Annotated in this window: 58 protein-coding genes and 1 pseudogene (1 of these 59 cut by a window edge); 24 read left to right on the forward strand and 35 right to left on the reverse strand. The window is 60.3% G+C overall.

Annotated elements, in window-relative coordinates; translation table 11 throughout:
• Positions 1–408: 408 nt before the first annotated feature.
• Positions 409–783: a hypothetical protein gene (locus E1B25_RS18725; protein ID WP_132831116.1), complete on the forward strand. Its 375-nt coding sequence runs from the start codon at positions 409–411 to the stop codon at positions 781–783.
• A 358-nt stretch (positions 784–1,141) separates the two neighbouring features.
• Here E1B25_RS18725 and E1B25_RS18730 read toward each other — a convergent pair whose 3' ends face one another.
• Positions 1,142–1,561, reverse strand: a complete 420-nt coding sequence (locus E1B25_RS18730) for a DUF2182 domain-containing protein (protein ID WP_132831117.1) — start codon at positions 1,559–1,561, stop codon at positions 1,142–1,144.
• On the opposite strand from E1B25_RS18730, the gene E1B25_RS18735 reads away from it, so the two are divergent.
• The gene (locus E1B25_RS18735) at positions 1,482–2,069 is read left to right on the forward strand and encodes a hypothetical protein (RefSeq protein ID WP_165937680.1); all 588 of its coding nucleotides are present in this window, start codon (positions 1,482–1,484) and stop codon (positions 2,067–2,069) included. The genes E1B25_RS18730 and E1B25_RS18735 overlap by 80 nt on opposite strands.
• A gap of 309 nt (positions 2,070–2,378) precedes the next feature.
• Here E1B25_RS18735 and E1B25_RS18740 read toward each other — a convergent pair whose 3' ends face one another.
• A complete protein-coding gene (locus E1B25_RS18740; protein ID WP_245510773.1) occupies positions 2,379–4,115 on the reverse strand; it encodes an amidase in 1,737 nt (578 codons plus the stop codon).
• Positions 4,116–4,438: 323 nt separating this feature from the next.
• Between E1B25_RS18740 and E1B25_RS18745 the strand changes: the two genes are divergently transcribed.
• The 3 genes from E1B25_RS18745 (at position 4,439) to E1B25_RS18755 (ending at position 6,845) form a co-directional block, all read left to right on the forward strand.
• Positions 4,439–4,930 carry a hypothetical protein gene (locus E1B25_RS18745; protein ID WP_132831119.1) on the forward strand — a complete coding sequence of 164 codons (492 nt, stop codon included), beginning with the start codon at positions 4,439–4,441 and terminating at the stop codon, positions 4,928–4,930.
• 3 nt (positions 4,931–4,933) lie between these two features.
• Positions 4,934–5,863, forward strand: coding sequence for a LysR family transcriptional regulator (locus E1B25_RS18750; RefSeq protein ID WP_132831120.1), 930 nt, complete (start codon positions 4,934–4,936; stop codon positions 5,861–5,863).
• 127 nt (positions 5,864–5,990) lie between these two features.
• A complete protein-coding gene (locus E1B25_RS18755; protein ID WP_132831121.1) occupies positions 5,991–6,845 on the forward strand; it encodes a DUF481 domain-containing protein in 855 nt (284 codons plus the stop codon).
• A 386-nt stretch (positions 6,846–7,231) separates the two neighbouring features.
• Here the strand turns inward: E1B25_RS18755 and speB are convergent, their stop codons facing one another.
• From speB to E1B25_RS18790, 7 genes are all read right to left on the reverse strand, one after another.
• Positions 7,232–8,185, reverse strand: coding sequence for an agmatinase (gene speB, locus E1B25_RS18760; RefSeq protein WP_132831122.1), 954 nt, complete (start codon positions 8,183–8,185; stop codon positions 7,232–7,234).
• Between the two features lie 10 nt (positions 8,186–8,195).
• Positions 8,196–8,966, reverse strand: a complete 771-nt coding sequence (locus E1B25_RS18765) for a creatininase (RefSeq protein WP_132831123.1) — start codon at positions 8,964–8,966, stop codon at positions 8,196–8,198.
• An 11-nt stretch (positions 8,967–8,977) separates the two neighbouring features.
• Positions 8,978–9,685 (reverse strand): SDR family NAD(P)-dependent oxidoreductase, encoded by a 708-nt coding sequence (locus E1B25_RS18770; protein ID WP_132831124.1) that lies wholly within the window; start codon positions 9,683–9,685, stop codon positions 8,978–8,980.
• The gene (locus tag E1B25_RS18775) at positions 9,679–10,434 is read right to left on the reverse strand and encodes an SDR family NAD(P)-dependent oxidoreductase (protein WP_132831125.1); all 756 of its coding nucleotides are present in this window, start codon (positions 10,432–10,434) and stop codon (positions 9,679–9,681) included. The genes E1B25_RS18770 and E1B25_RS18775 overlap by 7 nt, the downstream gene beginning before the upstream one ends.
• Entirely contained in the window at positions 10,434–11,219 is a 786-nt protein-coding gene (locus tag E1B25_RS18780; RefSeq protein ID WP_132831126.1) for an ABC transporter ATP-binding protein, read from the reverse strand. The genes E1B25_RS18775 and E1B25_RS18780 overlap by 1 nt, the downstream gene beginning before the upstream one ends.
• Complete coding sequence (locus tag E1B25_RS18785) at positions 11,219–12,034, reverse strand: ABC transporter permease (RefSeq protein ID WP_132831127.1); 816 nt, start codon at positions 12,032–12,034, stop codon at positions 11,219–11,221. Before E1B25_RS18785 ends, E1B25_RS18780 begins: the two co-directional genes overlap by 1 nt.
• Before the next feature lie 63 nt (positions 12,035–12,097).
• Positions 12,098–13,117: an ABC transporter substrate-binding protein gene (locus E1B25_RS18790; RefSeq protein ID WP_165937681.1), complete on the reverse strand. Its 1,020-nt coding sequence runs from the start codon at positions 13,115–13,117 to the stop codon at positions 12,098–12,100.
• Between the two features lie 182 nt (positions 13,118–13,299).
• Here E1B25_RS18790 and E1B25_RS18795 point away from each other — a divergent pair, with 182 nt between their 5' ends.
• Complete coding sequence (locus E1B25_RS18795; protein WP_165937682.1) at positions 13,300–13,911, forward strand: TetR/AcrR family transcriptional regulator; 612 nt, start codon at positions 13,300–13,302, stop codon at positions 13,909–13,911.
• Positions 13,912–14,227: 316 nt separating this feature from the next.
• On the opposite strand, the gene E1B25_RS18800 is transcribed toward E1B25_RS18795, so the two are convergent.
• From E1B25_RS18800 to E1B25_RS18810, 3 genes are read right to left on the reverse strand one after another with little or no spacing between them, the layout of a single operon-like run.
• Complete coding sequence (locus E1B25_RS18800) at positions 14,228–15,241, reverse strand: aldo/keto reductase (protein WP_342635603.1); 1,014 nt, start codon at positions 15,239–15,241, stop codon at positions 14,228–14,230.
• 23 nt (positions 15,242–15,264) lie between these two features.
• On the reverse strand, positions 15,265–15,666 hold the full coding sequence (locus tag E1B25_RS18805) for a RidA family protein (RefSeq protein WP_132831131.1): 402 nt from the start codon (positions 15,664–15,666) through the stop codon (positions 15,265–15,267).
• Positions 15,667–15,709: 43 nt separating this feature from the next.
• A complete protein-coding gene (locus tag E1B25_RS18810; RefSeq protein ID WP_132831132.1) occupies positions 15,710–16,291 on the reverse strand; it encodes a TolC family protein in 582 nt (193 codons plus the stop codon).
• A gap of 319 nt (positions 16,292–16,610) precedes the next feature.
• Here E1B25_RS18810 and E1B25_RS22235 point away from each other — a divergent pair, with 319 nt between their 5' ends.
• Positions 16,611–16,787, forward strand: coding sequence for a hypothetical protein (locus E1B25_RS22235; protein WP_165937683.1), 177 nt, complete (start codon positions 16,611–16,613; stop codon positions 16,785–16,787).
• Positions 16,788–16,880: 93 nt separating this feature from the next.
• Here the strand turns inward: E1B25_RS22235 and E1B25_RS18815 are convergent, their stop codons facing one another.
• The 5 genes from E1B25_RS18815 to E1B25_RS18830 all read right to left on the reverse strand — a co-directional run bounded on the left by E1B25_RS18815 (position 16,881) and on the right by E1B25_RS18830 (position 20,885).
• Complete coding sequence (locus E1B25_RS18815) at positions 16,881–17,558, reverse strand: glutathione S-transferase family protein (RefSeq protein ID WP_132831133.1); 678 nt, start codon at positions 17,556–17,558, stop codon at positions 16,881–16,883.
• A 34-nt stretch (positions 17,559–17,592) separates the two neighbouring features.
• Positions 17,593–18,456, reverse strand: a complete 864-nt coding sequence (yghU, locus tag E1B25_RS18820) for a glutathione-dependent disulfide-bond oxidoreductase (protein ID WP_132831134.1) — start codon at positions 18,454–18,456, stop codon at positions 17,593–17,595.
• 284 nt (positions 18,457–18,740) lie between these two features.
• A complete protein-coding gene (locus E1B25_RS18825) occupies positions 18,741–19,964 on the reverse strand; it encodes a YbfB/YjiJ family MFS transporter (protein ID WP_165937684.1) in 1,224 nt (407 codons plus the stop codon).
• Positions 19,965–19,971: 7 nt separating this feature from the next.
• Positions 19,972–20,145, reverse strand: a complete 174-nt coding sequence (locus E1B25_RS22240) for a hypothetical protein (protein ID WP_165937685.1) — start codon at positions 20,143–20,145, stop codon at positions 19,972–19,974.
• A 23-nt stretch (positions 20,146–20,168) separates the two neighbouring features.
• Entirely contained in the window at positions 20,169–20,885 is a 717-nt protein-coding gene (locus E1B25_RS18830) for an SDR family NAD(P)-dependent oxidoreductase (protein ID WP_132831136.1), read from the reverse strand.
• A gap of 95 nt (positions 20,886–20,980) precedes the next feature.
• Here E1B25_RS18830 and E1B25_RS18835 point away from each other — a divergent pair, with 95 nt between their 5' ends.
• The 8 genes from E1B25_RS18835 to E1B25_RS18870 all read left to right on the forward strand — a co-directional run bounded on the left by E1B25_RS18835 (position 20,981) and on the right by E1B25_RS18870 (position 29,796).
• Positions 20,981–21,856 carry a LysR family transcriptional regulator gene (locus E1B25_RS18835; protein ID WP_132831137.1) on the forward strand — a complete coding sequence of 292 codons (876 nt, stop codon included), beginning with the start codon at positions 20,981–20,983 and terminating at the stop codon, positions 21,854–21,856.
• Between the two features lie 519 nt (positions 21,857–22,375).
• Positions 22,376–23,524 carry a transporter substrate-binding domain-containing protein gene (locus E1B25_RS18840; protein ID WP_132831138.1) on the forward strand — a complete coding sequence of 383 codons (1,149 nt, stop codon included), beginning with the start codon at positions 22,376–22,378 and terminating at the stop codon, positions 23,522–23,524.
• Positions 23,521–24,129, forward strand: a complete 609-nt coding sequence (locus E1B25_RS18845; protein WP_132831139.1) for an ANTAR domain-containing response regulator — start codon at positions 23,521–23,523, stop codon at positions 24,127–24,129. The genes E1B25_RS18840 and E1B25_RS18845 overlap by 4 nt, the downstream gene beginning before the upstream one ends.
• 216 nt (positions 24,130–24,345) lie before the next feature.
• Positions 24,346–25,191 carry a nitrilase family protein gene (locus E1B25_RS18850; RefSeq protein ID WP_132831140.1) on the forward strand — a complete coding sequence of 282 codons (846 nt, stop codon included), beginning with the start codon at positions 24,346–24,348 and terminating at the stop codon, positions 25,189–25,191.
• Positions 25,192–25,240: 49 nt separating this feature from the next.
• The gene (locus tag E1B25_RS18855) at positions 25,241–26,389 is read left to right on the forward strand and encodes a substrate-binding protein (protein ID WP_132831141.1); all 1,149 of its coding nucleotides are present in this window, start codon (positions 25,241–25,243) and stop codon (positions 26,387–26,389) included.
• A 72-nt stretch (positions 26,390–26,461) separates the two neighbouring features.
• On the forward strand, positions 26,462–27,295 hold the full coding sequence (locus E1B25_RS18860; RefSeq protein ID WP_132831142.1) for a branched-chain amino acid ABC transporter permease: 834 nt from the start codon (positions 26,462–26,464) through the stop codon (positions 27,293–27,295).
• Positions 27,288–29,084, forward strand: coding sequence for a branched-chain amino acid ABC transporter ATP-binding protein/permease (locus E1B25_RS18865; protein ID WP_245510774.1), 1,797 nt, complete (start codon positions 27,288–27,290; stop codon positions 29,082–29,084). The genes E1B25_RS18860 and E1B25_RS18865 overlap by 8 nt, the downstream gene beginning before the upstream one ends.
• Positions 29,077–29,796, forward strand: coding sequence for an ABC transporter ATP-binding protein (locus E1B25_RS18870; protein WP_132831143.1), 720 nt, complete (start codon positions 29,077–29,079; stop codon positions 29,794–29,796). The genes E1B25_RS18865 and E1B25_RS18870 overlap by 8 nt, the downstream gene beginning before the upstream one ends.
• A 174-nt stretch (positions 29,797–29,970) precedes the next feature.
• On the opposite strand, the gene E1B25_RS18875 is transcribed toward E1B25_RS18870, so the two are convergent.
• The 7 genes from E1B25_RS18875 to E1B25_RS18905 form a co-directional block, all read right to left on the reverse strand.
• Complete coding sequence (locus E1B25_RS18875; protein WP_165937686.1) at positions 29,971–31,203, reverse strand: amidase; 1,233 nt, start codon at positions 31,201–31,203, stop codon at positions 29,971–29,973.
• Positions 31,204–31,262: 59 nt separating this feature from the next.
• Complete coding sequence (locus E1B25_RS18880) at positions 31,263–32,399, reverse strand: M20 family metallopeptidase (protein WP_245510775.1); 1,137 nt, start codon at positions 32,397–32,399, stop codon at positions 31,263–31,265.
• On the reverse strand, positions 32,380–33,087 hold the full coding sequence (locus E1B25_RS18885; RefSeq protein WP_132831145.1) for an ABC transporter ATP-binding protein: 708 nt from the start codon (positions 33,085–33,087) through the stop codon (positions 32,380–32,382). The genes E1B25_RS18880 and E1B25_RS18885 overlap by 20 nt, the downstream gene beginning before the upstream one ends.
• Position 33,088: 1 nt before the next feature.
• A complete protein-coding gene (locus E1B25_RS18890) occupies positions 33,089–33,868 on the reverse strand; it encodes an ABC transporter ATP-binding protein (RefSeq protein ID WP_132831146.1) in 780 nt (259 codons plus the stop codon).
• Positions 33,865–35,043, reverse strand: coding sequence for a branched-chain amino acid ABC transporter permease (locus E1B25_RS18895; protein WP_206338588.1), 1,179 nt, complete (start codon positions 35,041–35,043; stop codon positions 33,865–33,867). Before E1B25_RS18895 ends, E1B25_RS18890 begins: the two co-directional genes overlap by 4 nt.
• A gap of 3 nt (positions 35,044–35,046) precedes the next feature.
• Positions 35,047–35,967 carry a branched-chain amino acid ABC transporter permease gene (locus E1B25_RS18900; protein ID WP_132831147.1) on the reverse strand — a complete coding sequence of 307 codons (921 nt, stop codon included), beginning with the start codon at positions 35,965–35,967 and terminating at the stop codon, positions 35,047–35,049.
• Positions 35,968–36,051: 84 nt separating this feature from the next.
• Positions 36,052–37,236: a branched-chain amino acid ABC transporter substrate-binding protein gene (locus E1B25_RS18905; RefSeq protein WP_206338589.1), complete on the reverse strand. Its 1,185-nt coding sequence runs from the start codon at positions 37,234–37,236 to the stop codon at positions 36,052–36,054.
• A 154-nt stretch (positions 37,237–37,390) separates the two neighbouring features.
• Between E1B25_RS18905 and E1B25_RS18910 the strand changes: the two genes are divergently transcribed.
• The 3 genes from E1B25_RS18910 to E1B25_RS18920 all read left to right on the forward strand — a co-directional run bounded on the left by E1B25_RS18910 (position 37,391) and on the right by E1B25_RS18920 (position 40,005).
• On the forward strand, positions 37,391–38,050 hold the full coding sequence (locus tag E1B25_RS18910; RefSeq protein ID WP_132831148.1) for a cupin domain-containing protein: 660 nt from the start codon (positions 37,391–37,393) through the stop codon (positions 38,048–38,050).
• Positions 38,051–38,305: 255 nt separating this feature from the next.
• Positions 38,306–39,310 (forward strand): murein L,D-transpeptidase catalytic domain family protein, encoded by a 1,005-nt coding sequence (locus tag E1B25_RS18915; protein ID WP_132831149.1) that lies wholly within the window; start codon positions 38,306–38,308, stop codon positions 39,308–39,310.
• Positions 39,311–39,660: 350 nt separating this feature from the next.
• Complete coding sequence (locus E1B25_RS18920; protein ID WP_132831179.1) at positions 39,661–40,005, forward strand: helix-turn-helix domain-containing protein; 345 nt, start codon at positions 39,661–39,663, stop codon at positions 40,003–40,005.
• A gap of 282 nt (positions 40,006–40,287) precedes the next feature.
• Here E1B25_RS18920 and E1B25_RS18925 read toward each other — a convergent pair whose 3' ends face one another.
• Complete coding sequence (locus tag E1B25_RS18925; RefSeq protein WP_132831150.1) at positions 40,288–40,995, reverse strand: DUF3592 domain-containing protein; 708 nt, start codon at positions 40,993–40,995, stop codon at positions 40,288–40,290.
• A gap of 423 nt (positions 40,996–41,418) precedes the next feature.
• On the opposite strand from E1B25_RS18925, the gene E1B25_RS18930 reads away from it, so the two are divergent.
• A complete protein-coding gene (locus tag E1B25_RS18930) occupies positions 41,419–41,952 on the forward strand; it encodes a hypothetical protein (protein ID WP_132831151.1) in 534 nt (177 codons plus the stop codon).
• A gap of 182 nt (positions 41,953–42,134) precedes the next feature.
• On the opposite strand, the gene E1B25_RS22245 is transcribed toward E1B25_RS18930, so the two are convergent.
• Entirely contained in the window at positions 42,135–42,275 is a 141-nt protein-coding gene (locus E1B25_RS22245) for a hypothetical protein (RefSeq protein WP_165937687.1), read from the reverse strand.
• Between the two features lie 197 nt (positions 42,276–42,472).
• On the opposite strand from E1B25_RS22245, the pseudogene E1B25_RS18935 reads away from it, so the two are divergent.
• Positions 42,473–42,637: pseudogene (locus E1B25_RS18935) on the forward strand (aspartate aminotransferase family protein); the annotation flags it as partial.
• Positions 42,638–42,803: 166 nt separating this feature from the next.
• Here E1B25_RS18935 and E1B25_RS18940 read toward each other — a convergent pair.
• The 6 genes from E1B25_RS18940 to E1B25_RS18965 form a co-directional block, all read right to left on the reverse strand.
• Positions 42,804–43,808, reverse strand: a complete 1,005-nt coding sequence (locus E1B25_RS18940) for an FAD:protein FMN transferase (protein WP_132831152.1) — start codon at positions 43,806–43,808, stop codon at positions 42,804–42,806.
• Complete coding sequence (locus E1B25_RS18945) at positions 43,789–45,996, reverse strand: PepSY domain-containing protein (RefSeq protein WP_132831153.1); 2,208 nt, start codon at positions 45,994–45,996, stop codon at positions 43,789–43,791. Before E1B25_RS18945 ends, E1B25_RS18940 begins: the two co-directional genes overlap by 20 nt.
• 12 nt (positions 45,997–46,008) lie before the next feature.
• Entirely contained in the window at positions 46,009–46,479 is a 471-nt protein-coding gene (locus tag E1B25_RS18950) for a DUF2271 domain-containing protein (protein ID WP_132831154.1), read from the reverse strand.
• Between the two features lie 72 nt (positions 46,480–46,551).
• On the reverse strand, positions 46,552–46,905 hold the full coding sequence (locus tag E1B25_RS18955; RefSeq protein WP_132831155.1) for a hypothetical protein: 354 nt from the start codon (positions 46,903–46,905) through the stop codon (positions 46,552–46,554).
• A gap of 163 nt (positions 46,906–47,068) precedes the next feature.
• Positions 47,069–47,734 carry a cytochrome b/b6 domain-containing protein gene (locus E1B25_RS18960; protein ID WP_206338590.1) on the reverse strand — a complete coding sequence of 222 codons (666 nt, stop codon included), beginning with the start codon at positions 47,732–47,734 and terminating at the stop codon, positions 47,069–47,071.
• Positions 47,727–48,008, reverse strand: a complete 282-nt coding sequence (locus E1B25_RS18965; RefSeq protein WP_132831157.1) for a PepSY domain-containing protein — start codon at positions 48,006–48,008, stop codon at positions 47,727–47,729. Before E1B25_RS18965 ends, E1B25_RS18960 begins: the two co-directional genes overlap by 8 nt.
• A 166-nt stretch (positions 48,009–48,174) precedes the next feature.
• Here E1B25_RS18965 and E1B25_RS18970 point away from each other — a divergent pair, with 166 nt between their 5' ends.
• From E1B25_RS18970 to E1B25_RS18980, 3 genes are all read left to right on the forward strand, one after another.
• The gene (locus E1B25_RS18970) at positions 48,175–48,834 is read left to right on the forward strand and encodes a response regulator transcription factor (protein WP_132831158.1); all 660 of its coding nucleotides are present in this window, start codon (positions 48,175–48,177) and stop codon (positions 48,832–48,834) included.
• Entirely contained in the window at positions 48,831–50,171 is a 1,341-nt protein-coding gene (locus tag E1B25_RS18975; protein ID WP_132831159.1) for an ATP-binding protein, read from the forward strand. The genes E1B25_RS18970 and E1B25_RS18975 overlap by 4 nt, the downstream gene beginning before the upstream one ends.
• Positions 50,172–50,335: 164 nt before the next feature.
• On the forward strand, positions 50,336–51,262 hold the full coding sequence (locus E1B25_RS18980; RefSeq protein ID WP_132831160.1) for an MYG1 family protein: 927 nt from the start codon (positions 50,336–50,338) through the stop codon (positions 51,260–51,262).
• A 220-nt stretch (positions 51,263–51,482) separates the two neighbouring features.
• Here the strand turns inward: E1B25_RS18980 and uvrB are convergent, their stop codons facing one another.
• Positions 51,483–53,681, reverse strand: a complete 2,199-nt coding sequence (uvrB, locus tag E1B25_RS18985; RefSeq protein WP_132831161.1) for an excinuclease ABC subunit UvrB — start codon at positions 53,679–53,681, stop codon at positions 51,483–51,485.
• A 217-nt stretch (positions 53,682–53,898) separates the two neighbouring features.
• Between uvrB and E1B25_RS18990 the strand changes: the two genes are divergently transcribed.
• Positions 53,899–54,210, forward strand: a complete 312-nt coding sequence (locus E1B25_RS18990) for an ETC complex I subunit (RefSeq protein WP_132831162.1) — start codon at positions 53,899–53,901, stop codon at positions 54,208–54,210.
• Positions 54,211–54,522: 312 nt separating this feature from the next.
• Here the strand turns inward: E1B25_RS18990 and E1B25_RS18995 are convergent, their stop codons facing one another.
• Positions 54,523–55,440 (reverse strand): Kiwa anti-phage protein KwaB-like domain-containing protein, encoded by a 918-nt coding sequence (locus E1B25_RS18995; protein WP_132831163.1) that lies wholly within the window; start codon positions 55,438–55,440, stop codon positions 54,523–54,525.
• Between the two features lies 1 nt (position 55,441).
• On the reverse strand, positions 55,442–55,822 hold the 3' portion of the coding sequence (locus E1B25_RS19000; protein WP_132831164.1) for a hypothetical protein. The gene runs 222 nt beyond the window's last position; 381 of the gene's 603 nt are visible here — the last part of the coding sequence; its start codon lies off the right edge, out of view; its stop codon occupies positions 55,442–55,444.

Raw genomic sequence — 55,822 nt, forward strand, 5'->3', positions numbered from 1 at the left:
GATCGTCGAACGACTTCATCTGCTTGCAAAGAAATGGGCCCCGCGGCCCCGCAAACCCAAAGCCCCCAAGGGCACGACCTGAGAATTGCTTCCATCTGCGGTCCACGCCGGATGGTTACCTCCTTTGCGGTAAGTGAACCGCTTTAAGGGGCCCGGAGATGCCAAATTCATGAGACGTCGGGGCCTTGGAAAAAAAGACAGCAGAGCGCCCACTCTTCCCCTGCGGTGACACGAATGGCCCTGTGTGGTCCTGTACAGACGGTCTCGATGCACCTCCATTTTCGGCAATTGACTAAATGCCAAGGGCGGCGCAACCTTGGGCGCGTTGGGAGAGATATGGTGCGAGGGATTGGGTCTACTGCGAACGCCGCCACAGAGACGCTCGACACGTTGGCGCAGCGGGTCAGGATGCATCTCTCCCGAATTGCCGGGGCGGCAACTCCGATCACTTATCAAGCTCTTGCCAAGGCCTTGAACCTCTCACCGCCCAATACGATCCAACAACTCACGGTCGCGTTGGAATATCTGATAGAGGAGGATGCCGCCGCCGCCCGCCCGTTGATCGCAACGCTTGTCGTCAGCAGGGCCCGCGGTGGGTTGCCTGGACCCGGATTTTTCGATTGCGCAGGGCGTGTTGGACGCTTTGACGGTGATCCTTCGGGACCCGAGAACACGACGTTCTATGCGGAAGAGTTCAATAAGGCCGTCGAATTCTGGCGCAAGGCCGCCGAAGTCGTGGATGCAGAAACCAAGTCCGACAGCCATCCTGACAACGGGGATTGAAGCCCCCGCGCGACGACGTCCCAGAGGGGATCGGCCCAGAGTCGACCGTTGCCATCGTGTATCGTGCCGAGCCGCAGCCTTCATCAGACCGGCCATGCATACGTCGCCCAGCATTTTCATGAGGCCCAGCATTTTCATGAGCCGAATGGCGGCCGTGCGGGACGAAGCGGAACTTTGTGACACACTAGACGGAACGCCAAAGATGGAACGTCAAGTCGACGGATGGGATGCCGACAGATGGGAGGCCAACCTGATCCGCCCAAGTTCTGAAAACCGGAAAGCGGACGGGGCTGCAAGTGCAAGGCTGGTGGCTCCCGCATGAGAGCGAAAGCCTGTGCACATCCTGCTCAGGTCTATTTCAGACGATGATCCAGAGACCCATCCCGAGCAAAACCGCACCAGCTATCCTGGACAACGTTTCACCACCGGGAAAGATTTTTTCGACCAGAACGTAGATCGTGATAATCCGTGCGGCATTCGTGTCGCCGACAACGAACAGAAGACCCATCAGCGCCCAACAGCAACCGACACAGAACAGGCCGTGACGCCAGCCCATACCCAGCGCGCCCCATCCGCCCTCGCGCCACTGGGTCATCAGAAAACTGATCGGAGCGCGGCACTGATGCAAGCAGGCGTGTTTCATCGGGCTGAACTGATAGAGCCCGGCGACGACGAGGATGGCACCACCCAGCGGACCCGTGGCCTTCATCATCATCGCCCAAATCAGAAACAGGCCGACAAACTGCATTGACGTAAACGTCTGCAGATACGCCATCATTGCCGTATCGCTGTGGGCCGATCATTACGATCGGGCACTGGAGGATATTTTCGCGGTTCAGGACGCGATATCGCAAATGATCGTCGCGTCCCTTGGGGTCAGGATGCAGGCGACCGCCCTGATGCACGCATTGCGCAAACGCCCGTTTGAAGGGGATGCGTATGATTGCCTGTTGCGTGCGCGGCGTTACACCGCCCCCCTGAACGAAACAATGTACGCCGAGGCACGAGACCTTCTTGAAACAACGATAGAGCTTGGTCCGAACCGACACGAGGATGTGCTGGTGGATGTGCAGCGCATCAGCATGCCGGATTTTTACTGGATGCATGTGCTGAACGCCGCCGCATTCGGGCACCTTGGCCGCATGGAGGCCAGTGCGTCCCTGGCGAAGATGAAAGAGGTGAAACCCGGTGTCTCCGCCGCAGAGGAAATCCAAAAATGGAATGTGGCGCCGCGAAATTATGCGCATATCATGGAGGGCCTGCGCAAAGCTGGGTACGACGAATAGAAGAATTTGCCGCCCGTCTCGCATGTCGACTTTGCCCGACCCTTGCAACTTTCGCCATCTGAGGCGCGCGGTTGGCAGGGACCGTTCCTGAGGGGGCGCGCGCGTTTGCACCGCCCGCGATTGTATTGCGAAGCCTCGATTTTGGACGGCCAAGCCAAAGACCGTCATGCCAATGACAGTCATGGGGGAAGCTGATATCGCCCCGGACGTCCGGCTATTTGGTCGAAATGTGAAAGGTCCTTTCACGACCATACTCCCAAACGGCGGGCGATTCATGCAACAGCCCCTGTCTGAAACGGTCGGACAACGTCACTCCACCCCTTCTGGCCGTTCCATGGCCACGTCCAACGCACGTTCCAATGCCATTCCGACATTCAATATGTGGTCCTCGCGGAACAGCCCGGCCCACAGCGATATACCAGAAGGCACACGATGCAGCACCTGTCCCACCCCGGGCGCTGAACCCGGACCTGCCGCCGGCCGGCTGCTCCGCTGTTCGAACCCTGCGCGCAGGTGCAGGCAAGGATGGCCGGTGAAATTTGACGCCACCAGCATCGGGCCCGTCGCGAAGGGGCCGATCAAAACATCAATCCGGCGGAACATGCCGTCCAATGCTTGCATCACCTGATATCGCATCTTGTCCAATTGCACGTGATCCACCGCCGACAGCAACCTCGCCCGCCGAAACGTGTTTGGCCAAGCCTCGTTGCTTTGCACAGCCAGCATGTCGTCACGCCCGGTGAACGTCAGTTCCTCGAAATTCGCCGCAGCCTCGGCCATCAGGAGATGGCGCAGAGATCCATAGGGCAGGGGCGGCAGATCGACCTCTGACACCGCCATCCCCAGCCCCTTCGCCGCCTCCAATGCCTGTTTGTCCACCTCTGTCGCGCCGTCACCAAATGTCTCGGGAAGATACCCCAGCCGCAGGCCCGAAATGCTCTGATCCGCGCGAAAATGGAATGGTGCGGCGATAGAGCCTCGGTCGTTCATATCCGCGCCGTTCAGGGCAGCAAGGACCAGCCCCGTATCCTCGACCGAGCGACAGATCGGCCCGACCTTGTCCAGCGTTGCGCACAGCACCATGGCCCCAGTTCGAGGCACCCGCCCGAAGGTCGGCCTGAGACCCGTGGTCCCGCACCGCTGTGACGGTGACGTGATTGATCCCAAAGTTTCGGTGCCGATGGCAAAGCCGCACAGCCCTGCTGCAGTGGCTGCAGCTGATCCGGCGCTTGACCCGCTTGCCCCTTCGTCGGTGTTCCAAGGATTGTTTGTGCGCCCGCCATACCACACATCGTTGCGCGCCAGCGCCCCGAGAGAGGTCTTTCCCAGCAAAACCGCGCCCGCCGCCAGAAGGCGCGTTGCAACTTCGCAATCTTGGGTCGGTTTGCGGTCACGGTAAGGCTCTGCGCCCCAGCCGGTGACAATATCTTTAGTGTCGAAAAGATCCTTCAGCCCATAGGGAACCCCCAGTAGCGGCCCGGGGATATCGCCGACCGCGCGGCGGGCATCCGCCGCTGCGGCCTCGGCCAGGGCGCGATCCGCCGTAACGGTGGCAAAGCAGTTCATCACAGGCTGAAACTTGGCGATCCGTGCAAGATAGAGACGGGTCAGCGCCACGCTGGTGATCGCGCCCACGCGAAGCCATCCCGAAAGTCGGGTCACAGGTGCAAAAGCGATGTCGGCCTCATTGTCCGGCAGCGGACCTGGGTCCGCTTCGGTAAAGACCTGACCATCCGGCAGACCCGGCATGACAAACCCCGGCAAGCGCGGATCGAACGTGCAGGCCATGGGGGCATCGTTCCCGATCTCGGTCGCCCGAAGCGCGCGGGTCTGCGCCATTTGCTCGTGCATCAACGCGGCGATTTGATGCCGTTCGTCTTCGGTATAGCGCACGCCCAATACGGCTTCGGCCCCTGCAAGATCGCTGTGATTGATAAACTCGTCCATCGTTGCGCCCTCGTTCATCATTGCGTCCTCGCTTATTATTGCGTCCTCGTCCGGGTTTCCACGAACCGCATCATATTTCTGCGATCGGGTGCTGGTCATGTATGGCGGCCAGATTAGGAAAGAACGGGCCGCGCGCGATCTGAGCAGCGCCAGCCACCCCTATAGGTTTGCCCTGAATGAAAGCCTGCCACCGCGTGAGCGCAAGGTGGCAGACCTGACCGTGCCTGAACATGATCCCCGATGGCTGGATGCAAAACCATGACTCGCGCTGTTGAAATCCGGGATTTCTCGTTCAGCTTCGGGCAGGGCCGTGCCCGCATACCGACTGTGAAAAATGCCAGCTTCCGTGTTGCCTCGGGCGAAGCCGTTGGGACCATAGGTGAAAGCGGCTCTGGGGAAGCCACCATTTTGCGCGCGATCACATGCCTGATGATGCGCGCGTGCATTACACCTACCCTGACGCCGGGGGGGGCGCCCCCAACGTCGTTCAGGCCAAGGCCACCGTGCGCCAGTTTATCCGCGCCCGCGATCTGCTCGGCCTGTCCGATCTTGTGGCCCGGGTTCGCGCCATAGCAGACGGTGCCGCGCTGATGCCAGGCACCAAGGTCGAGTCCAAGGTCTTTTCGACCGTCTCAAATCTTATTGGCAACCGCCCCTCGGCTCCTGCCCCGGGGTGTCAGAATGGCCGACTTTTACTCCGCGACGGCCAGAAATTCCGACCGTTTCTGTGGCCCAGTTTGCTTTCGGGGTTCACAGCCGAAACCGTCCTTCCTGGTGCAAAAGGTGCCGCTCGACGTGCCGTGCCCGCGCCCTTGGGGGAGGAGAAAACCGTAGCAGGTCATGCCCCACCCCCACTACCCTCAAAGCCTCCTATCGCCCCGATTGCTTTTGGCGCCGCGAACCCGGAGAGTTGACGGATGGACATCACGCTTATCAAAACCTTTGTCGAGGTTGCAAACACGGGCTCATTCGTGGCGGCCAGTGACCGGCTCTTTGTGACGCAATCGGCGGTCAGCCTGCGGATCCAACGGCTGGAAGACAGTCTTGGCCATCCCCTGTTCACCCGCTCCAAGGCGGGGGCGGTATTGACGCCGTCCGGGGCGCAATTCGAACGCTATGCGCTGAACCTGCTCAAGCTCTGGGAGGAAGCGCGACAACAGATTTCCATCCCCGAGGGCTTTGATCGCGCCCTTTCCATCGGCGCGCATTATTCGCTTTGGCCGCGGCTCGGGTTCCCGTGGATCGACGCCATGCAAGCGACAATGCCGGAGCTGAGCATTCATGCCGAACTGGGCATGGCGAACCGGATCACCCGGTTTCTTGTCGAAGGGATCGTGCAAGCCGCACTGGTTTATACCCCGCAGCTTCGGCCCGGGTTGATCGTTGAGCCCGCCCTGAATGACGAGCTGATCCTTGTCGCCTCCTATGCCGGGGCGACGTTGGACGACAAAAAGGACTATGTCGCGGTCGACTGGGGGCCGGAGTTTACCCATGCCCTTACCATCAGCCTGCCGCATCTGACCGATTCCGGTCGCTCGATGGCGCTGGGATCGCTGGCGACAGAATATATCATCAACCGCAGGGCGTCGGCCTATCTGCCAGCGCGATCGGTGCGGCGCTATCTGGACAGGGGAATACTGCACCGCGTGGCAAATGCGCCACGGTTTCCCTACCCCTCGTGGGTTGTCTGGCGCGATGATCTCGACGACGACCTTTTGGCCCTGGCTCGGTCGACGTTGAAAACAATCGTCAAAGCCACTGAACAGGAACAGAAAAATGTTGTGGCTGAAATAGAGCATATGCGGGACTTTGAACCGTATCTGCCCGGCGTGATTACCGATGAGTAATAGTCGCTTTATCTATGAATAGAACGATTTTTCCTCGTTCTTATGGGAGCTTTATAACCGGCCTCAGCAGAGATGCTTCCGTTCCGAAACCCGGATCGGATCACCTTTACTGGGAAAGGATTGACCCATGAAAACACATCTGAAACTCACCGCAGTTTCCGTACTGGCACTTGTGGTCGCTGCCCCTGTTTCCGCACAAACCAACATCACGGGAATTCAGGGTCTCAACGACCAGATTGACGACATCACCACCGACGTAGAGCGCGACCAGCGCCGCGGTCAGGATGCAGAGCGATTTGGCCCCAATGGCGTTCCGCAAGGCTGGCGCGGCTCGTTCGCGCTGTCGGCCTCGGGCACATCGGGCAACACGGACACCGGCGAAGTCTCTGGTGCGGGCCGCCTGACCTATGGCGTTGGCTCCTGGAACCACCTTGTCGGGCTTGCCATCGAATACGGCGAAGCGAACGGCATCAAGAGCGAAGAGAAGTACTTTGCCACCTATGAAGCCAACCGCTACTTCACGCCGGACTTCTATATGTTTGGTCTGGGCCGCTATCAGTACGACGGTCTGCTGATCGACAATACCGGCACGGTGCTGCCCGGTTCTGAAACAGACGCCTTCCTGGGCTTTGGTCCCGGCTACCGCGTGATGAATCAACCGCACAACACCTGGCGGGTGCAGGCTGGCCCTGGCATTCGCTATTTCAAGGACGCCCTTGGCGTGTCGGAAACCGAAGTCGGCTTCATCGCCTCGTCGCGCTATTTCTATGCGTTCAGCGACACCGTGTCGTTCACCATGGACACCGACGTGCTTGGCTCTGACGTGAACACCGTGCTGTCAAACGACGCCGGTGTGAACTTCAAGATGTCGGACAACCTGTCGACCCGGCTCAGTTACCGGACCGACTATAACACCGACCCGACACCGGGCCTGGATTCAACCGACAACACCCTTGGCCTGTCTCTGATCATGGGTTTCTAACAGCAAGAAAGGCGCTGGCGGTTTCCTACCTCGTGCCACCGGCGCGTTGACTTGAAGGAGGATGGGTCAACCCATCCTCCTTCTTGTATGTGGATGCGCCCAAGCAGGCTGCCCCCGCGTATCGTGCGCCGCCTTCGTAATGCTTGCGGCCCCGGGAAATCAGCGTATCGGAACAGGCACATCTTCCTCGCCACCGTGCCGGTTGATTTCAGGACGGGTATGGACGGGCTTGCGCGTGCTCGAAACGGCAAGCCCGGCTTCGTTTGAAACCAACAGCGCCGGTTGATGGCGTGGATGTCATCAGGTTTGGCTCATCCACGCCATGCCGTCATCTGAGCTGCACGAGGGGAGCCGATCCGGCCAACATGCCTGTCGAACCGCTTCAGTCAGCGGCGGCGGTCCACCAAATCAGCCATGACGCAAAGCAGCTCGAACATCATGGTTGCGCCAACCAGCGCCGTCATCCCCGCCAGATCGAACGGCGGCGCGACCTCGACCACATCAGCGCCGATAATGTTCACCCCGGCCAGAAGCCGAACCATCTGTTGCGCCTCGCGCGTGGTGAAGCCACCGATTTCAGGAGTGCCGGTGCCAGGCGCCATCGAGGGATCAATCGAATCCACATCGAACGTGACATAGGTCGCCCGGTCTCCCACGATGCTGTGCACCTCGGCCATCACCTCGGCGACGCCGCGACGCACGAATTCTTCCATGTAAATGATGCGGATGCCTTGGGCCTTGGCCCAATCATGTTCGCCCGGCTCATAAACCGATCCCCGGATTCCGATCTGCACGATGCGATGCGGATCCAGCAGCCCTTCTTCGATCGCGCGCCGGAAGGGGGTGCCGTGGGTAAAGGGGTTGTCGCCGAAATAGCTGTCATTGGTGTCAGAATGGGCGTCGAAATGGATCAAACCGACCGGACCGGATTTGGCGAGCGCGCGCAACACGGGCAGCGTCGTCAGATGGTCGCCACCACAAGACAGCGGCAGCGCACCGGTGGCCGCGATCTGCGCCATCCCCGTCTCGATCAGTTTCAACCCGTCAAGCAGGTTGATCGGGTTCACCGGCAGATCCCCGACATCGGCAACATGGGCGATGCTGAACGGCGCGATCCCGGACGCATGATGCGCCGCCCGCATCAGGCTTGATTGATTGCGGACCTCGCGCGGGCCGTGACGCGCGCCCGCGCGATTGGTGGTGCCACCATCCCAAGGAATACCGATCAACGCGATATCAAGCCCCTCGGCCGTCGGCACGGCGGGCAGGCGCATGAAGGTTGAATGACCGGCGAAGCGGGGGACTTCTGCGGCGTCAACGGGCTGGTGAAAGGTCGTCATGGGTATATCCTCAGTTGAATTCTCGCGCGGCTGCGGCTGTGATGCCCGCCACGCAATCGGCTAGTAATAGGTCGCCATTTTTGGCCGACGAGCCCTCGGTCAGCGACAGCACACCAGATGGCGGGACCTCTGCGCAGGGCTTGGGAAAGCGGTCATATGGCAAGAAGGCTGCGGGGCCGTCATGGCGCGCCAGAGACAGGTCCACCAGCTCGGGACGCAGCGCCATCATCATCGACGTTTCCAGCACCGAGGCATGTTCCAACTCGATCCCCGGATAGCCATGCGGGAAGATGCGGTCCAGCGTCTCAGCGCGCACCATATCCCAATGATCGACGCGCAGGATGACAAGATCCGCAGCGCGGTCGCGACCGATCGCATCAAGCGCCAATTCGATCCCCTCGATCGTCGGGCCGATATTCTCATAATGCCCGTTCACGGTGACGATCTTGCGCACGTTCTGGCGAAACAGATCGCAGATCACATCGCGCACGATCAGCGAAAACGTCTGCGCCGTCAGATTGAGCGTGCCCGGAAAGCCCGGCCCGCCGCCAGTCTTGGGTTGCGAGCGATTGCCATAGGCCACGGTGGGCAACACCAAGCCGCCCAGCTCTGCCGCCGCGCGCGCCGCGATCGCGGTGGGGATCACCACGTCGACATTCAGCGCCATATGGCGACCATGCTGCTCGGTTGCGCCCAGGGGCAGAAAAACGGGGGCTCCGGCGGTGATACGCGCCTCAACCTCGGGCCAAGGAAGCTCTGCGTAAAATACACTATCTGTCATGTTCTGATCCATTATGTCATGGCCGCGCCGCCATTGGCGCCAAGGCATTGCCCGGTAAACAGGGTGGCGCCTGACCCGGCCAGAAAGACCACCGCTGCGGCCACTTCTTCGGGGCGGCCAATGCGGCCAAGGGGGTTGTTGGTTTCCAGGGCCTTGCCCTCGGGGCTGAGATTTTCGAAATCCAGTAGGGGTGTATCGGTGGGGCCCGGCGCGACGGCATTCACCAGAATGCGCGGGGCCAGTTCGCGCGCCCACGAGCGGGTGACGCCCAGCATCGCCGCCTTGGTGCCGGCATAGACCGAGCCACCCGCGCGCCCCAGATAGGCCAGTTCCGAAACGATATTAATGATGCGCCCGCCCTCGGGCAGATGCGCCAACACCTCGCGCGCGACCAGCATGGGCGCGCGCAGATTGATGGCCGTCATCCGGTCGATATGATCGGCGCTGAGATTTTCCAAGGAGCGTTCCTCGAAAATGCCCGCGTTATTGACCAGAATGTCGATACCACCCAAGCGCTGCGCCGCGTCCTGCACGGCGGCCTTGATCTGCGCCTCATCGATCAGGTCACAGGGCAGGATCGCGATCTCGCCCTCGGCAGCGGTCAGATCAAGCCCGATCACTTCGGCCCCGGCTTCCTGCAGCGCGAGGGCGATGGCCCGCCCGATCCCGCTGGCGGCCCCCGTGACCAATGCGCGTTTGCCCTTCAACGGTGTCACCATGGCACCTCTCCTCGATCAACGCCAAGTGACTGGCCGGTGATATTGGCCGCCATGTCAGAGGCAAGAAACAGATAGGTCTGGGCCATGTCGGGGGGCTCCATCAGGCCCGGCAGCGCCTGACCTGCAACGATGCGGTCCAGCAGCAGGGCCTCGTCTTCGCCGTCCTCTGCCGCGATCCGCCCGAGCGAGCGCATCGAGGCCTCGGTGCGCACCCAGCCCGGACAAACCGCATTCACCCGAATGCCACGCGGGCCCAACTCGCGCGCCCAGGTCTTGGTCAGCCCGATAATCGCATGTTTTGAGGCGACATAAGCGCCAAAGCCCGGCTCGGCCACGCGCCCCCAGATGGAGGACGTGTTCACGATCGCCCCGCCGGCGCCCATGCGTTGCAGCGCCAAAGTCGTGACCAGGGCGGTGCCGTTGATGTTGATGTCGATAACCCGGCGGAACGCCTCGGTGACGGCGTCAGACCCATCGCTGATGGGGGTCATCAGTTCGAGCCCGGCATTGTTGATCAAAACGTCGATTGTTTCGAGCGGCGCCAAGGCCGCGGCGATCTGCTTCTTGTCGGTGATATCGGCCTGCGCCGATGTCGCACCCAACTCGGCTGCGCGATCATGGATCGCCGTATCATCCGCAATCAGGTGAAGCCGCGCGCCCGCCTGCGCAAAGCCCTGTGCCACACCAAACCCGATGCCCCGGCTGGAGCCGGTAATGACAACGTTGCGATCGTTGAAAGAAATGGCCATCAGTGTTGCCCCTCTTCACGCATCATCCGCATGATCTTGCGTTCGATGTCGATATACCCCGGGCATTCGAGCAGTTCTTCCTTGTTGCGGATGCGTTTTGCCGGTTTGAATTCGGGGATGATCTCTTCCTTGATCCGGCCCGGATGGCTGGAAAGAAAGACGATCTTGTCGGCCAGAAAAATGGCCTCTTCGATGTCATGGGTGACGATGATCATCGTCGTTCCCGAGGCCTCGGCGACCTCAATCATCAACTCCTGCATCTGCCAACGCGTTTCGGCATCAAGCGCGCCGAAGGGCTCGTCCATCAGCAATACTTCGGGCGCATTCGCCAAGGTCCGCGCAATCGCCACGCGCTGACGCATCCCGCCCGAAAGCTGGGACGGATAGGTGTCGATGAATTTCGACAACCCGACAAGGCCGATGAAATGCGCTGCGCGTTCGCGCCGTTCCTTGGCCGGGACGCCGTTGATCTTCATCCCGAATTCGACATTCTTGCCAACCGACATCCAGTCAAACGACGTGTAAGCCTGAAAGACCATCCCGCGTTCACGCGCCGGGCCATCAATCTGCGCCCCCTTCAGCGCGATCGTGCCACTGCTTTGCGCCTCAAGCCCCGCGATCATCCGCAGAATGGTTGATTTTCCGCTGCCAGATGGCCCCAGAAGGACACAGATCGAACCCTTCTCAACCGCGAACGAAACGTCATCGACAGCCGTGAGCGACCGTCCCTTGGACAAGGCGAAGGTTTTCGAGACGTTGTTAATTTGAAGCAAGTGTTGAGACATCAGCGCACCTCTTGCAGATAGGGAAAGAGGCGGCGGTGCAAGATCGCGAAGACCTTGTCAAAGATCAGCCCCATAACACCGATGACGATGATGCCGGACAGGATCTCGTCGGTGTGCAGAAAGCGCCGTGCGCGCATCATCATCGCTCCGATGCCGGTGGTCGACGCGACGATCTCGGCGATCACCAGATAGGTCCAGACCACGGCCAACATCTGGCGCATCGCGGTCAGGATATTGGGGGCAACGGCGGGCAGCATCACTCCGAACACGGTGGCCCACCGTCCTGCGCCCAGCGTCAAAGCCGTTTCAATCAGCTCCTTGCGGATTTCTTTTGTGTGATCCGCGATCAAGGTGATGAGAAAGAAGATCACCCCAAGAAAGAGCAGCGCCAGCTTTGGGGCCTCGCCAGTGCCAAACCACATCAGCAGGATCGGGATAAACGAGGGGGCGGGCAGATAGCGCCAGGCTGAAACGAACGGTGCCAAGATCGCGTCCACCGCCGGAAAGGCCCCCATCGCCACCCCGAGCGGGATGGCCACGAGGCAAGCCAGCGTGAACGAGACAAGCACGCGCATCATCGAGATCAGCACATCGCTGCCAAAACCGTTTGCGAACAGGCGCACAGTCGCACCAAGGACATCGCCCGGTGCCGGAACGAGAAGCGGGTTCACCCAGTGCAAACTGGTGGCGAGGATCCAGATGCCGAAAAACACGACCCAAACCCCAATCGCCGAGATCAGCATCTGGCGTCGTGGAACGGAGACACGCACCTGCAAGAATTTGGGCTTGCGCCCGGTCGAAATCTTCTGCCGCATGGGGGGGCTCCCGCAAGGGCCCCTCGACCAAAGCCGAGGGGTGTTTTGATTGAAGCGCGAAGGTTACTCAACCGCCTGGAAGGACTGGCGATAGCCGGATTTGACCAAGTCGCCCATCAAGGAGCAGTCAATGCCGGCAGCCGGGTCGATCGTGTTCTTCATCAGGCCAAGCTTGATCCACCATTCGTTGGTCAGCGCCACCGAACCGGCCATCGAGCCATTGGGCAACCCAAAGGGCGGTTCCCCTTCAAGAACGCCACAGGTGCGCGCGGATTCATCGAAATCAAACATGTAGATGCCGCCCGCAAGGCTTTTGCCATTGGTGCCAATCACCGAGGCCACGTCCGAAGCCGGCCATTGCAAATAGTCGGCGATCATCTGGTTGGTCTCTTCGACATTCGCGTGCCAGTAGGCACGGGCATCCCACTCTGCCTTGAGTACGGCCAATGCCGCGGGACGGTTCTTGGCGATGAAGTCTTTGTTCATGAAAAGTGAATCCATGAATATGCCGGTCTTGAGCATTTCCGGATCCGTGGTGTCGACGATGGACGCGGTGCCAGGCGCGGCCTCGATCACCTTCGAGATCCAAGGCTCATACATATAGGCCGCCGCGAGGCCGCCCGACAGCATCGGACCCACTGCCTCGTCCGCATTGAGGTTCACCCAATCCACATCACCCGGTGCAATTCCCGCACGGTCCAGCCACAACCCCATCAGCAATTGGCCGATATAGGCCTGCGGTGCGGCGACCTTTTTGCCCTTGATCGTTTCGGGCGTCATTCCAGCAGCGAGGACCACGTGATCAACGCCGTAAGAGGGGTTGAGATAGGCAACATTAACCTCATTGAGACCCGAATCCACGGCCACCGGGATGTAGTCTGCCGTGCAGCCATAGACATCGATCTGCCCCGTCGCGAGCGCCGCATGCCCGCCGAGCGGATCTTCGAAGTTCACGATATTCAAGTCATAGTCGGGGACCAGGTTCTTCTGTTTGGCTACGTCAAACATCGCATAGCCGGGCCAGGACACACAGATCCCGACATTGATGGTTTCATTGGCCTGCGCAGCAGCAGCGCCGCCCAACACGGCGCCGGCGATTGACAGGGCGAAGGTGAGTTTACGCATGATCAGCTCCCAGATGCGGTTACACGAAAAAATATACGGAACAAAAACTTTTAGTCCACTAAAAATTTTATACCGCTAAAATTATTGTTGCATTCCCCACCGCAGACCCCGAGAATGCCCCCATGGAAGGATCTCAAACATTGAGCCTGCGCGAGCGGCAAAAAGAGGGTAGGCGCGCACGTATCATCGCTGCGGCGAAAAGCCTTTTCGTCGAGGCTGGCCTGGGCAACATCACCATCGAAGCCATTGCCGAGATTGCCGGGGTCTCAAGCGTCACGGTGCATAATTACTATGGCACCAAATCAGGCGTGCTGCTTGCGCTGGTCGCCGAAAGCGACCGCGAGCTGCTTGAAACGCTGGATGAAGACCTGTCGCACCAGCCCAAGGATTCGATCGATCTGTTGCTGCGGTTTTTTACGATCGTCTGCGACCACACGCTGACCCATCTTGACAAGTCGGTGTGGCGGCAGGTCATTTCGGCGTCGGTCGATGGCGACGAACCCCGCTTCAACAAGCTTTATCGAGAGCTTGATTACAGATTGGCCTCGGTTCTGATCCGTGAAATCGAACTGTTGAAGGCGGCGGGAAAACTCTCAGAAAGCGCCAATTCCACGCATCTCGGTTGGGCCATGTTCAACTTGCAGAACGCCCGTTTTGTCGAATTCATCGCCAACGACAGCAAGACCCGGGATCAAGCCTTGCACGATCTGCGCAATGATTTGCTGGCTTTGTCGACCCTCGTCCACAGCTAAGGTTGCGTCACGATCCAAGGCGCGGCCCAGAACTGCGGGGTTTTGTTCCGTCGTGCGAAAACCTTGACGCTTTCATGTGATTTCGCGCCTTTCCCAGCCGGGAAACCGGACCGGAAACCGCCTGCCTCAAACGATTCCGTTTGCAGGGGCAGATCAGCAGCGGCACACCCCGCGTCATCGCCATTCTCTTCTGAACGTCCCGACTGAATTCGGACGAAAGACCACCAAGGCAAGCGTGTGAACGAAACCAAACCGCGACAGCTCCAGTCGCGGTTTGGTCGAGAGCCTTCAGATCAGACTGCCCAGAATTTACGCATTATCCAAAGGAAACGGAACGACCTTCGATCGGATGGTGTGGATCCACTGGACCAAGACTGGATCCCTTGCCCGGCGAAACGAGGGTGTCGAAAAAGCTCTCATCCTCCTCGCTCCAGGGACATTCCAGTGCGGCAAGGCCGTCTTCCCATTGCGACATCGTCCGGGGGCCAACCAGCGTACTGGTGACAAAGCTGTTCTTCATGACCCATTGCTGGGCGACGTGGGCCGGTTTGCGACCGGTCGAGTCCGCATGATCGGCGAGCTTGGCCGCTATTTCCAGGGACTCAGGCCGCCATTCGGCCTGCAGCATGCGCGGATCCGCACGCGCCGCCCGTGTGCCTTCTTTCGGGGTTTCCCCAGCGCGATATTTGCCGGTCAGGATGCCACGGGCCAGCGGGCTATAGCAGACCGTGCCGATACCATAGTATCGGGTGGCCGGGAAATGCTCGACCTCGGTTTCCCGATTGACAAGGTTGTAAAGGGGCTGACTGGCGACAGGGCCGGGTATCCCCGCAGCACGGGCCAGGCTGATCGTTTCCGAAAGGCGCCACGCCTTGAAGTTGGACACCGCGAAATATCCGATCTTGCCCTCTCGAATGAGGTCGCCAAACGTTAGGACCATCTCCTCAAGTGAGCCGCCGACATCGGCCTTGTGCATATAGAGAATGTCGATGAAATCCGTACCAAGGCGCTTGAGCGAGTGTTCGACACCTTCGCGAATCCATTTCCGGGACATGCCTGACTGGTTCGGTCCGGATCCTACCGGATTACCGACTTTGGTGGCCAGAACCCAGTGGTCGCGCTCTGCGCTGATGGCGCGTCCGACGACCCGTTCACTTTCGCCGCCATTGTATATATCCGCTGTGTCGATAAAGTTCACACCGGCATCGCGGGCGGCATGAATGATATTGACCGAGGTGGATTCATCTGTCGCGCCTCCGAACATCATCGTGCCCAGACAAATGGGCGAGACTTTCAGCCCGCTCCGTCCGAGATATCTGTAGTCCATCATTGTTCCTTGACCTTCTGTGCCGCCTAGGACGTGAACACGGCTGTTGTTGCGATTTCAACCAAGAATTCCGGATGCACCAAATCAAGCTTCACGCAGAACCGGGCTGGTTGAAGATCGAGGAAATAACTTGCGTAAATCTCGTTGAACGCGTGATAATCGTCCAAGTCGCGCAAGAATATCTGGTTCATCACGACGTCGTCCATGCTGGTACCTGCGCTTTCGAGCCCGACCTTGATGCTGTCCAGAATCCGCTTGGTTTGCACCTCGATATCTCCTTGGCTGACGATGTGACCGTCCTGCGGACCAGTGGGCAACATGCCTGCAACACAGACGGGATCACCCGCTTTGATCCCCCAATTGAGATGATTGAGTCCGGTTGCGGTTTTGCCAATGACCCTGCCGTCCGGGTGGATAGCCTGTTTCATACCGTCTCCTTGAAACTTATATCGAACCCGAGACTGATCCATTTCATGCGTGCATCTCAGCCAACAGCACGGGGGATATGCCGGCGCGAAGAGTGTCTGACGTCAGCGCGGTGACGGCCACCGCGGCAGCCAAATTGGCTTCTGCACTGCGCACGTCGGGGCGATTGCGCAAAAGATCCGCAGGAATGCCGCTCCGCAGCCCGCGCAGTGTGGGCAATTGCGCCGCCCCTTTTTGCATCTGGGTCATGATCCTGGCGGCAGGTTCGTTCAGCAGCGTTGCAATGGCGTAAACATTCGCGTCAAACAGCGCCGCATATTGGGGGAGGGCCGCGCGCGCAGTGGACAGCAAAGCCTGTGCTTCGGCGACCTCGTATTCTGTTGCCGCACCGGCCTCATACTGGCCGCGCGTAATATCGACAGTTTCTTTGCGCGTGTTGATGGTATCGCGCGTCAGCGCCAGCACCTCTTGGTAATAGCGCGCATCCGAATAGGATGAGAGCAGTTCCGCCAACCACGCAAGCCGCACTGTTTCGGCCTCGGCGCGCGCTGCGGTCAGGGAGGCCACCGCGCTTTTGCGCTCGCGCTGGATGGCGCCAAACAGGTCAATGACAAAAGACGCTCCCAATTCACTAGAGCCGACTGTGCTGGTGCCATGATCTCGTCGCCGCCGGACCGCTCAAGCGATCCCGACAGCGAACCGGCCAGTGCGGAATTCACGCCGGTTTTGCGCACTTCAGCCTAGGCTTGGCGGATCGTTTCCGTTGCCGCCATCGCATCAAGGTTCTGCGTCAAGCCCCGCATCACCAATCGGTTGACGTTATAGCTCTGCCACCGCGTCTCTTGGGCGATGGCCCCAACGGTCTCTGCGTTGCTGCCTCCAAAGCTGTGTTTGCATGAGCGGGGGTCTCGTCCGAAGAGGCGGGGCCTCAACACGGAGATCCAGAATGATCCTCAAACACATGACCATATTGGTCACCGTTGCCGCGCTTCTCGCCCCTGTGGCCTCTTCTGCCCAACCCGTTCCGGCGCCTGCGCCACACCCGCTGCCCGATGCGGCTGGCCCTCGCGGGCTGGAATTGGGCCTCTCGCTTGTCGCAGGTGCGTTGGCGCACAAGCACTGACATGCAATCTACCATCCTTGACTGCGGCCCCTGCGGGAACCGACAACTCCTCCCGATCCCACCCCAAGCTTCAGGCCCGGGGCGGGGAAGGCGTTACGCGTTGACGTAGTTGCTTGGGAACAGGGCGCGAAGCGATGCCTCGTCGCCCGGGGTTTTGAAGGTTTCGCCTTTGCCCATCTGTTGCGCCTTTTCGACCGCAGGGCGCGCATTGATCGCCTTGAACCAACGGTCAACTTCGGGGAATTGCGCCAGACCTTCGCCGCCCAGAACGCGATCACCACGGATGGCCCAGCCCCAGGCCGAAATATCAGCGATGGAATAGCTGTCGCCCACGATGAACTCGCGCCCTTTCAGATGGTCGTTGAGCACCTGATAGTGGCGTTCCGTTTCGCGCATGTAGCGATTTTTCGCATAGGGAATGTCTTCCGGGGCGGTGTGGTGGAAGTGAACGCTTTGCCCTGAAAACGGCCCAAGACCCGAGGCAATGAACATCAACCACGACAGCATCGCACCGCGATCTTCCGGCGCGCCACCCAATTGTCCGGTTTTATCGGCCAGGTAAATCAGGATCGCCGTGCTGTCGAACACGACAGTGCCATCATCCTCTATCGCCGGCACTTTGCCGTTCGGGTTGATCGCACGAAAGTCCGGCGTGTGTTGTTGCCCCTCGGCGGTGTCAACGGGCACCAGTTCAAAGGGCAGATCGGTCTCGGCCAGAAACAAGGCGATCTTCAGCGGGTTCGGGGTTGGGTGATAGTAGAATTTCAGCATTTCATGGTCCTGTTGGTTTGGGGAAACAGAGGGCTCACTCAGCCGCAGTGGCGATCTTATCCTGGGTTTTGGTGTCAAAGTCTGACGCGTCATGGCGTTCGTGCAGCTGCTCGTTCAGCGGGCCGCGTGTGCGGTTCACAATGCGGCCACGTTGAACGGCGGGGCGGGCAAGGATGTCCTCGGCCCAGCGGCGCAGGTTGGTGTAGCTTTCAACATCCAGGAATTCGCCCGCATCGTAAGCTTCGCCCAGAACCAGATTGCCATACCAAGGCCAGGTCAACATGTCGGCGATGGTGTACTCTTCACTGCCGAGATAGCGATGATCGGCCAATTCACGATCCAACACATCCATCTGGCGTTTCACTTCCATCGTGAAGCGATCGATCGGATATTCGAATTTCTCCGGGGCATAGGCGTAGAAATGCCCGAAACCACCACCGAGATAGGGCGCAGATCCCTGAAGCCAGAACACCCAGTTCAGGATCTCGGTGCGCTTGGCAGCATCCTCGGGCAGAAAGGCTCCGAACTTTTCGGCGAGGTACAGCAGGATCGACCCGCTTTCGAACACGCGGCTGCCGGTGTCGCGATCCATCAAGGCCGGAATTTTCGAATTCGGGTTCACCGCAACGAACCCGGACGAAAACTGATCGCCCTCGCCAATCTTGATCAGGTGTGCGTCATACTCTGCGCCGGTCTTGCCAAGGGCAAGAAGCTCTTCCAGCATGATAGTGACCTTTTGCCCATTCGGTGTGCCCATCGAATACAGCTGAAGCGGGTGTTTCCCGACCGGGAGCTCGGCGTCAAAGGTTGCGCCCGCGATGGGGCGATTGATCTTGGCCCAATCGCCACCGTTTTCGGCGTCCCATGTCCAAACCTTTGGCGGGGTGTAAGCGGTCATAGCGTGTGTTCCTTTCAAGTCCGGGCGTCCGGGCGTTTTGCCGGGGATACGTGGCGTTCAGGGAGGGGAGACCTTGGGTGTCTGGGGGCGCAGGGCCGTGATGTCTGGTGCGAAATCTTGCGACAGTGCCGCCATGTGTCATTTACGATTTATTGAGCGATCACTCAATGAATATCTCGGCGCTCACAGTTTTGTGAGGCAAGGCCCCGATGCGGCGAACATGTCACCCACCCGCGCGACTGATCGCCTCGACGCGGCTCGACGTGACCGGGTTCGATCCTTTGTCACTTGGATGCATCAGGCGTTTTGAGAAGCAGGCTCAGGCCGATGGCCAAGACAGCAGCGGCCCCCGACAGGGCATAGCTGGCGCTGAAATCGCCGGTGCGTTCCGCGAGGAAGCCGGCCAAGACGGGGCCGGTCGCCTGGCCACCTGAAAAGGCAAAGGTCAGGGCGGCCAGCGCATTGGCCGCCGCAGCGCTGCCAAAGAAGTCACCCGCCGATGCGGCCATGATGACCGGAATGCTCCAGGCGGCCAAACCGAACAGGATGATCGAGACATAAAGGCCGGGCATCCACGGTCCGAACCCGACCGACAGGAACGACACAGCGAGAACGCTAAAGGCGACGGCCATGCCACGGCGGCGCCCGATCCTGTCGGAGACGACACCAAACAGGATGCCCGAGAAGATGCTCAGAAATCCGAACCAAGCCCAAAGGTCGCCGGCCAAAGCCTCGCCAAGGGAAAATGTGTCCACCATGCTGGTGACGATGAACGTCACATAAAGCATATAGACCGCACCGTAGATGGCAAAGATCACCCCCATGTGGACCAGCAACCGCAGCTTGGCAGAGCGGGACATGGGGCTGGACCCAGGGGGCGTTGCAGGGGCTTTGCCAAATGGCAGGTGCCCCTTTGTATCGGGGTGATTTCGGATCAGCGTGAAGGCAAGGACCGCGACAGCCGCGCAGATCAGCGCAAAGATCGCCCAGCCCAACTGCCAGGACAAAAGGCCGTATGCGGGCGCCAGCCGGGGCACGATGAAACCGCTCAGAATGATTCCGAAGCCCGGGCCGGACATGACAAGCCCGGCGGCCAACCCCCGGTGCGAGGGGAAAAACCATTGCGCCATGACGCTCATTGCGGGCAGGACCACGCCGCCGCTGCCGATCCCCGTCACCACGTACAGGGCACACAACGCCGAGAAGCTCTCGGTCGCGGCCATGCCCAGCATCGACAGCGCGATCAACACAAGGTTGGCGGTTACGGCGATGCGCGTCCCGATCCGGGGCAGAACCAAGGGCGCCAGCAATATGGCGATCAGATAGCCCGCCATATTGGCAAAGCCCAACACCCCGCCCTGACCATAGCTCAGCCCAAGCGAGGCAGACATTGACGGTAGCATCATGCCAAAGGCAAAGCGCGCCAACCCAAGACCACAGACCATTGCCGCCGCCCCGGCAAAGGCAACGGTCCACGCATAGTGCACCCGGCGCGGTGCTATGCTCACGCCCTGATCAACCATAAAGCCGCTCGATGTCTGCGAACTGATCGCCACCCCAGAACGGGTCACCGTCGATCAGGATGAAGGGCGAGCCGCACACGCCGCGCGCCAGTGCCGCGACCTTGCGACTGGCCAGAAAGCCATAGGGGGATGCAAAATCGAAATAGAAGTCGAGTGTCTTGCTCATGCTCGTTCGCTTTTCTGTCGGGATCACCAAGGTTCTTTGAACGGGCGCAGGTCCATCTCGAAACTCCAGGCGTTTCTTGGCTGGGCGTGCAGCTGCCAATAAGCTTCGGCGATGTCATCGGGGTTCAGGATGCCGTCAGGGCCTCGGGCCTCGAACAGATCGGGAAACAGGGTTTTGGTATCGGGATTGTCGATCAACCCGTCGATGATGACATGGGCCACATGCACCCCCTGCGGGCCAAGTTCGCGCGCCATGCTCTGCGCCAAGGCCCGAAGCGCGTGCTTGCCGCCAGCAAAGGCCGAGAACCCGGAATTGCCGCGCAGGGAGGCCGAGGCCCCGGTGAACATGATCGTACCCCGGCCACGGGCTTGCATGCGCCCGGCAACTTCGCGCCCCACCAGAAAGCCCGCCAGCGCGCACATCTCCCAGACCTTGCGGTAGACGCGGGTCGTGGTCTCGCTGATGGGAAAGCGGACGTTGCCGCCCACGTTGAAGACACAGGCGGCGATGGGGCCGATCCGTTCGGCGGTCTCGACAAGCTGTTGCACCGCGTCTTCATCGCGCGCGTCCGAATGCAGCCCGGTGGCGGCCCCGCCATCGGCATGGATCTGCGCGACAAGTTTGGACAGATCTCCGCTGCGGCGAGAGGCCACCACATGCAGACCTTCGCGCGCAAACCTGCGGGCAATGGCAGAGCCAAGGTTGTCTCCGGCACCGACGATCAATGCGGTCTGGCTCATGGGGTTTCCTCGACTGGCGGTCCCCTTGACTACAGGGATGTCCGCATTCTATCAAATTTATAGTTTTTAACCCTTCCATCAATTTTGTTAATGGCATGAACCTACGACAGCTTGAACAGTTCCTTGCCGTGGCCGACACCGGCAGCTTTTCCAAGGCGGCGGCGCGGGTGCATGCGTCACAGCCCGCCTTGTCCACGGCAATTGGCAAGCTGGAGGAGGACCTTGGCGTTCGGCTGTTCAACAGGCTCGCCCGGCACGTCACCTTGACCGCCGAGGGGCACCGCCTTCTGGTCAGTGCAAAAACCATCGTTGAGGAATGCGAGAGCGTCCGCTCGGATTTGAAGCAGACATCCGAGCGCGAGGTGCTCTCGATCGGGATAAGTGACACGACGAACCTTGGGGCCATGGCCGCAACACTGGAACAATTCCGGCGCAGTCACGGCGCTGTCCGGTTGAAGGTCTGGGAAGACACGGGGCAGGTCTTGATCGACCAACTGGCAAGTGGGCGGCAGGACCTTATTTTTCTGGCGCACACGGGGGAAGAGACCCTGCCGAGGTCATGGGCAACGCAGGTGAGGGCGACCGAGCGCTATGTCATCGCCACGGCGCAGGATCATCGCCTTGCAGGGCAGCGGTCGGCCCCCTTGGCTGTGCTGCATGATCTTCCCTTCATCGCGCGCCGGCACTGCGAATATCGCAAGATCTTCGGGCAGCTTCTGGCCGCCGGGAACATTCGCCCCAAGGTGACCTATCGCACCTCGCAGGATGAGCGCGCGTTGCAACTTGTCAGGGCTGGACTGGGCGTCGGCCTGTTCCCCGAAAGCCTGGTCAGCAGCGATCTCCATGTTCTTGACGTCGAGGATCACGACCTGACACGGGATCTGCTGTGGTGCTGGAAGCAAAGCGCCCCCTCTGTGGGTCTTCAGGCATTTCTGAAATTTTCCGAGGTCTCAACCGCCCCGAAATCCTGACAGGTTTTGGTTTGCGGCCCGATGATGCTCATGTGGGATGATGCTCAAGTGCGTTGAGCCGATAGAAAAGGAAAGAGCCCCCCATGTCTCGTATCCCCTTAATTCAGCGCAGGTTCCCTGATCCTGAGGGGGAGACGGGCGGCCATCGAAAATCACCTGATTTCACAATGACATAGGCTCCATGAAAACAAGGCTGGAACCTTGCTGGTACATTCCGTTGTTCTGCTTGACGAGGGCGAACAGGCTACGACGCGAAACCGTGTTGGCATATGGCTGCGCTGTGGCCGCTGACAGACACGGCATATCCGACTGCACGTCCCATTTTGGGTAACTGCACCGGGGGCAGCCCGTTTGAACGCCGCATTGCCATCCCAGAGTGGACTTTCCTCGCGCTCCTTTTTATCGCATCTGCGCGTTGGGTGACGGCCCGCCCGGACCGTTGCGGCTTGCGGCCCCTCCGGGGGGCCGCCTATGTTTGCGCGAGAATTCAACCGGACCGCTCCATACGAGGTATCTGACATGACCCCATCGACACAGGACGGCTGGAGAGTCGGGGTACTTTTTTCGCGCAGCGGGACCACAGGTGTCACCGAGACCGAGCATTACAATGGGACGATCTTGGCGATCGACGAGATTAATGCGGCGGGCGGAATTCACGGACGTCCGATCATCCCGGTCTGTCGGGACCCGAAATCAGACAACGACGCCTATCGCAAACTGGCCCGCCAGATGCTGTCAGAAGACGAGTTGGATGTGATTTTCGGCTGCTCGATGTCGGCCAGCCGCAAAACCGTTCTGCCGGTGGTCGAACGCCAAAACGGGTTGTTGTTCTATCCCTCCATGTACGAGGGGTTCGAATATTGCGAAAATCTTATCTATACCGGTGCCACGCCGAACCAACTGTGTCTGCCACTGGCCGACTATTTGTTGCAAACCTACGGCAGCCGGATCGCATTCGTCGGATCCGATTACATCTATCCTCGGGAATCCAACCGGATCATGCGCGACCTGATCGAAGCCAGGGGTGGCGAGACCGTAGCCGAACACTATCTGCCCCTCGGGGTGAGCGCGACTGAGGAAATGGCCCTGATCCGCGAGATCGAGCAGATCCGCCCCGATGCGGTGTTTTCCACGCTGGTGGGCACCTCGGCTCAGGCCTTCTATACGCTGTACGACGCAGCCGGGATCGATCGGAGCGTCTGTCCGATCGCCAGCCTGACCATGGCCGAAGGCGAAATCGCGCGCATCGGGCCGGAAAAATGCTCTGGCCACATCCTTGCGGCAAGCTATTTCCAAACACTCAATACCGCGGTGAACCGCGCCTTCGTCGCGGCCTACAAGGCGCGGTTCGGGGGGGCGGCCGTGACCAGCGTTTGGTCCGAACCGGCCTATAATCAGGTCCACCTATTCGCCCGCGCACTGGAACGGGTCGGCACGATGGATACCCACCGCATCGGGCAAGAGGTTCTGGGGCTGGACTTCGAAGCACCGGGCGGGCGCATTCATATCGACCCGGAAACCCGGCATACATGGCTGACACCGCGGATCGGGGTGGCGCGGCCAGATGGGCTGTTCGATGTCGTGTGGGAAAGCGGGGCCCCGGTTCGTCCCGACCCGTATCTCGCCACCACCCGTTTCGAGGAGCCGTCCCTGCGGGAATGGGCATGAAGGGACACCCGCGCCGCATACTCGAGGATCTGCGCCGGGCGCGCGTGCTGGTGATCCACCCTCGCGACGAGGAAGGATCGGTTCTGATCGGTCAGCTGCGCCGACTGGGCTGCGAGGTCAAAGCGGTTTGGCCGCTTCCGGCGGTACTGCCCGAAGGCACCGATACCGTGTTCATCAGCGTCGAGGACACGGCGACGGATCAGGCCGTGCAGGTGTTCGAGGGCCATGATCCTGCGATCATCGCCGTTGTCACCTATGAAAGCCCGACCTCTTTGCGCGCGATCTATGATCTCAATGCCCACGGCGTGATGAGCAAGCCGTTGCGTCCGCTGGGCATCCTGACCCAGTTCACTCTGGCGCGCTATCGCCACGGGTACGAGGCGCGGCTGGCCGCAAAGGTGCGCAAACTGGAAGAAACCCTGAAGGGCCGCCGGCTGGTGGACCGGGCAATCCGGTTGCTGGTCGACGAACAGGGGCTTGACGAGGATGCCGCCTATCGCTTGTTGCGCGATCAGGCGACTTCGGAGCGGATCACGATGGCGGCAATCGCCGAAGACCTGATCGCGGCGCATGAAACGATGCGTCGGCTTGGCCTGAAACGCTGATTTAGTGCGCCGATTCTGTGGTGATTAAAAAATAAGCCAATAAATCGTGTAGTTGCGTAAAAATTAAAATTGAACAGGATTGCCTTGCGTGACACCGTCTAGGTGAAGAGCAGGATTGCTCTGCGGCAAGGTTGCCGCTTTACATCCCGGCTATATAGCCCCCGATACCTCGGTTTTTGACCGTGGACGGGGGCTTTTTGCGTTTTGGAGACTGACGTGCCCCCTGAGACAGACCATTCACAGCCCGTAACCATCGCCTGCATCCAGTTCGAACCGAAGATCGGGGAGGTCGATGCCAATCTTGACGCAATTGAAATTCGGGTGCGACAGGCCCGTGCCAATGGCGCGCAGCTGATCGTGCTGCCAGAACTGGCCGACAGCGGCTATGTTTTCGACAGCGCCGAGGAATTGGCCCAGCTGGCACAGCCGATCCCGGACGGTCAAAGTGCGCAACGGCTGATCGCACTGGCGACCGAACTGGAGGTCTATATCGTTTCGGGTCTGGCCGAGGTTGCTGGTGCCACCTTCTACAACTCGGCCATGCTGTGCGGCCCCGAAGGCTACATCGGAACCTATCGCAAGATGCACCTGTGGTACCGGGAGAACCTGTTTTTCGAAAAGGGTGATCTGGGGCTGCCGGTTTTTGCCACGCCGTTGGGCAAGATCGGGATCGCGATCTGCTATGATGGCTGGTTCCCCGAGACCTTCCGCCAGTTGGCGATGAAAGGGGCCGAAGTGATCTGCGTGCCCACCAATTGGGTGCCGATGCCCGATCAGGATCCGCAGGCCGAAGTGATGTCGAACATCCTGCACAAGGCGGCGGCGCATTCCAACGGGCTGTTCATCGCCTGCGCTGACCGGGTCGGCACCGAACGTGGTCAACCCTTCATCGGCCAGAGCCTGATCATCGACGCCACCGGCTGGCCGCTGGCTGGCCCTGCAAGCCGTGAGGACGACGACATCCTGTATGCCACGATTACCCCGGCAGACGTTTCGACCAAGCGGCACCTCAACGAATTCAATGACATTCTCGGCGACCGGCGTTCAGACGTCTATGGCTGACCCCGCGTTGTCTTCTTTTCACCCTCAAGCCCAACAAGGAATTACTGCAATGAAAATACCTTCTCTTATCGCAACCGTGACCAGCGTCATGCTGGCGAGCAGCGCCTTCGCTGCTGACGAACCGATCCGCATCGGCGTGCCGGTCGGCCTGTCCGGCGCCAATAGCGTCGTCGCGCCTTCGGTGGTGCAGTCGGCAGAACTGGCGGTCGAAGAAATCAATGCAGCCGGCGGTGTGCTGGGCCGGCCGTTGGAATTGGTCATCGCCGATGACGCTTCGGGCGCGGCGGGGGCACAGAAAGCCTTTGACTCGCTGGTCTACCAGAAGGAGGTGGACGTCCTGATTTCGATGGAAACCAGCGCCGCGCGCAATGCTGGCCTGCCGGTCGTGTCGCGGAGCAAGGTGCCCTATATCTACACCTCTTTTTATGAGGGCCGTTCGTGCAACCCGTACCTGTTTGTTGACGCATGGGTGCCGGAACAACAGGTGCCGCCGATTGTCGACTACCTGAATGCCGAGGGCGCCAAGACATATTTCCTGATCGGTAGCGACTATTCCTTCGGGCGTGGCATGCTGGAATTCGCCCGCAGCTATGTTGAAAGCACCGGCGGCGCAGTCGTGGGCGAGGAATACCTGCCGATGGACGGCAGCGACTGGACCGCGATCATCTCCAAGCTGAAGGCCTCTGGCGCCGAAGCAATGATCACCTCGACCGCAGGCGGCGCGCCGAACGTTGCGCTGACCAAGCAGCTGCGCGGTGCCGGGGTTGATCTGCCCTATGCCAACCTTGCGGTGGATGAAGGCACTGCGAAAAACATGGGCGCGGACGCGACCGGAATCCTGATTTCGGCCTCCTATGTCACCGGGATCGACAGCGCCGAGAACAAGGCCTTCCTTGACGCCATGGCCGCCAAGTTCGGCGACGAATTGCGTACACCCAACGATCTGTCGGTGCCGCAATACGAAGCCATTTACCTCTACAAGGCTGCGGTAGAAAAAGCCGGTTCCACCGACACCAAGGCTGTTGTGGACGTGCTGGACGACGTGTCGTTCACCGGGCCGCGCGGCACCATCCAGATGAGCAAACAGCACCATGCGCCGCTGACCATGTATCTGGGTCAGGTGCAGGAAGATGGCTCGGTCAAGGTTGTCGAGACCTTCAAGGATGTCGATCCGGGCGAACAATGCCCCAAGTTGTGATCTGACAGCGCGGCCGGGGGGCCCCTTGCCCCCGGCCGCAAATTCTATTTCCCCGAAAGGAACCCCGGTCTGATGACTCTCCTGTTGGATATCGTGACCACTGCGGCGATCCTGTTTATCGTCTCAGCGGGTCTTCTCGCCATTTTCGGCGTCTTGGAAATTGTCAATTTCGCCCACGGCGCCTGGCTCACCGTGGGGGCCTATTGCGCTGTTGTGACCGGCGGACTGGGGCTGAGCCCATGGTTGGCGCTGCCCTTGGCGTTCGTCGCGGGGGCCGTTCTGGGGGGCGTGACCGAACGCCTGATCGTGCGGCCGCTTTATTCCCGACCCCAAGATGCGATCCTTGCCACCTGGGGGCTGGGGATCATCATTGGCCAGCTTATAACACTGGGGTTCGGGCGTGACGTGCAGTTCACCGAAAACCTGCTGTCCGGGACCATTCATATCCTCGGCACCGATTATTCGCTTTACCGCCTTTTTGCGCTGGCGGCGGCGGTTGCGATCGGGCTTGGCTTTGCCCTTCTGTTGGAAGGCACCCGACTTGGCCTGTCGGCCCGCGCCGTCATCATGAACCAGTCGCTGGCCCGCGCCTTGGGTCTGGACACCACGCGCATTCGGTTCGTGACGTTCATGATCGGCACCGGGTTGACCGCGCTTGCCGGTGTCTTGCTGACGCCGCTGACCAGCGTTGATCCCACCATGGGCGTGGCCTGGTTGATCGGGTCGTTCATGCTGGTGATGGTGGCCGGATCGTCTTTCGGCGCCTTGGCTGTTGCCTGTCTTGTTTTCGGAGGAGCACAGGTTTTGGTTTCCACCTTCATCAGCCCAATTCTTGGGGGGATAACAGTCGCCGTTCTGAGCGCACTGGTCCTCCGCATCAGTTCGAAAGGGTTTGCCCGTGTCTGACGCGCTTGCCATCTCTCCTTCCCGCAGCAATGCCGTCCGGCGCCGCGCCGCAATTCTGGGCGTTCTCGCACTGGTGGCGCTGGCGCTGGTGATCTTTGGCCCGATGTTTCTGAGCCGGTTCAGCATCAATGTGCTGACGCGGTCGATGATCTACGCCATTCTGGCCATTACCGTTGACCTGCTTTGGGGCTTTACTGGGATCCTGACCTTCGGTCAGGCCGCCTTTTTCGGTGTTGGTGCCTATGCCACTGCGATGTTGCTGACCCATATCGGCAGTTCCCCGACCTTGATCAGCCTCGCTCTGGTGTTGGCGATCCTGGTCCCGGTTGTGCTGGGCACAATCGTCGGCTGGTTGTCGTTCTATTACGGCTCGACACCGATCTACGCCACGGTGATCTCGCTGGTCTTTCCCATCGTCGTGACGCAGTTGATCTATTCTGGCGGCACGCTGACCGGGTCGAGCAGCGGTATGGTGGGCTATTCCGGTCTGCCTTTCGGACTGGAGGGGTTCTTCCGGCTGTCCGGTATCAGCTTGGTGGTTGTCACGTTGGGGGCGCTGATCTTCGTGCGCTCGGACAGCGGGCGTATCCTGACCGCGATCCGGGACAACGAAACCCGTTGTGCCTATCTTGGCCTGAACACCCAGCGGATCAAGATCATGCTGACCGCAGTGCTGGCGGGCGTGGCGGGATTGGCGGGCTTTCTCTATGCCAACGCCTCAGGCGTAGTCGCGCCTGAAAACACCAGCTTCGTCTTCGGCACCGAACTGGTGGTCTGGACGGCACTGGGGGGGCGCGGCACCATTCTGGGCCCGGTTCTGGGCGCCGTCGGTATCGATTACCTCAGCGCCAGTCTGTCGGGTGAACTGCCCTTCCTTTGGCAGCTGGTCGTCGGCACCTTGTTCGTCGTGATGATCATCTTCCTGCCAAACGGATTGGCCGCACTTGTCTCTCGCCTGACCCGGCGTGGCCGTGGCGAGGTGGTGGCTGGGGCTGGCCCCGAACTGGTTTCCGAGGCGCCGCGGCACCACGTGAAAATGGTCGACGGCCCGCTGCTGAGCATCGACAAGCTGGAAAAATCCTATGGCAGCCAAAAGGTGCTGGCGGACATCACGCTGGACGTGGCTCCGGGCGAACTGGTCAGCCTTGTCGGACCCAACGGTGCAGGCAAGACGACGATGATGCGCTGCCTGACCGACGGCAAGGAAAGTTCGGGCGGCGTGATCCGCATCGCGGGCAAAAATATCGCCGGCATGGTTCCAAACCAGATCGTTGCCCTGGGCGTGGGACGCAAATTCCAGGTCGCCAGCGTATTCGAAAGCCTGACCGTGGCCGAATGCCTGCGCATGGCGCGCGCTTCACTGGAGGCGCCCAGCTTTGTTGCGGCCTCTGACACGCTGAGCCTGCCTCCGGCGGCGATCGAAATTTTGCAGCTCACCGGTCTGGATCAACTGTTGTCGACCGAGGTTTCGCTGTTGTCACACGGCCAGAAACAAAGCCTTGAACTGGCCATGGTGGTTGCATTGGAGCCGCGGATGATCCTGTTGGACGAACCGACCGCCGGCTTGACCAAGGCCGAACGCACAACCATCGGCACGATCCTGAAAAAACTGACAAACGAGCTCGGCTTCGCTGCGATCCTTGTCGAACACGATCTTGACTTCGTTCGCGACATTTCCAGCCGGATCGTGGTGCTGCATCAGGGGCGTCTGGTTCTGGACGGCTCAGTCGACGAGGTCGTGAACTCTGACATCGTCAAAACGATCTACTCAGGGGGTGATCATGTTTGACACTGCGAAAACAGAGACCAAGCTGGAACTTGACGGCGTGACCAGCGGCTATGGCCCGATCGCCATCATCAAGGACCTGTCGCTGTCGATACGCAAGGGTGAAATCTTTGCGCTGATGGGGAAGAACGGCATGGGTAAGACAACCTTGCTCAAGACCATTCTCGGGTTGGTGTCGGCGCGGTCCGGCGAGATTCAGCTGGACGGCAGGTCCATTGTCGGCGCCTCCCCGAAAGCCCTGATCAAGTCAGGGGTCGGCTATGCCCCGCAAGAGCAGCCGCTGTTTACCGATCTCAGCATCCAAGACAACTTGCGCTTGGCGATCCGTTCCGACCGGGATTTGGGCGCAGCACTGGAACATGTGTTCACCCATTTTCCCTTCCTGCGCGACCGGCTAGCACAACAGGCGGGCACCCTGTCGGGCGGAGAGCAAAAGATGCTGATCCTGAGCCGTGCCTTGATGCTGAAGCCCGATCTTATCCTGATCGACGAGATATCCGAAGGCTTGCAGCCAACGGTGATCGCGCAGATCGCCAAGGCCTTGCAAGCTGAACAGGCCGAAAACGGCACCACCATCCTGCTCGTCGAGCAGAACCTGAATTTCGCCTTGGACGTGGCCGACCGCTGGGCCGTTCTCAAACTGGGCGAAATCGACGATTCCGGTATCGCCGACGCGGACAGCCGGGAGCGGGTACTGGAACATCTGAAGATTTGAACGATCCGGGCGGTTTGTTTTCGCAGGCAACGAGAGCCCGCCCGGCGCACCCTTCGGTGGCGGCCATCCTCTGGTGAAAACCCAGTGACGGCGCGCTCCGGGCAGGTGGCTTTGGCCCTGATCGGGCGGCGCGGTGACGGCTGATCAGGGCGGCCGCCTGCCAGCGTTTCCCGGCTAGAGGCCCGCCAAGCGTTGCATCAACCAGTTTGCGGTCGCCAGCACCCCATGATCGTTTCCCATTGCCCCGACGACCTGCACCCCGATTGGGCGCCCGGCGTCGTCTGAGAGCAACGGCACCGAACAACTGGGCAGGCCGAGCAGGCTCCATGTCCGGTTGAAGGCCGGGTCGCCGGTGCTTGCGTCGAAATCGGGGGCTGCACCACAGCTGGACGGGGTCAGCCATACGGCAGACGGGTCCAAATCGGAGACCGCGCGGGCGCGCAATCTCGTAAGCGCGAGCCGGTCCGCATGACGTTGCGCTGGCGGAACGGCGCGGCCTTCCTCGATCTGGGCCCGCAATCCAGCGGAGAGAAGATCTGGCGCAATCTCGGCTTCATATGCCAAGGCTTCCGAGGCTTCGACGGCCATGATGCGGGCATGCAATTCCAGCACGGGATCAAGCGCGCGTACGAAAGAAGGGGGAAGCGTATCGTGAAGCTGCGCGCCGGTCGCAATCAGATCCGCCTCGAACGCGTCCCAGGCCCGAAGAAGATCGGGCTCGGCTTTGCTCCAAGCCGCAGAGCGAAACAGCGTCATAGGGCAGGGCGCCTGCGCCAGCGTGGGCAAGGGGAGGGCGAGACCGGTCAACGCCTCGATCCCAAAGGCGACATCCGGCACATCACGGGCAAACAGGCCCACGGTATCGAAACTCCGCGCGAGCGCGGTGACGCCGTAGGGTTCGATCAGATCGAACGACGGTTTGAAACCGACGACGCCACAAAAGGACGCCGGACGAATAACGGAGCCGGAGGTTTGTGTCCCGAAGGCCAATGGCACCATACCCGCCGCGACGGCTGCGGCAGACCCGGAGGAGGAGCCCCCCGGAGTGCGGCCCGGTGCGACAGGATTGCGCGTCTGGCTGGGTTTGTAACCGGCGAACTCGGTCGTGACGGTCTTGCCCAGAACAATAGCCCCGGCGCGGCGTGCCAATGCGACCGGAGCCGCGTCGAACCCGGCGATCCGATCTTTCCATATCGGCGAGCCGGAGCGCCAGGGCAGGCCTGCGGCGGCGAAGAGGTCTTTCACACCGAGAGCGACACCATGCAAAGGCCCTCGGTTCGGTCCCGCATCCAGCGCAGCCGCGTCGGCGCGCGCGCCCTCGGCATCCACATGCACCCAAGCGCGCAGCTCAGGTTCGAGGTCGGAAATACGCGCGATCAGCGCCTCGGTCGCTTCCGTCGCGGTCAAGCGTCCGGCTGCAATCTCTGTGCGTGTGGCTAAGGCCCCAAGGGGGCGGTCTTGAGCAGTCATAAGTGGGATCCATTCCAGTCGGAAATCGCTGCGGTGTAAATGGATTGCGCCTCGTTGAGCCGATCAACAGAGACGTATTCATCGGTCTGATGCGCCAATCCCGGATCGCCGGGACCAAGGATCATTGTCGCCACCTCCCCGAGCGCAGGGGTGAAGATCGAGGCATCTGTGAAATAGCTGGCGGCAGAGGGCACGGTCTCGGCCCCGGCGATGGCCGCAGAGTGGGCTGTGATCGCCGCCATCCAGGGATGCGCGGGATCGGTCCAGACCGCCGGCAAGTCGATCAACGGCTCGATCTCGATGTCCGGCCCCAGCCGTGCGGAAATCATCGCACGCAGGTCGGCGTGAGAGACCCCCGGAACCGACCGCAGGTCCAGCGTTGCTTCGCAGAAATCAGGTACGGAATTGGTGTTCAAACCGCCATGAATCGTCCCGAGGTTGAGGGTCGGCGCCCCCATGACCGGATGGGTCGCGCCAAGGTCGATCCCGTCCAGCGCGGCCAGTGCATGCGCCATGCACATCACGGCGTTGACACCCCGCTCGGGCATGGAGCCATGCGCTGTCACGCCCTGCGCGCTCAGGCGCAACCACAGCGCCCCTTTATGACCGGGAACTGCACGGTTGAGCGTCGGCTCCGCGACGATTAGCGCGCCGATGGTCGGCAAGCCGCCCGCGTCGACCATGACGCGCGCGCCGTCTGATCCGGTTTCTTCGCCAGCGGTGATCAGCAGGGCGATCCCACCCGGCGGGGGCGGTGCCGACAGGCTGGCGCAGATGAATGCGGCGACGCCGCCTTTCATGTCAGTGGTGCCACGACCGTGGATGCATCCATCGGACAGGGTTGCGGCATGTGGCGGAAACCGCCAGTCGCGCGCCCCGAGGGGCACCGTGTCCAAATGTCCGGTAAACCCGAGCGCGGCTTTTCCGTCGGTCAGCCCTCGCGTTGCCAGCAGGTTGCTGCGGCCATCCCCCATGGGAATGTCACGGCAGGTAAATCCCGCGCCGGACAAGAGCTTGGCGCAGGCGCGCATCGCCTCGGCTTCGCGGCCCGGTGGATTCACGGTGTCAAAGGAGACAAGGCGGCGGGTAAGTTCGACAACGTCCATCATCATGTCACCCAAAATAAGCCTCATGCACGGCGGAATCCTTGGCCAGCGCATCGGCAGCGCCCTCCGCCACCAATTTCCCGCCAGAGAGCACATAGCCATAGTCGGCAATCGCCAAGGTCTGGCGCACGTTCTGTTCGACGAGGAAGACGGTGATGCCCTGCTCCCGAATTGCTTCGATGATCTTGAAGTTCTCTTTCACGTAGAGCGGGGACAACCCCAAAGAGGGTTCGTCGATGAGCAGGATTTTCGGCCCGCCCATCAGACCACGACCGATGGACACCATCGCCTGTTCGCCGCCCGACATGGTGCCCGCAAGTTGATCGCGGCGCTCGGCGAGACGGGGGAAGGTGGTGAAAACATGGTCCATCCGGTCCCGGATCTTGCGCTCATCCTTCACCTGAAAGGCCCCGAGACGGAGGTTCTCGGTCACGGTAAGCTTGGGGAACATCTTGCGCCCTTCAGGGATCGCGGCGATGCCCCGTGCAATGATCCGATGCGTCGGCAGCCCGGTCACATCCTCGCCATCCACCAGTATCTTTCCTGTGTGTGGAGGGGTGAGGCCGAGGATCGCCCGGATCAGGGTTGATTTCCCCGCCCCGTTCGATCCCAGCAGGCATGTGATCCGGCCCGGCTCGACCGTCAGCGAAATATCATGAAGGACGTCGGCCTTGTCATATGCCGCGCGTACGCCGTTGATTTCGATACGGGCCATCTCAGTCTACTCCCAGATATGCGTTCTGGACCTCGGCATCCGAGGCCACTTCGGCATAGGTGCCGTCTGCGATCTTGCGCCCGTAGCTCAATACGACACAGCGGTCGGTGATCCGCTCGATCACGCCCATTTCGTGCTCGACGATAATGATCGACAGCCCGTTCCCGCGTGCGCGCACGTCAAGGATGTCGCGCATAAGCTGGTCGGTTTCGTCATGGGTCATGCCGGCAGAGGGTTCATCGAGCAGCAACAAGCGAGGCGCGGAGACCAAGGCGCGGCAAATCTCGATGCGGCGGCGTTCGATCATCGGCAGTGTTCCTACCGGTTCGAACATACGATCTGCGAGATGCCCGGAGAAGGTCGCGACCAGATCACGCGCTTTCTGGAAACTTGCGTCGAACTCCGCACGAAAGCTGTTGCGTTTGACGAGGTTCGCCCACAGCCCCTGGGACAGCCGAGAGGTGTCGCCAATCATGATATTGTCGTAAATCGACAATTCAAGACAAAGCCGCGAGCGTTGGAAGGTCCGCACGATCCCGGCCTCATAGACCTGCCGGGGGCTTGCGTTCGTGATCTCCTGCCCATCAAAGCGGATGGTCCCCGCCGTCGCCGGGTAGATGCCCGTCAGCAGGTTGAAGCTGGTCGTCTTGCCCGAGCCGTTTGGCCCGATCAGTCCAAGGATCTCACCTCGGTCGAGATGCATGGAGAAGGCGTCCAGCGCGGTAACCCCCCCAAAACGTTTGGTCAGATCGGTAAATTCGAGAAGAGGGGAGGTTGTCATTGTCGGCTCCTCGCGCCGGGGAAGTAGTTGCGAATTTGACGAGGAAGAAGCCCGTCCGGGCGGAACAGGAGCACAAGAATTACCAGCACCGAGAACAACAGGAAGCGGTATTCTTGAAGGAATTGAAGCTTTTCGGGCAATAGGATGACGATGGCCGCAGCCAGGGCCCCGCCCCAAGGGCTTCCCATTCCGCCGAGCAGCACCATGGAGACCATCAGAAGACTGTCGGAAAAGGTAAAGGAACTGGGCGCGATGAAGCTGATCATCATGCCGTAAAGCGCACCCGCGATACCAAGGATCATGTTGCCGGACAAGAAGGCGAGGATCTTGGTCTTTTTGACCGAGATGCCGAAACAGGCCGCAGCGGTTTCATCCAGCCGGACCGCGTCCATATGCAACCCCAGCCAGCTGCGCTCAAGCCGCCGCACAGCGATAAAGACCAGCGCGGCAAGGGCGGTGCAAAGCAGGGCATAGTTGACGTAGAAGGACAGCTTCATGCCGCCGATCTGCGGGCTGTCCATAAAGTCCCACCCCAGCAGGCGCATGGAACTGACCATCAACCCCTGCGGCCCGCCGAGGATTTCGTTGACCTCGAGAAAGGTCTTGAAAAGCACGCCGAAAGCAATGGTCACGACAGCGGCATAGTGCCCGGTCGTGCGCACGATCGGAAAAACCAGCACAAGGCTTAGCGCCATCGACACCACGCCGCCCAGGACAAGGGTCAGGAGTGGCGGGAACCAGGCGACATTGCCCATGACAGCAGCGGTATAGGCCCCCGCACCGAAAAAGGCGGCGCCTGCGAAATTCACCATGCCCGTGTATCCGAACTGGATGTTCATCCCCAGCGACGCGGTGAAATAGAGCAACATGGTGCTGAGCATCAGCAATGGGAAATGCTGCGTCGACAGTGCCGCGATGACCGCCACTATGCCGATCAGCGCAGCACCATTCAGTTTGCTTTCATGTGCGGCCCAGGAGGCCTGAACACTCCGCCCGAAACCGGAGACCATTCCGATCACGGTGGCAATCACGGCGAGCGCGAGCAAACCCAGCACCTGCCAATCTTCTTCTGCACTCAGAATCGCCCAGCCATAAAGGGCAACAGCGGCCACGGTGGCAATGCCCGGTATCCAGCCTGCGCGTCGGACCGGGGGAGACATGACAATATCGGTCATTCTTCAGACCCTTTCGCTAGCACGTTCAGGGATAAGGCCGGTCGGCTTCCAAGCCATGATCGCGATGACCACGGCAAAGGCGAACACGTCCTTGTAGGCGGAGGCAAAGGGCAGCAGCGCGGAGCCGACCACCTGAAGCCCGGCAAACAGGAAGCCGCCAAGGATCGCGCCATAGAGATTGCCGAGCCCCCCGACGATCGCGGCGGAAAAGCCGATCAGCCCCAGAAGCAACCCCATTCCGAAGTTGATTTCGTTGTAATACAGCCCGTTCATCACCCCTGCGAAGGCCGCGACGCCAGACCCGATGGCAAAGGTGGCCAGAACCACAAGCATATAGTTGATGCCCATGATCTGTGCCGTCTCCTCATCCTGCGCAACCGCGCGAATGGCGAGCCCGAGGCGGGTGCGGTTGAGCATCATGTTGAGTCCGGCAATCAGCAGAAGACCTGCGACCACAAGGATCACGCTATCGGCCCGCAGCGCGAAACCGCCAAGATCTATGGATGCGTCGGGCAAGAGGGCAGGGAAGGCCTTTGGGTTCGACCCGTCTGGGTAGAACAGGCGGACGGCCTCGCGGATCGCGGTGCCCAGCATCAGCGTGACAAGCAATGTATTGAGGGGGGGCGCCTTTTTCAGCGGCAGCACCAACCACTTGGCGATGGCGGCCCCAACGGCGGCAGTGACCACCATACTTGCAATCAGCACGACCACGAGTTGTAGCCAGGGGTTGATAATGCCGACAGCCTCAAGGCCGAGCCAGACCGTGAACCCCGCGAAGGTGCCCAGCATGAGCACGTCGCCATGGCTGAACTTGATGACGTCCAGGACGCCGAAAAACAACGTGAAACCAACAGCGACGAGCGCATACATCGTACCCAGCACGATGCCATTGGCGAGGAATTGAGCGATGAGTCCTAAATCCATGATCCAAGCTTCCAGAACGGCAAAGAGCCGCAGCCCTGACTGCCAGTGTCAGTCAGGGCTGCGGTTTCGATGCGTGTCTTGTTATTATTTCATACCCGGCAGGCTGCGCGTACCGTCGGCGTATTCACTGTCTTCCCAGACCACCCATGCGCCGTCCTGAGCAACATAAGAGGTGATCCGAGCGACGGTGTTCTGGCCGTTTGCGTCGAACGAGATCGGGCCCGTGATCGACTCGTGGTTTTCGACCGTGCCCATGTATTCGACGATTTTCTCGCGGTCGGGGCCAACGGTTTCGACCGCGTCGATCAACAAATCCATCGCGGCAAAGGCAAAGGGACCGTAGGCTTCAGGGGACCGGTCATATCCTGCCTTTTCATATTCGCTCAGGAAGTATTCCCCACCCGGCAGTTTCTCTGCGGGAGCCCCTTCGAGGAAGGTCAAAGACCCTTCGGCGAGATCGCCACCGAGACCGTCAAAGAAGGCATCCGATTTGATCCCCGAAACACCTTGGAAGACGGCGTCGATGCCCAGCTTGTCCATCTGCTGACGCACACGCACACCGATCGGTGTCAAACCGGCGAAAAAGATCACGTCGGGATTGCCCTGCTTGATCTGCGTGAGTTCCGCAGTGAAGTCCTGCTGGTCCGAGGTCACCCCGAAGCTGGAAAGAATTTCGCCCCCATTTTCGGCAAGGTAGGTGCTGAAATACTTGTTGTGGCCTTTGCCATAATCCGTGGTGTCGTGGATCACCGCCCAGGTTTTGTACCCCTGTTCGGTCATGAATTTGGCAGCCACTTCGTTCTGGTTGATCATCGTGCCGTTGACACGCGTGATCTCAGGGTAGTCGTTGCCATATGTGATATCCGGCAGCACCGCGCCCCAGACCGTCATCGGCAGGCCGAAACGGTGGTAGACGTCGACAGTCCCCATGGCTACGGCAGAACAATAGTGGGCGACCGCGCCGACCACGTCGTTGTTGGCCGCCAGTTTCGTGGCAACCTGTACGCCGACATTCGGCTTGCACTCGTCATCCAGCACTTGGAGTTCGTAGTGGTATTTCGAATCCGGGTCCGCATTCCGCAACGCGACGGCCAGTTCGGCCGAATTGCGGCCACCGAGACCAACAGACGAGACCCCGCCGGTCAACGGGCCAATGAAGCCCAGTTCGACGGTGTCCGCGGCCAAAGCAACGCTGCCAAAACCGAGGCCGGCGACCGTGGTGGTCATGAGGCCGAAGCTGTGCAGAACGCGATTGATGTTGTGTTTCATGTCTTCTTCCCTGAAGTTCCAAGTCGATGGCTATTTTTGCCCTAGAGTTGTGATTTGAAGATAATTTGAATACCATTCAATTTATTATGACATGGACCGTCATAAAAGTGAACGAAATTCAAAAAAGACGTGAAATAAGGCAACTTTCATTGCTATGAGTGTAAAAAATAAGCATAACGACTCCGACCTGTCAGATGAAGATACCCTGAACGCGCCCTTCGACGGTTCAAGCGTGGCGGGGTCCACCGCTCCAATTTCCGATCTGGGGGCGCGCATACGGCAGGCGCGCAAGGCCAAGCGCATGACATTGCGCATGGTTGCTGAAAAAGTAGGCTGCTCGCCGTCGATGTTGTCCAAGATCGAAACGGAACATGCCACGCCTTCGCTGCGGACGTTGCATCGCGTTCTCGCCGTGCTGGACACCTCGATCGTGCATTTGTTCGGCTCGGACGCCCCGAGGGAAGAGCTTAGCTTGATGCGGGCCGAAGATCGCCCGGCCGTGCGCGTACAGCGCAACGCACCCGGGCCTTCAATTCTGCTGGAACGTCTATCCCCCACCTTCCCGGAACTCATGCTGGACGCCAATATTCATACGCTCGAACCCGGCGCAGAAAGTGGTGGGGACATCCAGCATGCGGGGCAGGAGGTCGGCTACGTACTTCAGGGGCAGGCTGAACTTATCGTCTCGGACAAGAGCTATGTTCTTGGGGCAGGAGACAGTTTCTTCTTTGCATCAAGCCTGCCGCATCGCTACCGAAACCTTGATGACGGAGTGACGCGAATCCTTTGGGTCGCAACACCGGCCACCTTCTGAAGGCCTTGCTGCGTCCCGAGTTTCGAGTGCTGCACCCAAGGCCTGATTGGCATGGGATGCGGCGATGGAGAGCCCAAGCAAATACCGTGGCCGCAAGTCTAGTTCGAGCCCAGAGCGGTCGTTGATGTCGTCCTGACACAATCGGAGGCATCGGGGGCGCAGTCTCAGTTCCTCGGGCGCGCGGTCTCAGTCTTGACGGCCCTCCAAGGCATGGCCTCCTGCACAGGGGGGATTTGTGATATGCTTGCTTGCAGGATGGTCCAGCAGGGGAATTTCACTTTGGCATTGAACGTACTCCGGCTCCTCTTTGCCGTCCTTCTCTTAGCTGCAGGGCTTGGGGCACGGCCACTTCAGGCAGCTGCAGAGACCCCGGAGATTCCGGCCTGGTTGCAAAAGCATGTCGGCACAAGCGAGGGCCAGATCGCCCCGGTGGTCCTGCAAAGGGCACGGGCGCTTTACCAGCGCAAACGAGGCGAAGGCGCGATTACGAATCCCTGCTACCTTGCCATGGATGCGACCCGCCCGAGCGCCGCGCGCGGTGGCAAGCCGGGGCGCCGGTTTTACATCATCTGCGAGGCACGGAAATCGTTTCGTGCGGTTTCGTCGGGCTATGGCAACGGGCGGAAATTGCGGCGCGCGGAGTTCTCTAACGGTCGGCAATGCGCGAAGAACTTCAGCAACGCGGAGGGATCAAAGCTGACCATGGGCGGAGCCTATGTCACCGCGGAAACAAGGACGTCTTTCAAAGGCTATTTCCGCCAATCCGGAAAGAGGGAACCCTTCCATCGCACCTTCCTGCTGTATGACGGAGAAGGCGATACGGAAAATGCGAGAGAGCGGGCCATCGGCGGGCATCCGGCCGTTTTCGTGAAATGGCAGTGCCGCTTCAAGAACCCGAACAGCCCTCATGCCGACAGCGACGGGTATGTCCCTTTTGGTAAACTGGTGAATTACACCGCCGGCCGCAGCAACGGCTGCACGACCTGGTCGCAATCCGCGTCCGAGGACATTCTCGCCCTGGTGGAGGGGAACCCGACGACGCTTTATATCTATCCTGAAGCTGGCGACATCAACGCCGTTGCAAAGGCGGTGAAGACGGGCAGGTCCCTGACGCGCGCCGGGCTCTATTGGAACGCGACCTGTCTAAAGGCGATCCACGTGCCCGAATTCTGGCCCAAGAGAACGCTCCAGCCGATCATCAATGAATGGCGGCAGTCGCTGCCAAAACAGCCGCCGCTGGTCTTGCCGATCTGCAAGTGAGGGGGCGGTGTGAGCCTTTGGCGCCGCGTCGCACGTTAACCCTGTCAGCAGAACGGTCTCCCATGGGCTGAAATGCTGTACGATGATCCAATGTCTGGTTCGACGGACTGTTCCGCAGCATCACGAATTTCGGGGCGGCGACGTGACGCCAGCTGTGGAACAACCCCTTCCAAGCAACGACATGTCGTTTGCCGCCATGCTCGACCTATTTGGTGTTTACACCTTCAGGGATAAATCAGTTTTTGGCGACAACTGCATATTTAGTCCTTTTTTCTGGGTAAAATGCCCCTGCGGATTTCTCGCGGAGTCGCGAGACCTCTTACACGACTGTAACCATGGAGAAATGGCTTATGACGCACCCAACAGACGCACATGTCGGGAAAAAGATCCGGCATTTTCGTTGGCTCAAGGGTCTGAACCAAACACAGTTGGCCGGGACGATCGGTGTGAAGTTCCAGCAGCTGCAAAAATATGAAACCGGCGCAAACCGGATTAGCGCCTCACGTTTGTTTGCCACGGCGGAAGCTCTGGAACAGCCTGTTGCATCTTTCTTCCCAGACAGCTCATGTCGTATCGACCAATTGCCCATGTCTCCACAAGACGCCGATCTCCTCCAAAGCTGCAAAACGCTGACACCCGAGCAACGCAAAGCGTTTTTGGGATTGGTCAGATCCCTTCCGGGGATCCAGAAGTAGCCGCTGCAAGTCACTTTGCCGGTCAAGGTCACGCCTCGGGCATGACGCCCAAGATCCTCCTCGCTGCGATCATCTGCGTCTTCCCGACGCAGGCAAACATGATCCGGGGGCTCGCTTTGGTCCCCGCCAACGGTGTGCGCGGACCGGCAGGGGGATCCGCCCTCGTTCGTTCTGGGCAATGCTGGGCGGCGTGCGGCGCAGGGCGAAGACTTCCAGACAGCTTCAAACAGCGGCGGAATACGCGCCCCCTGATTGGGGCGCAAAGCCCCTTGGCGTGCGAGGTCATGACCGGCTGCCGATATCGCCTTCCCAAATGCTTTTCTGGTGGCATTCGGGATCGGCGAAGATGGTGATTTGCGACCCAACCGGCAGCAGGTCGCTCAGTGAGCCCGTGACGGTGCGCCCGCTGACGCCGGTGGCATCACGCCACAGCATATGACCTTTTTTCTTCTTTTTGCCTTCGATGATGTGGCCCGTTACCTTGGCGGTGCGAACCTCGCCATTTTCACGCAAGGCGACACTGGCGCGTGCACGGGAAATATTATGTAGCCCGCCGCCCAAGCCGACAATCACCAGCCCCACCGACAGGGCCATAGCCAGCCAAAAGGCCCTGGCGACGGTTTCTGGCTCCACGGCGCTGATTGTCGGGTCAGTCGGTAGATACCGCACTGCGATCTCGGCGTCTTTGATCAGCGTCTCGTAGAACGTCTTGCTCACGTTCTGGCTACCATTGGTATAGGGGTCATCAGGTGTCGGGAAACTATAGCGTACGCTATAACTTGGGCCGGTTTTCGCATCTCCCAATGGCTTTGACCACAAGCCTGTCACCAGCCCATCGACATTAACGCCCTCATTGTAGATCCGCGATGCGGTTTGATACTCTGTGAGTTTGACGGCCCCAAGGCCAAGACCCGCAACAATCAGCAGCCCATAGACCCAGCCTTGCTCACGCCAGAAAAACCCCGCCGCTGTCCGCTTTTTAAAACTCATTAATACTGTCCTTTGAATAAATCGGAAGATGTCGCCCGGAGCTCAGCGCGTTTGCGTCACCGAACGCCAGCGTTCCACTGGAACGCCGTTGGCCACAGGGAAGGTGTGGGAAAGGTCGGAAGCGCGACCGGAAAAGGCCAATGGATCATGGAGTGTCTTGTCATCGCAAAGCTCTGTCAGGGGAGGGAAACGGCCTCTGAATCTGTTCTGCATAGCATGAAATCGATATTTTTCATGACTTATCCTGTCTTGCAGATATAGGCTGCAGGAAGGTTGGCGATGGTCGTCCCCAACATCGGCCCGTTCAGTTTGCCCGATCAACTGACGACTGCCCCGGCCAGAGACGAAAACAACTTTTGTCGGCTGATATTTAAGTCATGAGAGACACCGGCCGCGCCCACCATTTGACTAAAAAACCGTTTCATGGAGATATTTTCGATGTCGTATCTATGCCCTCTCGCCGTTGCCGCAGTCTCCCTCTTTATTGCCACAGGCTGCGCCGCACAGACCGAAACCGGCACTATGCCGGTGATAGTTGATGGTGCCGACTATTTGCTCTCGGTTTCGGTCACAAATAAGCGGGCGAAGTCGGGCTGGAGCGAAGCCGTTCCCAGTTTCGATCAAGTCAGCGTCAATGGGTTTCTCGAAAAAGGTGGCGCTATAGACATGAATGTCTATGTCAGTTTCGGCGTATTAACGATGAACGGCGCTCAGACGATTACAGACGCAGACATCATACTCACCGAGCGAGGGACTGAGGGCGGCTGGATGACTGTGGACAGCGACGACCCGGTTGTCACCTTGACCACATATGAAAAGTCGGACGCGGGCGTGCTGGTCGAGGGCAGCTTTTCAGGCGCGCCCGATTACCGAAAATCGCTGTACAAGATGACCGATGAGCGTGGCGCGGTCCGGACGGTCAGCGGCAGCTTCTCGATCTTATATCCCGCCAAGTAGATGGCGCCGCAGCAGAGCAAGGGCTGCGGGCCTTAGCCGGCCAGTCGACGAGACGGGGACAGTGAAGCCCCACACCTTCGTCTCTTCCGGCATCGTTCCATCCAACATCGCCACCTCCTTTCAGTGATGACGACAGTATCTCAAACCTTTTATTTTATTGAAATATGGGGTTTTTGCGCCGCTTACAGTTGTTCCGCAAGTTGACGAGAGGGAAGCATACGCTGCCCGTCGGTCATCTGCCCGGAGTGAAGCGCTTCGATCACCGAACGCCGAAGCCGGCTCTGGATCGTGTCGCCGCGGTGTTTGTGGAAATCAATCAGCATGGTTTTTAGGGGCTTTCGTGAAGAACCTTCACCCATTTGTCGGTTGCTTGGTGGCGTCAAGGCGACGCTGGTCGTTCTGTGGCATCCCGCCTTTTAACGCACAAGTTTTTAAGCTGGCTCCATCCTATGTCTGCACCTGGACCTGTCAGGCGACCGGCGGAAGTGGCCATCTGGGCGCAGCAAATCAGGAGATCTCCATGCTCGATAACGATCTGGCGAAGGTCGTGTCCGCCGACCGTGCCCACGTCTGGCACCACCTGTTCCAGCACAAGACGCTTGAGGACAAAGACCCCCGCATCATCGTCGAAGGAAAGGGGATAAGTGTCTGGCATCAGAACGGGCGCGAGTATCTTGATGCTGTCTGTCTGACACCTGCCAGCCCGGCAATCCGTGATCTGCCCGCCGCGCCACCGGGGCCTTGGAGCGTTGCGCCTGTTCGATCCGCCGCAGGCCGACAACGTTCCACCAGAACGGGCACCAGAACGCGCGCGGCTTTTACCCGGTCACCTGTGGTGTGGTCGGTGTCGCTTACGTCGTCTCGGGCATAGTTGCCGCGGCCGGTGCCGGGGAAGTTGTCGGGGTATTGGAAAACAGGGAGCCGATTGCCACGCTGCGGACTCCGGCGTCCTCGTCGCGCAAGAGAAAAAGCGCCTGAAGGTCGTGTTTCCGCGCAAGGGTCCCCCCGGCCTCAACGCCCAGCACCATCAGCGCGGTCGCCCAGGCGTCGGCCTCGGCACAGCTGCGCGCGACGACCGTGACCGATGCGGGTGGCGACAGGAGCGGCGCGCCTTTGCGTGGATCCATGGTATGCGACAGATGGCGGCCTTGGACCTCGACCCAGTGGCGGTAATCGCCCGAGGTCGCCACGGCCGCATCTTGTAGCGACAGCACCGAGTGGGGGGTACGGCGTTCGGGGGCGGGGGCCTCTACCGCGACCGTCCAGGGGTGCCCGTCGGGCCGCAGGCCAAGCGCGCGCATCTCGCCGTCGATGCCGACAAGACCGGCCTTGATACCAAACCCCGTCAAGGTCGCGGCCAATCGGTCCACGCCATAGCCCTTGGCGATCCCGTTCAGGTCCAGCGCGATGGGGGCCGTTTTGCGGAGGCACTGGGCGGCGGTATCAATCTCCAGGGCGTTGTGCGCCTTGAACCGAGCCACTCTCATCGCGGTCCGGATATGCTCAGGGCTCGCGGCTTCGGGGCCGAACCCCCAGGCCGTCACCGCATCGCCCATGCCGATGTCAAACGCTCCGCCCGACGCGCGCCCGATTTCAAGCCCGAGGCGCAGCACGTCAAGCAGCCGCGCAGGGACCGGCAGCCATTGGCCCACGGGCGCGGCGTTCAGGCGCATCAGGTCGCTGCCGGGGGTCCAGGTGGACATCTGGGCGTCGACCTCATCCACCGCTACTTGCAGCGCGGCACGCACCGGCGCGGGGTCGGTGCCATCCGGCGCATGGAACAGCGCCGTCCAGCGGGTGCCCATGGTCGCGCCGTTCAGCGCGTGACGCGCCAGATCAGTAGACATCTTCGACATAACGTCCCTCTGCTTTCAATGCCGCCGGGGTCAGCCCGGTGGGCGCAAGGATATCCGCCAGCGCATCGGTGACTCCAGCCGCCATGTCGCGCCCGCCGCAGACCATGATGCGGGCGCCGTTCCGGATCAGGCGGGTCACTTCCAGGGCATCGCCGCGCAGCGCGTCCTGGACATAGCGGCGCTGTTTGCCGCGCGAGGTGGCGGTGATCAGGTCGGTCAACCGTCCTTCGGTCTGCCAATCCGCAAGGTCATCGCCATAGAAAAAGTCGCTGTCGCGCTGACGCATGCCAAAGAACAGGTGGATCGGCCGCTGTCGACGATTGGCGCGGATAAACCCCGCCAAGGGACCAATCCCGGTGCCCGCGCCGATCAGGATCAATGGCGTGTGGCTGTGATCGGGGTGGAAGGCGGGATTGTGCCGTACGAAGGCGCGAACGCTGTCCCCGGGTTGCAAAGCCATGAGCTGACCCGAGCACAGGCCGCCGACGTGTTTTCTGACCACGATCTCGATGAAACCGTCGCGGTGCCCCGAGGCCAGCGAGTAAAACCGCGGCATCGGTGAACCTTCGGGCTGGATCCCGATCAGATCCCCCGCTTTGAACCGGCCAAAACCACGCCCGGTCAGGCGATGCCACAGCGACACCTTCGGCAGGGCAAAGCGCAGGATCGCCGCCGGGGCCTGCGCTTCGCTTCCATAGTCGCGCCGCGATTTCAGCATCAAGGACCGGGTCGGGGCCGGGACCGGTTGGTAGGCAAGATTCAGGTCAATCCCGAGCGCATCCCCCAGCGCATGCCCCCAGCGCGCAAATTCTTGCGGCGACTGACGCTCGATCGTGTCGAGCGGCAAGAGTTCAGGCCAGCCTTTCGCCTTGGCCGCAGCGGCGACGGCTTTCGCAAAGCCGCAGTAAGCCGGGAAGCTGCGGTCGCCGAAACCGAGCACGGCCAAGGGTATGGCGGGTACATGACCCAGGGCTTCCAGCCGGTCAAGGAACCCCTTGGCCGAGGCCGGTGCTGCGCCGTCGCCATAGGTCGCGGCCAGAACGATGATCCGTTCGGCGTTGGCGTAGCGATCCGGTGCGAACGCTGACATCGGGCCGACGTGAACGCTTTGACCCGCCTTCGTCAGCGCCTTGTGCAACGTTGCCGCAAAGCCCCATGTGCTGCCGCCTTCGCTGCCGACAAGCAGGATCGTCTTGGCCTGTCCGGCGGTTTTGTTGCCGTGAATGCGGGGCCGTGCGCGCCGCCCGGCAAGCCAGATCAGCACACCCGTTGCGCCCATCACCGGCACGCCAAGCGCCAATAGACCAAGGATCAGACCCAGAACCGCCGCGCCTTGTCCGGTGTGCAGCATATAGATGGTCTCTGAGACGCGTTCCAAGCCGGTCAGATCGGCCCAGCCAAGAACTTCGCCGGTACCCTGGTCAAGGTATCCGGTGCCTTGATCGGTCTTGAGCGTGAACACATCCGTCGCATCGCCGGGATAGGGAAAGCTCAACTCGCGCAGCTCATTGACCGGCGTGGCCACAAGCAGCGCCATGTCGGTCACCGGCATGGCGACCGCGCCGCTGACCGCAGCCGGAAAGGCCGGGCCGTCACTGGCGTCGGGGAGCAGATCAAAGGTGGAGGCGGTCATCCACAGCGCCGTAAGCGATGATACCATCAGCCCAAAGATGGCGATCCGGGCGATTTCAACGTGAATCCGTCCAGCAAGTGGCCCACGCAGAGGTGCGAACCAACGCCGCCAGCCACCCGCGCGACGCGCAACCAGCAGGGTGCCCGAAATCGCCAGCACCAACATCGCCGCCGCGCCCAGAGCCATTGCAATGCGACCGCCATCACCCAGAAAAAGCGAACGGTGCAGGTTCGTCAGCCAGCGTTCCATCTGGTTTGGATCGGCCGAGGCCACCCCCTGTCCCGTTGCGGGGTCAATCACGGCGGCGCCGGGGGTTCCGTTCTCGAACCAAAAGGCGGTGATCCGGCCCGACGGCGCGCGCCGGACCTGTTCCACCCCCGGATAGACAAGCTGTATACGCTCGGTCAGCGTGGCGACGCTCAGCCCGGCGTCGGCCTGCGGCGCGGCGAGACGTTCTGCCGCCGCAAAGACGGACAGTGCCGCGCCGCTGAGCGCAAGAACAGTGACAAGGACCAGAGCCACAAGACCCGGCCAGCGATGGAATGCGCGGATCATGACCCTGCGCCCTTACATGTCGTAGGTGAAATTGGTGATGTAGCGGCGCCCCGGAACCGGGGTTCCTGCGCCCTCTGTGGTCAGCGGCACGACCACTTCGTTCGGGCTGTCGCGCATGTCCTCGACCGCCGCGTCGATGTGCAAGGTATAGCCTGCGTCAAACAGAGCATCGGTCAGATCAAGCGAGATTTCCAGCGATCGACCGGCACCAACGCTGGCGCCGGTGATCCCGTTGATCTGCGCGGTATCGCCACCCGTCGCCCGATACCAGTCGGTCAAGTGCTTGTAATATTTCGACTTGCCGCCCGCCATCCAAAGACTGCCAGCATAGGCCCCGGAGGCGTCAGTGACATAGAGCGCAACATAGGCACCGTCCCCACCGTAATTGCTAAGCTGTGTGGTCATTGTGACTTGGCGTGCCATGGCAAGCCCGGGGAACGTCAGCGCCGTGGTGAGCAAGAGAGTTGCGAAGGCGGATTTCATTGGGGGTCCTTTCGGTCTAAGTACTTGAAGTTATACGGCGCGCCGGGCGTTTTCCGTCGGCGAAACCGGTCTTCATTTGGTCTGAACTTTGGGCGCGGTACCGTTTCCGAATAGCCCGTTCTTGGGCGGAGCTACGGAGCCAGCGGGGGCTGGATTGCGGGCGTTGCCGCGGCAATCGTCGCAGTCATCATCGTCGTCGTCATCATCATCATCGTGATGGCGGCGATGGTCGTCGTCATGTTCGTCATCGTCATCATGTTTGTCGCTGACGAACACCAGAGGCAGCGAGTCGGTTGCGGATCGGAACAGCGCCTTGACGGACTGGCCAAAACCGTCGTCGTCGTTGCGCGCGGCACTCCAGGCGGGAAAACCGATCGTGGCGGTCAAGGCCGTAGAGGCGATCAGAATCGCGAGGGCCTTTTTCATGGCGGGGTCTCCTTTTGTTTGCTGGGATCAATCTGGGGGCGCCAACTGAGGTCTTCCTGACGGCGCTGCGATTCTTGCTTCAGCTTGCTGTCAGGAAAAAGGCCCCACCGGATTTGGCGGGGCCAGTGAGGGCCGAAGGGACGTATCAGCCCTGGGGGGAAACTCAGGCGATGTCACCCGGTCCGGGGGCACGTTTGTCGCCGGTGACCATGGCGCGGGCCAGATTTTCGCGATGCCGGAAGGAGGCCAACACGACGCCGCCCACATGGGCCGCGATCAACAAAAGCATCAGATTGGCAAGCACCTCATGGGCCTCTTTCACGGCGCTGTCGCCGCCCTCACCATGTTCACGCCCTTCGTGGTCCTCATCGGCATAGGCCGGGGCCACGATCTGCGGCAGTTCGGGCAGCATCGCGATGCGGGTCTCATCCTCCAGCAGCCAGCCGGTGAAGGCCGTGCCCGAAAGGGTGACCAGCAAGGCCACAATCATCGCCGCCCCGGCAGGGTTATGGCCAAGATAGCGGGGTTCGCGGCCCGCGATCATGTCGCCCAGATAGGCCATGATCGCCGCAGGCCCCTTGATAAACTGGGAAAACCGCGCATAGCGGCTGCCGATCAGGCCCCAGACCAGACGAAAGGCGACCAGCCCCGCCACGACATAGCCCGCCATCTCGTGCACCGTGGAAAGTTCCTCGGCGCTCAGATAGGCCACCGTAAAGGCCGCCACGAGGCCCCAGTGAAAAATCCGGACCATAGGATCCCAGACACGTCTTTTGGCTTGCGCTGTCTGCGCGCCTGCTCCGTCATCCTGAACGGACGTTTCAGTCATCGTCTTCATCCTCATACTCGATTTCAAGCACTTTCAACGTCGACGGATGCACCGTCACTTCGATCTGGCGCCCCTCGGCATCGCGACCGTTGATTTCATAACAGCCGTCGTCGATCTTGATGCGCCGGACGGTCCAGCCGTTCTCGCTGGCCAGACGTGCGACGGCTTCGCGCGGTTGCCAATCGGCCATGGGCACGAAACAATCGTCACCGGCCAGCGCCGCTGCGGCCGGAAACACCGAAAGAAAAGCGAGAATTGTCAGGGACTTCTTCATGGGGCAAACTCCAGCTTTGGGCCGACTCCGGTTTGTGGTCGTCTTGACGGCAACTTCGGCCCTGAACCTGACGGGATCCTGAAGACCGTGCCGTATAGCCATCAGCTTCACGTCAGCCCGGGCGCAGACAAGATGGGCCTGACCTAGAAAAGGAAACCAGACCGCCATGCGTATCCTGCTGATTGAAGATGATCCCGTTCTGGGGGCCGCCGTGCGCGACCAGATCGCGGGGGATGGGCAGTCGGTGGATTGGGTGCAGCGGCTGGATGCGGCGGGCGACGCCATGGCGGGCGCGTCCTATGATCTGGTGCTGCTGGACCTGATGCTGCCCGATGGCCGGGGTATTCCCTTTCTGAAGGACCTTCGTAAGCGGGGCGACGTGACGCCGGTGATCATCCTGACCGCGCTGGATCAGATTTCGGATCGGATCGAAGGGTTGAATGCCGGTGCCGACGATTATCTTGTGAAACCCTTCGATCTGGCCGAACTGTCGGCGCGCATCGGGTCCGTCGCGCGGCGCTATACCGGCAACCCCAACCCGATCATCACGCATGGGGCGCTCGACATCGACCTTGCCGCCCGCAGGATCACCCGCGATGGCAAGCCGGTGGCGCTGACCGCGCGTGAATGGGCGCTGTTCGAGGCCTTTCTTGCCCGCCCCGGTCAGCTTTTGTCCAAGGCCCAGCTTGAGGACAAGCTCTATGCCTTTGACGCCGAGGTCGAGAGCAACACCATCGAGGTCCACGTCAGCCGGTTGCGCAAAAAGCTGGGGTCGAAGGTCGTCGAAACCGAGCGTGGCATGGGCTATCGTCTGGGCACGCCATGAGGTTGCCGCGCAGCCTGCGGGCCCGGTTGGCGCTGTCACTGGGGGTTTTGCTGACGCTTCTTTGGGTCGGCACCGCCTCGGTGACGGCCTTGATCCTGCGACGGGAGATGGACGAGGTTTTCGACAGCGCATTGGAGGAAACCGTGCAGCGCCTGTTGCCGCTGGCGGTCGTGGAGATTGTCGGGCGCGACGATGACGGCATCTCCCAACGGTTGGGGGCGATCCGCAATCATGACGAGGTCTTTACCTATGTCGTGCGCGACGCGCAGGGGCGTGTCCTGCTGCAATCGCATGACGCGGATCCGGCGGTCTTTCCGACCTATGACGGGCCGGGCTTTCGCCAGACGGCAACCCACAGGTTTTACAATGAAGAGGCTTTGCAGGGCAGCGTCCGCATGTCGGTGGCCGAACCGCTTGATCACCGCGCCGCCGTGGCGCGCGAGATACAGATCGGTCTTGGGCTTCCGCTGCTGATCGTGATCCCGGTCGCACTGCTGGCCATCATTCTGGCGGTGCGGGCAAGCCTTCGCCCCCTGCGTCAGTTTCGCGACAGGCTGGACACGCGCAATGCACAGGATCTGACGCCCATTCCGGCGGGTGATATTCCATCCGAGATCTCGCCTATTGCAACCACTTTGAACGGCCTGTTGGGCAGGCTCAACGCGGCGTTCGATGCCGAGCGCAGCTTTGCCGCAAATGCAGCCCATGAGTTGCGCACACCACTGGCGGGGGCCATCGCGCAGGTGCAACGCCTTCAGTCAGAAACCCATGATCCGGCGTCACAGGTCCGCGCTGCCGATATCGAAGTGACGCTCAAACGTCTTACCCGGCTGTCCGAACGGCTCATGCAACTGGCGCGGGTCGAGGGGGGGCGCCTGAGGCTGGACAAGGCGACGGATCTGCGCGCCGTTGCCCACATCGTCGTGGAAGACATCGCGCGCACGGTGGCCCCGGACCGCATTGCGCTGACGCTTCCCGACAGGCCGATGATGTCCGATCTTGATCCCGATACATTCGCGATCCTGTGCCGCAACCTTGTGGATAATGCGCTGCGGCACGGCGCGGAAAGCGCGCCCGTCACGGTTGTTCTGACCGCAGAGGGCAGGTTGACGGTCTCGAACGCGGGGGAGGTTGTGCCCCCTGAAAAGCTCGCGCTTTTGACCGACCGCTTTGAACGCGCGGGGGCGGTTGCCGATGGCAGCGGCCTCGGGCTTGCGATTGTCGCGGCGATTGCCGATCGCATCGGTTCCCCGCTTGTTTTGAGATCGCCCCGTTCGGGAAGCACGTCGGGGTTCGAAGTGACGGTCTCCCTTCCGGTGGAAAATCTGGCGACCTAGACCCATCTTGATGGGGAACGGAACACTTCCCCCGAGAGACGGGCCCGCATTTTGCTCTGGGATTGACAATATGGCTTTCGCAAAGCATGGCCTGAGGCCCGACATTTCACCATGATTTCCCCAAGGGCTGCCCGATGGCCGCCCGTAGTATTCAAGGCGCAGCCATGACGATTGCCCACCTCGTGACCCATTCCGGCGGATTTCATGCCGATGAGCTTTTGTCCTCGGTCATCCTGACCCGTCTGTTTCCCGAGGCGCAGATTGTGCGCAGCCGTGACAAGGGCTGGATCACACCTGCCGAGGACCGGATCATTTATGACGTGGGCGGCGAGTTTGATGCCACAGCACAGATTTTCGACCACCACCAGCGCCCCAATCCGCTGCGCGAGGATGGCCAACCCTATAGCTCGTTCGGCTTGATCTGGGCGCACTATGGCCGCGACTACCTGCGTGCGATGGATGTGCCAGAGCAGGATGTCGAGACGATCCACGGCTCCTTTGACCGGGGATTCGTGCTGCCGATCGACCTGCTCGACAACGGCGCTGTGAATTCGTCCGAGGCGGGGCCGCTTTTTGCAGGGCTGACACTGCCGGTGTTGCTGGAGAGCCTGAAACCGGTGTTCGATGACCGCGAAGAGGGGGCAGATGACCGCGCTTTCATGGCCGCATTGCCGGTCGCGCGGGCTTTTGTCGAGGCGCAGATCAAGCGCAAGGCCGCGAAATACCGCGCCGAGGCGATGGTGCTGGCCGCGATCGAGGCCGCAGGAGAGGCGCATATTTTGGATCTGCCGATGGGCATGCCCTTTCGTGCAGGGGTTGAAAAAGCGGGGGCCGATCATCTGCTGTTCGTCCTGCACCCGCGCGACTCGGATTGGGCGCTGACCACGATCCGCACCGGCGAGAATACCTTTGATACCCGTGCCGACCTGCCCGCCGCATGGGCGGGGCTGACCGACGACGCGCTGGAAGCCGCCTGCGGCGTGAAAGGCGCGAAGTTCTGCCACAACGGGCGGTTTATCGCGGTGGCCAGCAGCCGCGAAGCGATCGCGCAGATGGCGGAATTGGCGGTGGCCGAGGCTTTGGCCGGGTAACTTTTCTGGGCAAGCCTCGGCCAATCGGCTGTAGAGAAAGACGGGGGCGCATAAAGAAGGGCAGGGGCCTAAACCGCCCGGCGGCTTAGGCGCTAGTGGCGCGATGATGTGCGCCGCCGCCTTCTTTGTGGCCGGTTCTTTGTGGCTGATCTTTCCGGGCCGACAGTTGGGGTTTTTCCCAACCGTCAGGTGGGATTCAGGAAACTATCAAAGCCCCTCTTTATCGACCCCGCTTTCGCTTCACCCCGCCGCGCTGCCCCGGCCGTCCGGCGGTCGAGCGACCGCGTGATTTCACCGCCGCTTCGCTTGCCGCCTCGACCGCCGATTGCCGTGCCAACGGGTCGTCAGAGATAGCAAGGTCCACCGCCTCCAACCGTTTGACCTCATCGCGCAAGCGTGCGGCCTCTTCGAATTCGAGGTTTTCCGCCGCTTTGCGCATCTCGGCGCGCAGCCCGTCCAGATGCGCCTCCAGATTAGCGCCGTGCAGCGGCTTGTCGATCTGTGCGGTGACGCGATTCATGTCGACGTCGCCCTTGTAGAGCCCGGCGAGGATGTCCTCGACGTTCTTCTTCACCGTCGCCGGGGTGATGCCGTGTTCCTCGTTATAGGCGATCTGCTTGGCGCGCCGACGGTCGGTTTCCCCCATCGCGCGCTCCATCGAGCCGGTGATGCGGTCGGCGTACATGATCACCCGGCCTTCGGAGTTGCGCGCCGCCCGTCCGATGGTCTGGATCAACGAGGTTTCGGAACGTAGGAACCCCTCCTTGTCCGCATCCAGAATTGCCACCAATCCACACTCGGGGATATCCAGCCCCTCGCGCAGCAGGTTGATGCCGATCAGCACGTCGAACGCCCCCAGTCGCAGGTCGCGCAGGATTTCGATCCGTTCGATGGTGTCGATATCGGAATGCATATAGCGGACCTTGACCCCCTGTTCGTGCAGATATTCGGTCAGATCCTCGGCCATGCGCTTGGTCAGCGTCGTGACCAGCGTACGGAACCCGTTTGCCGTGACGCGGCGAATCTCGTCGAGCAGATCGTCGACCTGCGTCCCGACCGGGCGAATCTCGATCATCGGGTCCAGTAGGCCGGTGGGCCGGATCACCTGTTCGGTGAACACCCCCCCCGACTGTTCCAGTTCCCACTTTGACGGGGTCGCCGAAACGAATACCGATTGCGGCCGCATCGCGTCCCATTCCTCGAACTTCAGCGGGCGGTTATCCATGCAGGACGGCAGCCGGAAGCCATGTTCGGCCAAGGTGAACTTGCGCCGGTAGTCGCCCCGATACATGCCGCCGATCTGCGGCACGCTGACGTGGGATTCATCGGCAAAAACCAGCGCGTTGTCGGGGATGAATTCAAACAGGGTAGGGGGGGGCTCGCCCGGCGCGCGCCCGGTCAGATAGCGCGAATAATTCTCGATCCCGTTGCAGACGCCGGTTGCCTCCAGCATTTCCAGATCGAAATTTGTCCGCTGCTCCAGCCGCTGCGCTTCCAACAGTTTGTTTTCGCTGACCATCTGGTCCAGCCGCTGGCGCAGCTCTTTCTTGATGCCTAGAATGGCCTGCTGCATCGTCGGTTTCGGCGTCACATAGTGAGAATTCGCATAGACCCGGATCCGCTCGAACGACCCGGTCTTTTCCCCTGTCAGCGGGTCAAATTCGGTAATGCTCTCCAATTCCTCACCGAAAAACGACAGCCGCCAGGCGCGATCCTCCAAGTGGGCCGGAAACACCTCAAGCACGTCGCCCCGGACTCGGAACGATCCGCGCTGAAATGCGTGATCGTTGCGCTTGTATTGCTGCGCCACCAGATCGGTGATCACCGCGCGCTGGTCATAGGTTTTGCCGACCTCCAGATCCTGGGTCATCGCGCCATAGGTCTCGACGCTGCCGATCCCATAGATGCAAGACACCGAGGCGACGATGATCACGTCGTCGCGTTCCAACAGCGACCGCGTGGCCGAGTGGCGCATGCGGTCGATCTGCTCGTTGATCTGTGATTCCTTCTCGATATAGGTGTCCGAACGCGCCACATAGGCCTCGGGCTGATAGTAGTCGTAGAACGAGACGAAATACTCCACCGCGTTGTCGGGGAAAAAATTCTTGAACTCGCCGTAAAGCTGCGCCGCCAGCGTCTTGTTCGGGGCCAGAATGATCGCCGGGCGCTGGGTCTCTTCGATCACCTTGGCCATGGTAAAGGTCTTGCCGGTGCCGGTCGCCCCCAGCAGCACCTGATTCTGATCGCCGTCCCGAACCCCTTGGCTCAGTTCGGCAATGGCGGTGGGCTGGTCGCCCGCGGGCTGAAACTCGGTATGCAAGACAAAGCTTTTACCGCCCTCCAGCTTGGTGCGGGTTTTCACGTCCGGTGCTGGCGCATGCAGCATTGACGCGGACTTGTCGGAATGGGCATAGGGCATCGCGGGGCTCCGGCTTGACCCCCTAAATTTGTTCTTATTTTGTCCGGGCGCAAGGGGGGGAGCGTCATATGGGCCGGATCTTTGCCGGACCTGCGATGAAATCGCACAAACCGACCCTTGCCCGCGCACGTGCCACTGGCATGTGGAAAACCGCCTCTTGCCGCGCCGATGCGACTGTCGCATATAGGGACGAGTTTGACAGCACGGAGTCTCCCCCATGCACGCGCGGATTTACCGACCGGCCCGAAACGCCATGACCTCGGGCATGGCAAAAACCCACCTTTGGGTTCTGGAATACGCCCCGGCCTCGGCCCGCGACGTTGATCCGCTGATGGGTTGGACCTCGTCCTCCGACACTCAGGCCCAGGTGCATCTGCGGTTCGAAACCAAAGATGCCGCGCTTGAGTATGCTCAGGCACACGGGATCGATGCCCAGGTGATCGAACCGCATCAGCGCAAACAGAATGTCCGCCCGCGCGGGTATGGCGAAAACTTCGCCACCAACCGCCGTGCGCCCTGGACCCACTAGGCTTTGTGAATCGGGGCTGTAAATCGGGGCAAAGTTGTCTCGGAATCGGGCTAAAGATCCCGCGAATGCGCGTTTTGATCTGTATGTAGGGCGCCCCAGCGGTGTCCTTGCTACACTTGGTTTTACATGAAGACTTTCTGCAACTCGCGATGAGTTGAGCTGCAAACCGTGCATACTTGTCGTGGGCTCGCGACAGAAGGGAAGTAATCGAGGTTATTGCCGTCGCCGGTCGACTTTGTGAAGCAAGTGGGCAACAAGACTTAACACCCTGACTTCAGGCTCCCTAACTGTCTACCGTGGTAAGTTTCCGCACTACGCCGGGGTGGCATCTGTAACCTCATAGACATTTTCAGAAAATCCAGACTTCAAACGGTGGTCCAGCAACGCATTGAAAATATCTCGGCAAGTGACGTCACAGGGAACAATCTTTCCATTGGCATCAAAATTTACGTTAAGCTTGTAAACTTTATGCCGCGCGCGAAAATTCTGCATGAAGCTCGCATTAGCATAATGGCGTTTCTCTCTGACCGCACACGCGCGCCGCAACAAAAGTTTATTGCTACCCACAAAGGACTTGATCGGATTGATGTCAGAGAAGCAGGAATTGAACTCATCCTCTTTAAGAAGATCCTCGAAGTCCTGAAGGTGAGCTTGCTTGTAAGACAGGACGGACTCAAAGGAATCCTTTTTTGAGATGATAACTACCCCATCCAAAATGAAGAAGTCGAAATCTCTTGGGAGCTGAAATGTATCTTGAGGGGCCAACGTTAGAGTGGCTTCGGTGAAAGCGGCGGGGATAAATGAATTCGATTTCTTCGTGCTCCAAGATGAATCTAACTTCTTGCAAGCGAGGATCACACTTTCATCTTTGACAAACTTCGCGACGTAGAATTTTGAGTTAAGGATCTCCTTCACCTTGGAGATCTTATTGTCAGGAAGCTCTTCGGACGTCTGCGCTTGCACGAGATCTGCATTTGTTTCGTCTGCAGGGATGGATAACGCCATTCCATCGTTAGTTGAGCCCAGAAGACTGAAATTCTTGATTTCATCAATTTTACTACACGTTATCGAGGCTGCCTCAGAAAGCTTCTCGCCTACAGATTGGTCGATGTCGAGCCATCTTCCTTTATATTTCGGCCTCCCATCTTCTGCCTTCTGCGGCTGCTTGAAAAGCCAAAGAGTTTTGACGGCGCCTTTGAAATCAATCGCCTTGAGGTTTTCTGGGTTCATTTTATTGATCGCGCTCCTTTACAATCAAGATATTTTCTATGTCTCGGGCATTCGCCCTACCATGGATGAACTTCTTCTTTCCTTTGTGAAGTGCGGCTGTGGTGTGTATTTCTTTTGGATTCCCAATAAAATGATATTTAATTTCATGGAGGCGATACCCAAATAGTATCAGAACTGGATTCATTAAAATTTGACCAGATCTATATGTGAGAATAAACATCCAGCCTAGGAAAATAATAAATCCGATAAACTTTCGTTCGTCATAAAAATCTATCCCCATAAATGAAACCACATATGGAAGTACATAATTCATCAATTCTGTCGCCATGGGTTTAGAGGATGTGACTTTAATCGATTGGTTGAGATTTTGTCCCTCAAGAAA

The sequence above is a fragment of the Antarcticimicrobium sediminis genome (genome assembly GCF_004348975.1).
Taxonomy (GTDB): Bacteria; Pseudomonadota; Alphaproteobacteria; order Rhodobacterales; family Rhodobacteraceae; genus Antarcticimicrobium; species Antarcticimicrobium sediminis.

Bases quoted from the DNA above. Each gene is read 5' to 3' on its own strand.
- E1B25_RS18725 (WP_132831116.1), top strand. From the start codon at position 409: ATGCATCTCTCCCGAATTGCCGGGGCGGCAACTCCGATCACTTATCAA.
- E1B25_RS18730 (WP_132831117.1), bottom strand. From the start codon at position 1,561: ATGATGGCGTATCTGCAGACGTTTACGTCAATGCAGTTTGTCGGCCTG.
- E1B25_RS18740 (WP_245510773.1), bottom strand. From the start codon at position 4,115: ATGACCAGCACCCGATCGCAGAAATATGATGCGGTTCGTGGAAACCCG.
- E1B25_RS18745 (WP_132831119.1), top strand. From the start codon at position 4,439: ATGCCTGATGATGCGCGCGTGCATTACACCTACCCTGACGCCGGGGGG.
- E1B25_RS18750 (WP_132831120.1), top strand. From the start codon at position 4,934: ATGGACATCACGCTTATCAAAACCTTTGTCGAGGTTGCAAACACGGGC.
- E1B25_RS18755 (WP_132831121.1), top strand. From the start codon at position 5,991: ATGAAAACACATCTGAAACTCACCGCAGTTTCCGTACTGGCACTTGTG.
- speB (WP_132831122.1), bottom strand. From the start codon at position 8,185: ATGACGACCTTTCACCAGCCCGTTGACGCCGCAGAAGTCCCCCGCTTC.
- E1B25_RS18765 (WP_132831123.1), bottom strand. From the start codon at position 8,966: ATGACAGATAGTGTATTTTACGCAGAGCTTCCTTGGCCCGAGGTTGAG.
- E1B25_RS18770 (WP_132831124.1), bottom strand. From the start codon at position 9,685: ATGGTGACACCGTTGAAGGGCAAACGCGCATTGGTCACGGGGGCCGCC.
- E1B25_RS18775 (WP_132831125.1), bottom strand. From the start codon at position 10,434: ATGGCCATTTCTTTCAACGATCGCAACGTTGTCATTACCGGCTCCAGC.
- E1B25_RS18780 (WP_132831126.1), bottom strand. From the start codon at position 11,219: ATGTCTCAACACTTGCTTCAAATTAACAACGTCTCGAAAACCTTCGCC.
- E1B25_RS18785 (WP_132831127.1), bottom strand. From the start codon at position 12,034: ATGCGGCAGAAGATTTCGACCGGGCGCAAGCCCAAATTCTTGCAGGTG.
- E1B25_RS18800 (WP_342635603.1), bottom strand. From the start codon at position 15,241: ATGATGGACTACAGATATCTCGGACGGAGCGGGCTGAAAGTCTCGCCC.
- E1B25_RS18805 (WP_132831131.1), bottom strand. From the start codon at position 15,666: ATGAAACAGGCTATCCACCCGGACGGCAGGGTCATTGGCAAAACCGCA.
- E1B25_RS22235 (WP_165937683.1), top strand. From the start codon at position 16,611: ATGATCCTCAAACACATGACCATATTGGTCACCGTTGCCGCGCTTCTC.
- E1B25_RS18815 (WP_132831133.1), bottom strand. From the start codon at position 17,558: ATGCTGAAATTCTACTATCACCCAACCCCGAACCCGCTGAAGATCGCC.
- yghU (WP_132831134.1), bottom strand. From the start codon at position 18,456: ATGACCGCTTACACCCCGCCAAAGGTTTGGACATGGGACGCCGAAAAC.
- E1B25_RS22240 (WP_165937685.1), bottom strand. From the start codon at position 20,145: ATGAGCAAGACACTCGACTTCTATTTCGATTTTGCATCCCCCTATGGC.
- E1B25_RS18830 (WP_132831136.1), bottom strand. From the start codon at position 20,885: ATGAGCCAGACCGCATTGATCGTCGGTGCCGGAGACAACCTTGGCTCT.
- E1B25_RS18835 (WP_132831137.1), top strand. From the start codon at position 20,981: ATGAACCTACGACAGCTTGAACAGTTCCTTGCCGTGGCCGACACCGGC.
- E1B25_RS18840 (WP_132831138.1), top strand. From the start codon at position 22,376: ATGACCCCATCGACACAGGACGGCTGGAGAGTCGGGGTACTTTTTTCG.
- E1B25_RS18845 (WP_132831139.1), top strand. From the start codon at position 23,521: ATGAAGGGACACCCGCGCCGCATACTCGAGGATCTGCGCCGGGCGCGC.
- E1B25_RS18855 (WP_132831141.1), top strand. From the start codon at position 25,241: ATGAAAATACCTTCTCTTATCGCAACCGTGACCAGCGTCATGCTGGCG.
- E1B25_RS18860 (WP_132831142.1), top strand. From the start codon at position 26,462: ATGACTCTCCTGTTGGATATCGTGACCACTGCGGCGATCCTGTTTATC.
- E1B25_RS18870 (WP_132831143.1), top strand. From the start codon at position 29,077: ATGTTTGACACTGCGAAAACAGAGACCAAGCTGGAACTTGACGGCGTG.
- E1B25_RS18880 (WP_245510775.1), bottom strand. From the start codon at position 32,399: ATGAGGCTTATTTTGGGTGACATGATGATGGACGTTGTCGAACTTACC.
- E1B25_RS18885 (WP_132831145.1), bottom strand. From the start codon at position 33,087: ATGGCCCGTATCGAAATCAACGGCGTACGCGCGGCATATGACAAGGCC.
- E1B25_RS18890 (WP_132831146.1), bottom strand. From the start codon at position 33,868: ATGACAACCTCCCCTCTTCTCGAATTTACCGATCTGACCAAACGTTTT.
- E1B25_RS18895 (WP_206338588.1), bottom strand. From the start codon at position 35,043: ATGACCGATATTGTCATGTCTCCCCCGGTCCGACGCGCAGGCTGGATA.
- E1B25_RS18900 (WP_132831147.1), bottom strand. From the start codon at position 35,967: ATGGATTTAGGACTCATCGCTCAATTCCTCGCCAATGGCATCGTGCTG.
- E1B25_RS18905 (WP_206338589.1), bottom strand. From the start codon at position 37,236: ATGAAACACAACATCAATCGCGTTCTGCACAGCTTCGGCCTCATGACC.
- E1B25_RS18910 (WP_132831148.1), top strand. From the start codon at position 37,391: ATGAGTGTAAAAAATAAGCATAACGACTCCGACCTGTCAGATGAAGAT.
- E1B25_RS18915 (WP_132831149.1), top strand. From the start codon at position 38,306: ATGGTCCAGCAGGGGAATTTCACTTTGGCATTGAACGTACTCCGGCTC.
- E1B25_RS18920 (WP_132831179.1), top strand. From the start codon at position 39,661: ATGACGCACCCAACAGACGCACATGTCGGGAAAAAGATCCGGCATTTT.
- E1B25_RS18925 (WP_132831150.1), bottom strand. From the start codon at position 40,995: ATGAGTTTTAAAAAGCGGACAGCGGCGGGGTTTTTCTGGCGTGAGCAA.
- E1B25_RS18930 (WP_132831151.1), top strand. From the start codon at position 41,419: ATGGAGATATTTTCGATGTCGTATCTATGCCCTCTCGCCGTTGCCGCA.
- E1B25_RS22245 (WP_165937687.1), bottom strand. From the start codon at position 42,275: ATGCTGATTGATTTCCACAAACACCGCGGCGACACGATCCAGAGCCGG.
- E1B25_RS18940 (WP_132831152.1), bottom strand. From the start codon at position 43,808: ATGTCGAAGATGTCTACTGATCTGGCGCGTCACGCGCTGAACGGCGCG.
- E1B25_RS18945 (WP_132831153.1), bottom strand. From the start codon at position 45,996: ATGATCCGCGCATTCCATCGCTGGCCGGGTCTTGTGGCTCTGGTCCTT.
- E1B25_RS18950 (WP_132831154.1), bottom strand. From the start codon at position 46,479: ATGAAATCCGCCTTCGCAACTCTCTTGCTCACCACGGCGCTGACGTTC.
- E1B25_RS18955 (WP_132831155.1), bottom strand. From the start codon at position 46,905: ATGAAAAAGGCCCTCGCGATTCTGATCGCCTCTACGGCCTTGACCGCC.
- E1B25_RS18960 (WP_206338590.1), bottom strand. From the start codon at position 47,734: ATGACTGAAACGTCCGTTCAGGATGACGGAGCAGGCGCGCAGACAGCG.
- E1B25_RS18965 (WP_132831157.1), bottom strand. From the start codon at position 48,008: ATGAAGAAGTCCCTGACAATTCTCGCTTTTCTTTCGGTGTTTCCGGCC.
- E1B25_RS18970 (WP_132831158.1), top strand. From the start codon at position 48,175: ATGCGTATCCTGCTGATTGAAGATGATCCCGTTCTGGGGGCCGCCGTG.
- E1B25_RS18975 (WP_132831159.1), top strand. From the start codon at position 48,831: ATGAGGTTGCCGCGCAGCCTGCGGGCCCGGTTGGCGCTGTCACTGGGG.
- E1B25_RS18980 (WP_132831160.1), top strand. From the start codon at position 50,336: ATGACGATTGCCCACCTCGTGACCCATTCCGGCGGATTTCATGCCGAT.
- uvrB (WP_132831161.1), bottom strand. From the start codon at position 53,681: ATGCCCTATGCCCATTCCGACAAGTCCGCGTCAATGCTGCATGCGCCA.
- E1B25_RS18990 (WP_132831162.1), top strand. From the start codon at position 53,899: ATGCACGCGCGGATTTACCGACCGGCCCGAAACGCCATGACCTCGGGC.
- E1B25_RS18995 (WP_132831163.1), bottom strand. From the start codon at position 55,440: ATGAACCCAGAAAACCTCAAGGCGATTGATTTCAAAGGCGCCGTCAAA.